The organism is Lentilactobacillus otakiensis DSM 19908 = JCM 15040, from assembly GCF_001434145.1.
Classification (GTDB): Bacteria; Bacillota; Bacilli; order Lactobacillales; family Lactobacillaceae; genus Lentilactobacillus; species Lentilactobacillus otakiensis.
Genome location: NZ_AZED01000020.1, coordinates 59,216 through 116,154 on the forward strand (window position 1 = coordinate 59,216; position 56,939 = coordinate 116,154).

The following is a 56,939-nucleotide window of genomic DNA, read 5'->3' on the forward strand; positions in this document are numbered from 1 at the left end:
TTCACGTGCTGATCGTAAGGCTCGCTCAAGAGAACCCATCACCGCCAAATTAGTAGCTTCTTTCTTAGAAATGGATGGTGTTGACCGAGTGGTTGCGCTCGATCTTCATGCTGACCAGATTCAAGGCTTCTTCAACATTCCTGTTGACCATTTGAAAGCCGACACATTGTTGGCCCACTACTTTGTTCAAACTTATAAGAGTTCTGATGTGGTGGTGGTTTCACCTGATCACACTGGTGTTTCCCGCGCAAGAAAGTTTGCTGAATTGCTGAGTGCACCAATTGCGATTATTGATAACCGTTCACCGGAAGACGCGACTACGGTTCCAGAATCAGTTATTGGGAATGTGAAGGGCAAGCGGGCAATTATCGTGGATGATATGATCGATACTGCCTTCAAATTAACGATTGCTGCTGAAACCTTGAAAAAGGCTGGGGCAACCGATGTTTTTGCCATTGCAACCCACGCTGTGTTCTCAGGGGATGCGCAACAGCGACTCCAGAATTCACCAATTAAAAAAGTCATTGTGACAGATTCAATCAGCATTTCCAAGGCTGACCAATTTGAAAAATTGGAAGTTGTTTCCGTTGGTAAATTATTTGGTGAAGCAATTTCCTTGATCCATAATCACCAATCGGTTGGTAAACTGTTTGGTAGATAAAATATTTTACGAGGTGGTTTAATTTATGTATAAGGCAAATGACGATCGTTATGAAAACGCAGTGGTACGCAGAGCTGGAAATTCCGGGCTCCAATTACCGGCACTATCATTCGGATTGTGGCATAGTTTTGGCGATGATGCCAACTATGGCGACAGTGAAAAAGTCATTTTGAAGGCCTTTGACTTAGGAATATTCAGTTTCGATAATGCCTATAACTATGGTCCAAGCGCCGGTGCTGCAGAGCGGATGTTCGGTGAAGTATACCGCGCCAATCTGAAGCCATATCGGGACGAATTAGTCATTACCACCAAGGCTGGCTTCAATATGTGGCCAGGACCTTATGGAAACTTTTCATCTAAGAAGACTTTAGTTAATGCGTTGGACGGCAGCTTGAAGCGCATGGGATTGGACTATGTCGATATTTATTACAGTCACCGATTTGATCCCAACACCAGCTTGGAAGAAACTGCGGAAGCTTTGGATGAAATCGTTCGTTCCGGAAAAGCTTTGTACATCGGGATTTCCAATTACAATTCAGCTCAGACGGCTGAAATCATTAAGTACTTCAAAGAATTCCACACGCCATTTGTCGTTAATCAGGCATCTTATAATATGCTGAATCGTGGCATTGAAAAAGATGGTTTGTTGGATACATTGAGTAAAAATAATAAAGCATTGGTTGCTTACGGACCACTTGCAGAAGGCTTGTTAACCGACAAATATCTTAATGGCATGGATGACGATGTGAAGATTCACTGGAGCAATGAATTCGTTATCAAGCATGGTAAAGACGAATTGGTTAAGAAACTCAATGAGTTAAACGACATCGCCAAGAACCGGAATCAAAATCTGGCTCAAATGTCATTGGCTTGGTTATTACATGATAAGACCGTTGCCAGTGTTGTAACTGGTGCTTCTAAGATTAATCATTTGGAAGATAATCTCAAAGCGCTTAAAAACCTTGATTTCACCTCTGATGAATTAGCTCAGATTGATAAAATAGTGAAAGAATAATTAGCAACAGTTAATAACTTGTATAGAATTAGCATTAAATTGGGATTAAACCGGTTTAATGCTTTTTGTTTGGTATAATCTAGTCAAAGACATCTGTCCGTGAATGGAGAATAACTATGACAAAGAAAGTGACAATTACAGATTTAGCAGCCCGGGCCAAGGTTTCAGTGACAACAGTTTCACAGATCTTGAATGGCAAGGCTGCCCGATTTAGCAGCAAAACTGTTGAAAAAGTGAAGCAATTACAAAAGGAAATGGGCTACGTCCCTGATTTCAACGCCCAAAGTTTGATTCGGAAAAGTGGCAGGACGATTGGGGTATTGGTTCCAAATCTCAACAACCCATTTTTCAGCCGCTTTTTACGCGGGATTGAGGATGAAGCCATTAAGCAGGATTATGTACCGCTTATTTTCGGCTCTAACAACAGTCAAGAGCAGGAGACTCACTATCTCTTTGAATCAGTCAGACGGGCCGCAGACGGCATGATAATCGCTTCAGCGGTGTCTGATATTAATTACATTGATAATATTTTAAACCAGAACGGCATTCCGTACATTTTGATTGACCAGGCGCCGGTGGTTAAGGGCGACCGGGTTGATGCAAATAACGAAAAGGGTGGGGCGCTTTTAGCGGACTATTTGATCAAAAACGGCCATACCAACGTCACAGTGGTCTGCGCCACTAAACCAACTCTGAACTTGCAGGAACGACTCCAGGGATTCGTGGAAACTTACAAGAAGAACGGGACGCCGATTCCTGATGCCAACATCATTACAACCGATATGACCAAAAAGGGTGGCTACGACGCAACAGCGGCTGCACTGGCAACCAAGCCCAACGCCATTTTTGCGATTAATGATGAAGTGGCTATCGGGTTGTATCGCGGTCTTGAAGAAGCCGGCTTGAAGATTCCAGAAGATATTTCCATTGTTGGCTACGATGATATTGACTTGGGCGAATATATTTATCCAAAATTGACCACCGTTCATCAGCCTGCATTTGAGATGGGCACCAAGGCGGCTCAAATGATTATTAACCGGATTGAAGACCAGAATGAACCCATTCAACAAGTATCGCTGCCCGTTTCTTTGGTGGAACGAGATAGCGTCCGCGCGATCGACTAAATTGTGATCCTTGTTAAATCCAGGAGAATTTGATAGAATTTAGTTAAAGGTTTTAACACACTATACTAAGGGATTTAGAGGGGCTTATTATGACAAACAAAGTTGTTGTTCTTGGTAGCTTAAATGTTGATACAACTCTCCACATTGACCAGATGCCAAAGCCTGGTGAAACAATCAGCGCAAAAAGCAAGACCAATTCAGCCGGTGGGAAGGGTGCTAATCAGGCAGTTGCAGCGGCACGTTCGGGCGCCGATACCAGCTTTATCGGTCGAGTTGGCGAGGATAGTAACGGTCAATTCATGATTGACGCTTTGAAGCATGACGGCATCAATACCGACCACGTTGATATTGATAAGGTGAACGGAACCGGATCAGCTGTCATTTTGCTGGATAATCAGGGACAGAACAGCATTATGGTGTATGGTGGCGCAAATCAAGCCATGAAACCGGAAATGATTGTGGACAGCGAGTCCTTGATCGACAATGCAGATATTTTAATTTCTGAGTTTGAAACACCACAAGATGTGACATATGAGGCCTTTAAGTTAGCCAAGGAACACGGTGTCACAACTATTCTAAATCCTGCGCCCGCATCAAAAATTCTTGATGGTCTGTTGGATGTGACTGATCTGATCGTCCCCAATGAAACCGAAAGTGCTACTTTAACTGGAATTGAAGCTGTGGACACTGATTCGATGGATCAGAATGCTGCCAAGTTTGCAGAAATGGGGATCGATAACCTGATCATCACTGTTGGCGACCGTGGTGCATACTACCATACGCCAAGTGGCAGTGGTTTCGTGCCGGCATTTAAAGTTAAAGCCAAAGACACGACCGCAGCCGGTGATACCTTTATTGGCGCTTTCAGTTCACAAGTTAAGAAAGACTTGTCCAACGTTGAAGAAGCACTGGTATATGCTCAAAAGGCGTCATCCATCACTGTTCGACGTTTAGGGGCATTGCCATCAATTCCAACCGCTGAAGAAATTGCGGCAGAATACAAATAATAGTTAGCCAAATGATAAAGTCATTATTTTCTGAAAACTCTTTTCGGTAAGGTGTTGCTTTCTGGAAATTTATCTGGTAGTATATCCAGACGTTAGCAGGAAATGTTAAAAAATAGATAACATTCCTGCGTCAGGAAAAGCGTCGTTGATTTAAAAATTTAAATTTCACCTTCAAAGGAGTTTATAGCTATGAGCAATAAGTTAGAAATTCTAAGAGAATACCAGAAGGCATCCTCGAAGCTTAATCAATTGAAATCTGAAGAAGCAGACAAGATCAAGTCTACCTCAGTGAATACGAGTTCGACAGAAGTAATTAGACCACAGTTTGGAAACGAAATGACACATTTAAATGAAGAATGCATGCAGTTGAATATGATTCTAGAAGCAATGGATGCTTCCGAGGATTAGCGATTGCATTAAAGCGGGACGTTTATGACAGTGCCGCTTTTTGTTTTGGCCGGGCTAATCCTTAGTGTCCACATAAAGAAAGAACGCGGGTTACGATTTTCACTTATCGTTGCCTACGTTCTTTCTTTATGTTCAATTTTCTAAATGCAGGCAGTGGTGAACTATCTGAATTCACCGGTAACTGTTTCGTTATTTGATACATGATGCACTACATTCAGTTTCTCTTCGGTATGCCTAGGCCTTTGAGGACGGCTCCGACGCAACTGATGCTAACTTCTAAGGGGGGCTTTGACTCAACCCAAAAGCTTGGTTAAGTCAAAGCCCCCTTAGAAACCGCATCACCCGTTGCTCGTCGCCCACTCTAGAAGTTATCCGACAACAGAGCCACCGAGACGGCAATTTTAATTTGATTCCTACCCTGAAGCTTTGACAGCCAGCTTTCTGGGAACGTCACCGGTGCGAAGAGCAGGGATGCCAACATTGATGTGATCGATCCGATGGTGTCCGCATCACTGCCAAGGTTGACTGCCTTTGACACGGCAACGTTATACTGTTCGGAATTCATTAAGCACCAGAAAACCGCATTTAAGGTTGCGATGACATCACTGGAAGGCCTTAATTTTGTGCTGGATTGTCTTAGGAAGTGAGCCTCCTCTAATTGCTCGAAAAACGGCACCTGAGCCGCATATTCATCTTGCGAGCGGTAATAGTCCAGCGCTTCTTTAACAGCCCTTAGCATGGCGTATTTGTTGGGATTTTGAATTAGGCGAATAATGACATTTGTTAAAATGCCAGAACCGATGAAAGTTTTGGGAGTTCGGTTGGTGGTTGCTGTATAATCATGGATCAATTTGACGGTCGCTTCATTAAAAACATAGTGCTGATTTTTCGTCAAAAGGTAAAATGCCAATGGCATCAGCCGTTTGAGGGCAGTATTGTTATTATCTGAATCCATCGTCCCACCACACAATTTCGGTTCAATACCGCTGTCGAAACGTTGAAGTGCGGCTTTGGTGGTTTCATCGATATCGTATGAATAGTTGAAGGGTGTATAGTCCCCAAAGTGGTACCACTGTGAATAGCGGGTCATCAAATCATGCAGATTATAGCCAAAAGTTAAGCTGACTAAAGAAGCAATTGACAAGGAGGTGTCATCAGACCACGTTCCTGCTGGGACTTCCTGCGTCTGATGACCAACCATTTCGTGAACTGGTTCATCAAAGGGGTTACTTCGGGTATCGTGTTGGATTGGGAACCCAAGCGCGTCACCTAATGCAACTGCGGTTAATGATTGAAATAGAAGGTAGCTGGTTGAATACATTGAATTACCTCGTCGTTAGTTAGTCAGGATGAAAAATTTTAGCGGATCCAAAATGGATATTTAACGGTTTCTAGTTTCAGATTATACGTTTCCTGGTTGAGCTCCTCGCCGTCAATTTGAGCTAATCGATTACCATTTGTTTTTATAAACAGTTGTTTTTCATGATAATGATGAATAAATTTAAGTCGTAAGTGCCTCTTTAAAAATATCATAGATATAAATAAAATCAATTGCCAAACACTCGGTTTCTCGACAATGACCAAGTCAAGATGATCGTCTAACACTGATGCGGTGGGCACAATGTTGATGCCACCGCCGAAATAAGGAATATCAGTTGTTGTTAATAGAAATGTGCGATTAAATGTCGCTTTAGGCATGCTTCCAGGTAAAATTTCTGCGTGGAAGCCTTTGAAATTGATAATGACGTTTAATATAGACGCCATATATGAAAATTTACCGAAGAACGCATTGGTTTTTAATGATGAATGATTGGCCAAATGCACCACTGTGGCATCAAAACCGATTCCAAAGTTGTTGGTGAAGAAACCGTCTGTGTGGTGATCAAGATCAACGTAATGGCCCACATTAATCGTGGTTGGAGTCGTACAATTTAAAATATCGGTCAAAGCTTTTTCCCAGTGTAGCGGGGTTTTGATGCCACGGGCAAAATCGTTGCCTGAACCAACTGGCAGAAATGCAATTGGTACTTGATAGTTATTAGGATGGGTTTCGTAATAGCGTTCACAGCCCAATAACGTTTCATGAAGGGTCCCATCGCCGCCGGCAGCAATGATGACTGCATCCTTTTGGCCGGAAGCATCAACTTTTCCAAGGATTTGCTTGGCTAATTCCACAGCGTGGTTTGGATATTCGGTGTACAACGCTTTGTAGGAAATGCTTGAAGTGGCCAGTTGTTTCTGAATATCCGGCCAAGCCCTTCTAGCATTGTCACCACCAGCATACAAATTTATGATTATGAAATATTTCATCTGCGAGGATGCCCCCAACTTAATATGGTTTTATGTAAAAAAACTTGAGAATCGAATATAAAATCTATCCGGTTCTCAAGTTTTCTGATTAGTAACGTTTAATTCTATTGTTGTTTACCATTCATAATGAGCATTGGTAAAATCATTGGATGCCTTTCAGTCTTGTCGTAAAGGAATTCCTGAAGGTCATCAATAACTGCGTTTCTAATAGAAGACTCAGTTGCTTTCTTAGCACGCATTGACTTTCGAATCGTCTTAAATACTCGGCGACGACCCTCATCCAGGAGCTCACCAGATTCGCGCATGTAGACAAAGCCACGCGAGAGAATGTCTGGGCCAGATTGAATTTCCTGGTTATCCAGGTTGATCGTGGCAACAACCACAACGATTCCTTCTTCAGAAAGAAGTTGACGGTCACGTAACACGACATTTCCAACATCACCAATTCCGCTGCCATCAATGTAAACATCTCCTGCAGTGAAATGGCCGGCCATTCGAGCGCTATCTTTTGAAAGGGCGAGGACATCACCATTTTGCATGATAAAGCTGTGATCCATTGGCACGCCACATTGTTCAGCAAGTTCAGTATGAATTTTCAGCATTCTGTACTCACCATGAATTGGCATGAAGAATTTGGGCTTCATCAAGCGCAACATCAGTTTTTGTTCTTCCTGGCCACCATGACCGGAAGTATGAATGTTGTTAACGCGGCCATGAATGACATTGGCGCCGGCTTCTTCAAGCTTATTGATGACGCTGTTAACACTGGTTGTGTTACCTGGAATTGGGTTACTTGAAAAGATAACCGTATCACCGGGTTGAATTGAAATCTGACGGTGGGTACCGTTGGCAATCCGTGAAAGGGCGGCCATTGGTTCACCTTGTGATCCAGTACATAAGATCAATGTCTTATTGGCTGGTAATGACTGCAGTTCGTGAGCATCAACAAACGCATCATCAGGGATATCAAGATAGCCCAATTCACGTCCATTGACAATCGCTGCATCCATACTACGGCCGAAGACGGCGATCTTACGCCCATGAGCCATTGCGTTGTCACAGGCAGTTTTAATTCGAGAAATATTCGAAGCAAATGTCGCAAAAATAATTCGTTCCTTAATATTATCGAAGATATGGGCAATCGAAGTGCCAACCCATTTTTCAGAGTGAGTCCAGATTGGCTTTTCAGCATTCGTACTATCAGACATCAAACAAAGGACGCCTTCAGCACCTAATCTGGCCATTTCCTGAAGATCAGGCGGCTGGTTGGTAACTGGTGTGAGGTCGAATTTATAATCACCAGTTTCCACGATGACGCCGACCGGAGTGTGAACAGCAATTCCGACGGTATCAGGGATCGAGTGGGTGGTTCTGAAAAATGAAACCTTCATCTTTCGGAACTTCAGAACAGACTTGTCGCTAATTTCGTGTAACTCAACGGAATTGAGCAAACCGTGTTCTTCCAATTTATTTTTAATTAGCGCCATCGCAAGTGGTCCGGCATAGATAGGGACGTTTAAAACCTTCATCAAATATGGCACACCACCAATATGATCTTCATGACCATGGGTGATAACCAAAGCTTTGATCTTATCCTTATTTTCAACCAGATACTGATAGTCTGGGATAACATAATCGACACCTAACAGGTCATCTTCAGGAAACTTAATTCCTGCATCAATTAGAATGATTTCATCCTGGAATTGAATGCCATAAGTGTTTTTACCGATTTCTCCCAAACCACCAACGCCATAGATAGCTGCTTCGTTATTCTTGACGTTTAGTTTTTTCATTTATTATTAAACTCCGTTACTTTGTAATCAGGATTACTTTGCTCATACTCCAAGTGTTTGCCTTGGAGGGGCTCGATGAATTCGATATCATAGTCGGTATTGTCTTCAACAAGTGCGTGAGCTTCAACTTCTGTGTCGGCCTCAACATAGAGTGAATGAGTCGTTTCCCGGCGAGGACTTTCCTTCTTGCTGGGTTGATATAAAACCTTCCAAATCATAAAAAAACTCCTTTAAAATTATACAATTTTTTGCAGAAACTCGAGGTTTCCTTACGGACAAGTGGTTGTGAAAACACAACTAATAACGATATTCTACCATAATCTAAAAAATAAGTATATAAACATGAAAGTAATCTGCAAACGGTGATACATGGTAAAATTGAACCAACGAAAAGAAATGGGGCTCAGTTATGAACATCGATTTGATCATTCAAATAATCATCGGATTGGTGGCGGCGTTTGCCGTTTACAATTTGATTCATTATATATTTGTAACGAGACCGGGACGAAAACGGTTGGCACTGGCGCAACGAATTGCCAACGAGGCAGTTAAATCTTCTATTAATAAGTTAGTCGAGCAAAAATCACTCTCACCATTTGATGAAAGTGACTTTAAGTCTGAAGATATTGCCGAAGTGTGGGGTAGAGGTGTGATGGCGTTTGAATATCATCTGCCGGTTACGAAAATTAACAATTCAATTCTTGAATTCAGACAAGCACTGTCAAATACGCTTGAGCAATACGGCGACAACCACCATATGCACGCCCACACTGAACAGGCTGATCGACCAGCTTTTATGGTGACCGATGTTTGGCAGCTGGATGATCGGGTGCATTTTGATGTCGCTTATCTGATCAATACAACGACGATTGAGTATGTGGATGATTTGAAACGGCTGCATTGATAATTGCGACGCACTAATGGGTGTGTCGTTTTTTGTATATTTTTGCCAGCTTTCTTCGCATATCAGCAATTGCCCTGAAGTTATGATCAATTGGGGGCACATACAGGTTTTCGACCCCGGCAATCTTGGCAATGATAGTTTCCCCATCTTTTTCATTACCAAAATATAAGTTCCAAATTGCAACAATGAGCTGTTGTTCAAATCTGCCATTCCATGTCAGCAGAAATTTATCGATATTGGTTGCTTTATTGACAAGCTGCTTAACTGAACCATACTGCTCAGTGTTTAATTCAGTCTGGATAAGGGTCAAATACATCCCCATCAATTCATCGCTGACATGAAAAGGATCCCCAGTCGCGGTTAAATATTTTTGGCAATTGTTTTCAAATCTTTGCACGATTGTTGGAATCAGGTGTTCGCGATGACTGTTAACGGCTATTGGTAATAATAGATTGGCATTGCGGATTTCTTGCAGGGTCCATGTCTTTGAATTAAAAAGTTCTTTCCAAAAGCTTTCCATCGCTGGCGTGATTGAGAATGTTTTTGATTGATATGTTTCAACCAACACTTGGCCGATACCTGCGATTGATTTTAAGCTGAAATTGCGACTATCCTTATTGTCATTAATAATTTTACCCATCTCTTGAAGGTTGTGGACAGCGTAGGCGTCTTGCAACTGTTGCTGTAATTCTTGTTCGGAAGACCTGTGATAATCATTTTGAATGAAACGAAATTCTTCAACGGAAATTAAAAGATTGTCTAGAATCTGAAAGAGTTTTGTCGCACTAATATCGTTCTCACCACTTTCAAATCGGTGGGCAAATGACCGTGACATCACGCCGGAATAGACCTCATTTTGAGTGAACCCTTTAATTTGGCGAATCATTTTCACTGTTTGACCAATACTTTTCATCGTTACCTCCTATGTGGCATATATGCAACACATTGTACATCTGTTCCTTAATTTTTGGTAGTAATCTTCAGTTAATCAAAAATTAAGAGGGTGCTGCTATGAAAATTAGTGATCATGAATCGAATATGCAGATAATAAAGGATGTTTCCAGCAATTTTACCAGTACTTTTTGTGGTGACATGTTCTCATTTGCTTTGGGGCTCATGTTATTACATGCAACCGGAATGTCGATCAGCTTCGGACTGTCAATGATCATCATGCCAATTGTGACACTCGTTGGTTTGGTCCCAATTGGAAATCTAGTGGATACATACAAACACAAACAGATCTTGATGATTAGCTTGGCCATTAGGATTATTGCCCTTTTCATCTATGCAGTTACGATTGAAAGATTTGTGGGGACCGGAAAGCTAATCCCAACGGTTATATTTTTGATCATCAACTATGCTTCTGTTAATGTGTCGAACTCAGGTTATATGGCGTCTGTTCATGAATTGGTGAACACAGGTCATATTCAAAAGCTCAACTCATTAAGTCAATCAGCCGCATCATTTGCTTCCACCTTTTCGCCCATTGTTGCAGCAGCCTTGTACGTGTTGGTGGGGTTTGAATGGTTTGTTATCTTCCAATTATTCGCCCATGTCATTGCATTATTGATATTGTCTACAATGCATTTTCATTATTCAAAAAGTATTCAACCAGAATCAACAATTATCAAGGAATCACAGTTTGGTAAGTTCAAGGTTGGCATTAATTATTTGATGTCACACCATTTTTTGAGATATTTAATCAGTGTTGCATTATTTTTAAATTTCATTTTTGCGGTCACAAACGTTGGCCTGCCATTCATTGTGGTGCAGCATTTACACTTGGGAAACGTGACCCTTGGCCTATTAAATTCTGCAGATGCACTGGGAATGCTCATTGGAAATTTGATTATTAGTGTGTCACCAGAACTTAGAAGGCTGGCGCGTATCCTTGCAGTTACCATGGTTACGATGGCGATAGGAATTTCCGGGGTTGGATTCTTGTTGTTGGTTAACCCCAGCAAACTACTGGTTCAGTCTGCAGGGTCTTTGATGTTGTTTGCCGTGGGCTTGTCGCTGGCATTTATGAATACGCCGTTTGGAATTTACATGCAAAAAACTGTCCCAGCGGAGATCATGGGCAGGGTGTCATCAACCGAGATGTCCCTTAATATGATGTCAATTCCTCTTGGCACAGTTTTCTATTCGTTTATTTTTCAGCGATTTCCAAATGGCATGGTCTTCGTCTTGTCAGGTGTGGTGATGGTTAGCTTTACACTTTTGACGATGCCAAAATTTATTCATATGCAGATGCCAGATCAAGACGGGGTTGTAGAAGAGAGCCGGCAATAAATAAGTGTGGATTCTGAGTCTTTCCATTAATTCATTTATAAGTAAAACGGTTTGTTACAAAATAAATGAAAAAATGTTCTATAACTTACAAAAAGTTCATTCATCGATTGTTCACAATGTATTACAGAAGAAGCTTGCCCGGAGGCAAGCTTCTTTTTTTACGATTTGGAGTGGGGGGATGTGTTCTGTTGGTTGGATGATTTTTGGAAGTTGGAGTGCGTATTGCTATTCCATAGTGGAAACGTGCTCTGACAGCCCATCCCCGGTATATAAGCAGCAATAGCGCATCAATGAACAAGAACCGTTCATCAATGCCCTATTGCTGCTTATATACCGGGGATAAACGGGCTTTGTCGCACTCTAGTACACAAACACCTCATCATCCGTCTTTGCGAATGGATTATCCTTATTAATATGATCATAGAACAGGGTGCCGTGGAGATGGTCGATTTCATGCTGGCAGACAATTGCCGGGTAATTTTTCAATCGGACTTTGTGTTCTTTGCCATCGACATCTTGGTACTTCAACGTAATTCTGGCGGCTCGAGGGACATAGCCAGGAATGTCTTTATCAACTGACAGGCAGCCTTCGCCCTCAGTCAAAGCGCCACGTTGAACTGAATTTGACACAATCACCGGATTAATAATGACATCTTTGAAAACCGGCTTATCTTTTTCATCTTCATCTTCGCTGGGAACTAACACGGATGCCATCATCTCAGAGACACCAACTTGTGGAGCTGCCAGACCAACACCAGCCCGGAGTCCCAACTTTTCACATTGCTCTGGATCCTGGCTGACTTCAAGATATTCCATGAGGTCGTGGGCCAACTGCTTATCTTCTTTACTCAATGGAAATTTGACTTTTTGAGCTTGTTTGCGGAGAACCGGATCTCCATCTCGTACAATATCTTTCATTAAAAACACGCTAAAGACCTCCGAAAATATTTTAATCATTGAATTAATAACTTCTATTCTAACTTAATTTTAAGAAAAAAACTATATTCACAAAGTTGATGTTTTTTCACAAACTATACTCCCGCAAGCGGTTTCAACCCAATTTTTGTCAAGCAAAAAGATTATTAGAAAAAGTTGGTTTCACGGCAATGAAAGGGCTTGCAAACAGTCGTGAAAAATGCTAAATTTAACTTGTGGTTTAGAAGTGATCAGTTTGTACATCACAAGTCTAGCTTTATAGGAAAGGAAAGTGTTATCTATGGCAGCAAAGAGTAAGCATGTTGTTGATTTTGCCAAGATCAAATCAACGATGAGCGATCCATATAAGAAACCAGTTCAAGTTATTGATGAAACCGGGAAAATAGTTAATCAAGAATTATTTGACCAATTCAGCGATGATGAACTAGTTACGCTGATGGAAAAGATGGTTTGGGAACGTGCATTGCATGAACAAACAATGAACTTTTCACGTCAGGGTCGTTTAGGTTTCTATGCTCCTACTTACGGTGAGGAAGCCTCAGAAATGGGGATTGCTCACGCAATGAAGAAACAAGATTACCTCTTCCCAGCATATCGTGATTTGCCACAATTAATCCAACACGGCGCAACCGTTAAAGAGGGTTACTTATGGTCAAAAGGTCACTACCAAGCTTATGACTATGTACGACGCGGTGTACGTGCATTTATCCCACAAATTATTATCGGTGCTCAGTATGTACAATCAGCTGGTGCTGCATTAGGAATCAAGAAGAATGGTGAGAAGGATACCATTGCTTATACATTTACTGGTGATGGTGGTACTTCACAGGGTGACTTCTATGAAGGTATCAACTTTGCAAGTTCATTCCAAGCACCAGAAGTATTCTTCGTTCAAAACAACGGCTGGGCAATTTCAGTTCCACGGAAGACTCAAACCGCTGCTGAAACGCTTGCACAAAAGGGTGTTGCTTCAGGTGTTCCTGGCGTCCAAGTTGATGGTATGGATATCCTTGCAACATACTTGGTTGCAAAAGAAGCTCGTGACTTCGCAGTTGCCGGCAATGGCCCTGTCTTAGTTGAAACCTTGACTTATCGTTTCGGTGCCCACAGTTCTGCCGGTGATGATCCTAGTCGTTACCGTACTAAGGAACAAGAAAAACCATGGTTCGACCGAGACCCACTTATTCGTTTGAGAAAAGTTTTGACCGACAAGAAACTTTGGGATCAAGACAAAGAAGACAAATTAGTTGCGCAATACAAAGATGAATTCAAGGAAGCAATGAAGGATGCCGAAGCTGCTCCTAAGCAAAAGGTTAGTGACTTCTTGAAGAACACATTTGAAGTTCCAACCCCAGATGTAGCAGCCGACATTAAGAAATACGAAGCAAAGGAGTCGAAGTAATCATGGCTAAAATGACATATATTAAAGCAATTACCAACGGACTTGACCAAGTATTACAAGACGATCCGAAGACTCTGATTTTTGGTGAAGATGTTGGTAAAAACGGTGGTGTGTTCCGTACGACTGAAGGGCTTCAAGATAAGTATGGTGAAGACCGAGTATTTGATACCCCACTTGCTGAATCAGGAATTTTAGGAATGTCAATCGGACTTGCATTAACCGGCTGGCGTCCAATCCCAGAAATTCAATTTATGGGATTCACAATGGAAGCTGTTGATTCTGTTGGCGGTCAAATGTCACGTAACCGGTTCCGTTTCTCAGGCGACGTCACAATGCCTATCACAATCAGAACCCCATTCGGTGGTGGTACCCATACTGCCGAACTTCACGGTGACTCACTTGAAAACTTGTTCATTGGGATCCCAGGATTACGTGTTGTAACACCTGCAAATCCTTATGATGCTAAAGGAATGGTAATCTCAGCCGTTGAAAATAACGACCCAGTATTATTCATGGAAAACCTGAAACTCTATCGTTCAATGAAGGATGAAGTTCCAGATGGCCATTACACTGTTCCCCTAGACAAGGCAAATGTTGTTCGTGAAGGATCTGACATTACCGTTGTTGCTTACAGTGCCGAAGTTAACGAAGCACTCAAAGTGGCAGATAAATTAGAAAAAGAGAACATCTCAGTTGAAGTTATTGACTTACGTTCATTATCACCAATTGACGATGAAACAATCTTTGCTTCAATCGACAAGACTCACAAAGTAGTTATCGCTCAAGAAGCACAAAAGATGGCTGGTGCCGGAGCAAAAGTTGCTTCAGACATCGCTGAAAACGACATTATGTCATTGGATGCACCAATTGGCCGTGTTTCTGCTCCTGACAGTATCTTCCCATTTGCTATGGCTGAAAATGATTGGCTTCCAAATGCTGATGATATCGAAGCTAAAGTACGAGAAATTTTGAACTACTAAAATTCTAATTTGTTACAGAAAGGAAGTTAGATCCCATGGCTTATAAGTTTAAACTACCAGAGATGGGAGAAGGAATTACTGAAGGTGAAATTGCTACCTGGGATGTAAAGGTTGGCGATACCGTCAAGGAAGACGATCCGTTAGTTGAAATTCAAAACGATAAGTCTGTCCAAGAAATGCCATCTCCAGTTGCCGGAACCATTAAGAGTATTGAAAAGCAGGAAGGAGAAACTGCTGAAAAGGGCGACGTTTTAGTTGTCATTGATGATGGATCTCCTGACGAACCTGATGATGCCGCTCCTGCAGCTGCACCAGCTAAGGAAGAAGCTGCTCCTGCACCTGCCGCTGAAGCCGCACCTGCTCCAGCTGCCGCACCAGCACCTGCCGCTGCTCCAGCCGCAGTTACTGCTGCACCAGCTGCTTCAAATCCAAACGCAATTGTAAAAGCGATGCCATCTGTCCGTCAATATGCACGTGACAAAGGTGTTGATATCACTGCTGTTCCTGCTACAGGAAATCATGGTCAGATTACCAAGGCTGACATTGACAACTTCAATCCAGCTGCTGCTCCAGCCGCACCTGCTGCTGCACCCGCAACTGCTCCTGCTGGCGAAGCAAAGGCCGCTGCCGGACAAGCCGTTGCACCTTGGAAATCAGACCAACCTGATCTTGAAACTCGTGAACCAATGTCACCAATGCGTAAGATCATTGCTAAAGCAATGCGTACGTCTAAAGACATTGCGCCTCACGTAACTTCATTTGATGATGTTGAAGTTAGTGCATTAATGGCTAACCGTAAGAAATACAAGCAAGCAGCTGCTGACCAAGATATTCATTTGACATTCTTACCTTACATTGTGAAGGCATTGGTTGCCGTTATGAAGAAATATCCTGAGTTCAACGCTTCAATCGATGACACCACCCAAGAAATTGTTTACAAACACTACTTCAATGTTGGTATCGCTACGAACACTGATCATGGCCTGTACGTACCAAACATTAAGAATGCTGATTCCAAGGGTATGTTTGAAATTGCTAAAGAAATTACCGACAACACTCAAGCTGCTTATGACAACAAGCTTGGCCCAGATACAATGAAGGGTGGTTCAATTACCATCAGTAACGTTGGATCAATTGGTGGTGGCTGGTTCACGCCAGTTATCAACCAACCTGAAGTTGCTATCTTAGGTGTTGGTAAGATTGCCAAGGAACCATATGTTGATCCAGAAGACGGCGAAATCAAAGTTGGCAATATGCTGAAACTTTCATTGAGCTACGATCACAGATTAATTGATGGTGCCCTTGCACAAAATGCTTTGAATTACATGAATCAATTGCTTCATGATCCAGCAATGCTGTTGATGGAAGGATGATCGAATAATGGCTGATGTTGAAAAGAAAGAAACAGTAATTATCGGAGCTGGCCCTGGTGGCTACGTTGCCGCAATCCGTGCATCCGAATTAGGACAAAAAGTAACACTGATTGAAAAATCAGATACACTTGGCGGTGTTTGTTTAAACGTTGGTTGTGTTCCTTCCAAAGCTTTGATCGCTGCTGGGCATCGTCTTCAAGAAGCTAACGATGCTTCGACTTATGGAATTACAACTCAACCAGCTACAATCGATTTTGCTAAAACGCAAGACTGGAAGCAAAAGAAGGTTGTTGACCGAATGACCAGTGGTGTTAAGATGCTGCTGAACAAACACAAGGTTGAAATTATTCATGGAGAAGCTGTTCTGGACAGTGATACTCAATTACGAGTAATGCCTACCGGACCGCAACAATTCATGAGTGCTGATACTGGAACGACCATTCAGTTTGACAACTTAATCATTGCCAGTGGTTCACATCCAATTGAAATTCCTGGATTCAAGTTTGATGGCCGAGTTGTTGACTCAACCGGTGGCTTGAACCTTCCAGAAATTCCAAAAGAATTCGTGGTTATCGGTGGAGGATACGTTGGAACCGAATTAGCTGGCGCATATGCCAACTTAGGTGCTCACGTAACCATTATCGAAGGCTTGGATTCAATCTTGAATGGATTCACTAAAGACATGGTTTCATTAGTTGTCAAGAACTTGAAGAAGAAGGGCGTTGATATTCATACCAGTGCCAAAGCAATTTCTTCAAGTCAGGATGACAACAGCGTTTCCGTGACGTACGAAGAAGATGGCAAACAAACAACCATCAAAGCTGACTACTGCATGGTAACTGTTGGTCGTCGTCCAAACACTGATGATCTTGGCTTGGAATACACCAAGGTTAAAGTTGACGATCATGGCATCGTGCAAACTGATATCCAAGGCAGAACTGATTCAGAACATATCTTCGCAATTGGGGATATTGCTTCAGGTCCTGCATTGGCTCATAAAGCATTCTTCCAAGGCAAGGTTGCTGCTGGCGCTATTTCCGGCAAGAACACTGCTAATGACTATGTTGGCGTTCCTGCGGTCTGCTTCTCAGATCCAGAAATCGCCGTTGTTGGTATGACTCAAGCACAAGCTAAAGATAAGGACATTGAAGTCTCAACTTCGAAGTTCCCATTTGCAGGTAATGCTCGTGCCGTATCACTTGACGAAGCTGACGGATTCGTTCGTTTGATCTTTACTAAAGATGATAAGACGATCGTCGGTGGTGAAATCGTTGGACCTGGTGCAAGTGATTTAGTTGCTGAATTAAGTTTGGCAGTTAATAGTCACATGAATGTTGAGGACATTGCCCTTACCATTCATCCACATCCAACCCTGAGCGAACCAGTTCAAGAAGCTGCAGATGTAGGTTTAGGATTCCCAACGCATATTTAAAGTGTGCGACGAGACCCGTTTAGGGCCTGGAGTACAAGGAAGAGTCGACAATGATGAACGTTTCTTGTTCATCGTTGCCGGCTTTTTCTTGTACAGTAGGGCCCTGGGTCGTCGGAGCATAGCTCAAATGGAAGTGTGCGACAAAGCCCGGGTTGACCCCGGAGTGTAATGCAAGAAAGTCGATGATGAACTTGTTCACCGTTGGCTTTTTTGTTTTACATGGCAGGGGTCAGGGCAGACATGCTAACAACATGAATTCTATGTAGTGTTTTTAACTTGATAGATCAAAAATAATTGCTGTCTCCAGTCCCTTGTTTGCATACTGTTATAAACAACGATCAAACTAATAACTGAAAAACTCCAACAACTTCGGCCTTTTCTGTTTCACAAAGTCGTCATGTATCATATAATAAAGTCAACGTAGTACTGATAGGAGTGAATGCAATGGCTGATGGGTATGAATACCCTTTGATTGACGGTTTGGGCGTTGATGAAATTATTGATGTCGTGAATTTTTTCCAGACAATTGAACAAGCGTATGAGCAATCTGCAGGTGTCAAACGAGCCGACTTTATCGATGCTTATCGAAAATTTCAACAGGTTGTGCCTGCCAAAATGGAGCAAAAACAGCTTGAAAGGGAATTTGAACACCGCTCGGGATATGATTCCTATCAAGTCATTAAGCTTTCTAAGGATGCACAGGCGGGAAATTTAAGCGTACACGAGGCATAGAATGGAAATTAACGAACTCAAAGAAATAGACAAAACAGTTAAAGGTTGGCTGCATGAATCGCGGGACAATGTTTTAAGAAAAATTGATACCAGGTTAAAAGTTGATACTAAAACCAGTCGACGCGACTTGGTTACTAATATTGACAAGCAAAACGAGAAGTTTTTGGTTGGCAAGATTCGTGAATTTGATCCGGATGCCAAAATTCTTGGCGAAGAGGGATTTGGCGATCAGGTGCATTCAACCGATGGCCGGATCTGGATTATCGATCCGATTGACGGCACCATGAATTTTGTTAAGCAGCGAAATCATTTTGCCATTATGATTGCCCTATATGAGGACGGCAAGGGTGTCCTTGGCTATGTCATGGACGTCATTGGCAAGCATTTGCTTTCTGGTGGCCCGGACTTAGGAGTGTTTGATAACGGGCATCCATTACCACCTGTTAAAGATACGTCTCTTAGAGAGGGACTCATTGGTCTTAGCGGACCGATGGTATTGCATAATGATTATAATATGGTAGACATTGCCCAACAGTCATTGGGAATGCGCATTTACGGCAGTGCTGGGATTGATATTATTTCTGTTCTCCGCGGTGAATTAGTTGGTTATATATCTTATCTGAAGCCTTGGGACTTTGGTGCTGGCAGAATTTTGTGTGAAACTGCCGGACTTAAGATGACAACTATTGACGGACGGCGGCTTGATGTGTTATCATCAACACCAGTATTGTTAGCAACACGAAATGCACATCAAGACATTCTTACAATCGTAAGTAAATGATCGGACTGTGACAGTTGTCACAGTTTTTTTATGCGAATAATTGTGAAATAGTATGATGTACAACATTCGGTTTGATTTAAATGAAGGGAAGCAAACGACTTGGATACTAAATTAAAAACACGCGACGACATTCGTAACATCGCCATTATTGCCCATGTTGACCACGGTAAGACGACTTTGGTTAACGAAATGTTAAAGCAGTCAGATACGCTTGATCAGCACGTACAAATTGAGGATCGAGCACTTGACTCGAACGCCATTGAACGTGAACGTGGAATTACCATTCTTTCAAAGAACACTGCCGTTCGATATGGCGACAAACAAATTAACATCTTGGATACCCCAGGACATGCGGACTTCGGTGGTGAAGTTGAGCGGATCATGCGAATGGTTGATGGCTGTTTACTTGTCGTTGATGCTTTCGAAGGTACGATGCCTCAGACTCGGTTCGTTTTGAAGAAAGCTCTTGAACAACACTTAACCCCAATCGTTGTGATTAACAAGGTTGACCGTGAAGGTGCTCGTCCAAAAGAAGTTGTGGACGAAGTTCTTGACTTATTCATCGAACTTGGTGCTGATGAAGAGCAACTTGATTTCCCTGTTGTTTATGCATCAGCTATGAACGGAACTTCAAGTTATGATCCTGATATTAGTAAGCAGGAACATACTATGAAGCCAATCTTTGACACCATTGTTAAAGACATTCCAGCTCCAATCGATAACTCTGACGAACCTCTTCAATTCCAAGTTGCAATGCTTGATTATAATGACTTCGTTGGTCGTATCGGAATTGGCCGGATCTTCCGTGGAACAATCAAAGTTGGTGACAGTGTTACTGTTATGAAGCTTGATGGTTCAAAACAGAATTTCCGTGTTACTAAATTAATGGGATTCTTCGGTTTGAAGAAAGAAGACATCGAGTCAGCCAAGGCGGGTGATTTGATCGCTGTTTCAGGAATGGAAGATATCAACGTCGGTGAAACTGTTGTTGACCCTAAGGATCCAGAACCACTTCCAATCCTTAGAATTGACGCACCAACTCTGCAAATGACCTTTGGTACCAACACTTCACCATTTGCTGGTCAAGACGGTAAGTTTGTAACTGCCCGTCAATTAGGTGATCGTTTGAAGCGTGAACTTCATACCGATGTTTCATTGCGTGTTGAAGACACCGACCAACCAGGTGCTTGGGTTGTTTCAGGCCGTGGTGAATTGCATTTGTCAATCTTGGTTGAAAACCTTCGTCGTGAAGGCTTTGAACTTCAAGCATCACGTCCAGAAGTTATCTATCGAGAAATCGATGGTACAATGTGCGAACCATTTGAATCCGTTCAAATCGATACTCCTGATGAGTATACTGGTTCAATCATCGATACGCTTTCACAACGTAAGGGTACAATGCAGAACATGGAAACAACTGATAATGGCCAAACTCGTTTGACATTCTTGGCACCATCACGTGGTTTGATTGGTTATTCAACTGAATTCCTTTCATTAACTCGTGGTTATGGTATCTTGAACCATACTTTCGAGAAGTACATGCCAGTTATCAAGGGCTGGAACCCTGGTCGTACTAAGGGTACCCTTGTTTCAATGAACGCCGGCAAAGCAACTACCTACGCAATGATGGGTATTGAAAGCCGTGGTACATTATTAATCGATCCAGGTACAGAAGTGTACGAAGGGATGATTGTTGGTGAAAATAACCGTGAGAACGATATCACAGTTAACATCACTAAAGGTAAGAACTTGACCAACGTCCGTGCTGCTGGTTCTGATGATATGGCCCGCATTAAGACACCTACTCATCTTTCACTTGAAGAATCACTTGAATTCTTGAATGAAGATGAATTGTGTGAAGTAACGCCTAACTTCATTCGTTTGAGAAAGAAGATTCTTAACTCAAACACTCGTGAAAAAGAAGCTAAGAAGAAGCGTCATAACTAAAATTAATTTTAAATATAAAGCCACAACCAGTCCGCCTTGGATTGATTGTGGCTTTTTGTGTTGGGTGAAAATAATCAATTCGTAAAACTTGTTAAATTCCACTAAACCTGTTAAGTAATCAGCAAATTCGAATTTTTAATTATGATATAATGTAGTTCGATGTACCTACATATAATTTGAAAAGTGGAGTTGGACCAATGGGGAAAGCACGTTTAAAAAATCTCGATTATGTAATATTTATTCCATATATTATCATGTCGATTATTGGGGTTGTGATGGTGTATTCTGCCAGCGCAAATATTGCGTTACAAAATGGTGGAAGCCCACTAAGCTATCTGATTAAGCAATTAATTTTTGTGATTATCAGTATTGTGATTGTGGCCGTGATGACGGCAATGAACATCAAATATTTACGCAAACCGGGATTCCTAAAATTCCTGCTCTACGCGTTTATCCTGGTGTTAATTGGCCTGTTAGTGGTCGGCAAAACTATCAATGGTGCCGCCGGCTGGATTCATCTTGGCCCAGTTAATATTCAACCTGCTGAATTCGTGAAGTTCTTCTTGATCATTTGGCTGGCAGATGTAATTGATAAGAGCCAACCCGAAATCACCCTGTCGTTTCGGAGTTGGTGGGATCAGATGAAATGGCCGTTATTCTTTACGGCAGTTTTAATTGCTTTGATTCTCAAGCAACCTGATTCCGGTGGTGCTGCCATTAATTTGGCAATTGCTTTTATCTTGTTTAATTGCAGTGGCTTTTCTTGGAAACGGGCACTGGGCGTGATCTATGGCTGTGTTGTGGCAGCATTTTTGGCGTTTGAATTCATTTTGGTGCCAATGGCAAAATCAGATTCATTTTCCAATTCATACCAGTTACAACGAATTGTGGCCTTCACCAATCCATTTGGTCATGCACAAGGGACCGGTCAACAGGTTGTTAATTCCTACTATGCCATTAGCAATGGTGGGTTGTTTGGGGTTGGTCTTGGTAACAGTGTTCAAAAGACCGGCTATTTACCGGAACCCAATACTGATTTCATTATGTCAATTTTGACAGAGGAACTGGGTGCCATCGCAGCATTCCTGGTATTGGCGCTGTTGGCAGTTATCATTTTACGAACTGTTCAAATCGGCGTCCGTAGCAATAATACCTATCAAAGTTTAGTCTGTTACGGTGTGGCAACATACATGAGCATTCAGACCTTCTTTAACATGGGTGGTGTACTGGGTGTCCTGCCAATTACTGGTGTGACATTTCCATTCATCAGTTATGGCGGATCAAGTATTCTGACCTTGTCCTTCTGTTTGGGGCTAGTGTTAAATATCAGTAGTCGCCAGCGAATGCAACGCCGGGCGCTAAAGGTCGCTAGAAAATAATATTTAAGGAGATGTCATCATGACATTAGATATTCAACCCACAACGGGCTTAATTGTTTATCTGCATTCAATTCGTCATTCCAGAAATCTGAAGTCATATGGGCGGCTCTATTACGTTTCTAAGCGCATGCGCTATGGCCTGATTTATGTGAATAAAGACGATGAAGAAGAAATCACTAAGAAATTATCTTCTCAGAATTATGTCAAACAAGTGGTTCCGTCACACTTGAATGAATTATTCCAAGAAGTGGAAGGCAAAACTGAATTGGATGACGACGATTCAATTGACGATGATTATTAAAGTTGAGGTAAACCATGAGAATTGTATCAGGTAAATATGGTGGGATTCGTTTAAACCCAGTCAAAAGTGATAAAACTCGGCCGACCACGGATAAAGTTAAAGAATCTTTGTTTAGCATGACCGGCCCATATTATCAGGGCGGGAGATTTCTGGATTTGTTTGCTGGGTCCGGAGCCGTTGGTATTGAGGCAGTTTCAAGAGGTATGGATCATGCTGTACTGGTGGACCGGCAATACCAAGCGATTAAGGCCATCAAGGAAAATATTGCCAAAATTCATGCTGAAGAACAATTTGAAGTCATCAAAGGTAACGCTGAGATGGTTTTAAAGCAACTTGCCGGTAATGGTGTTAAGTTTGACATGGTATTTCTGGACCCACCATACAAACTGCAGAAAATAGTGGCAACATTAGCCAACTTGAAGAATTTGGAGCTATTGAATGATGGCGCGGTGGTGATTTGTGAAACTGATAATCACACCGAATTACCGACGGATCTGGACGGTTTTCATTCGACCAGGCAAAAAAATTACGGACTGACCAATTTAACAATTTATGATTATCAAATGGGGAATGAACAATGACAAAAGCTTTATATGCGGGTAGTTTTGACCCGATCACCTTTGGGCACATTGATGTGATCGAACGTGCCAGCCGAATTTTTGACAAGGTATACGTTGCAATCAGTATTAATACGCATAAACATGCATTGTTTAGTGACGATGAGCGATCTGAGTTTGCTCGGGAAGCACTTAGTCAATTAAAAAATGTTGAAGTGGTGGTCTCAGAAGAGCTCACCGTTGAACTGGCACACAGTTTAGGTGCTTCTGTGTTGGTACGTGGCGTCCGTGGTGGGAGTGATTTGGATTCTGAAATGTCGATCGCTGGCCTCAATGAAAAGCTGGCTGCGGACATTCAAACGATTTTTATTCCAACAGCTGCAAACTATCGCGATCTGTCCTCCAGCATGATTAAAGAAATCGCCAAATTTCATGGCGATGTTTCCAAATTTGTCCCGGCACCGGTTGCAGGAGCCTTAACCGAAAAGTATCAACAATAAAATAGTATAAGAGAGTGGTGAGCTGATGAAGAAATGGTTTAAAAAATATTTAATTTGGTTTGCCATTTTACTTTTTGTGGCCATCGGTTTTTTGTGGCCGCTGCCAAATTACATCGAAGGACCCGGTGATGCGGCTAATTTGAGTAAAATTGTCAATATTAAAGGCCACCCGGACAAGCACAAGGGCCAATTCATGTTGATGTCGGTCAGCATTTCTCAGGCCCGGCCATTTACGTACCTTTATGCTAAGTTGAGTCCGTATTACTCAATTGAACCTGAAGAAGACGTCACCGGCGGACAGGACATGAAAGAATACAGCAAGGTCCAGCAGATCTACATGGATGGATCAATTAATAGTGCTATTTATACTGCCTATCACCAAGCTCACAAGGCAGTTAAGATCAAATATCGTGGGATTTATGTCATGAGTTTGATGAAGCACTCTAATTTTAAAAACAAGCTTAAAGTTGGTGACGTTGTGGTTGCCTTGGATGGGCGTCATTTTAAGAGCTCACTTGGGTTTATCAAATACGTCAAGCAGCAAAAATACGGCCAAAAGCTCACCGTCACATATAAGCGCAACGGTAAGTTGCATCAGGCAACCGCACCGCTTGGGATGATCGCTAAGAATCGGGCTGGGATCGGGATTACATTAACTGATGACGTTCAAGTTAAACCGCAGATTCCGATCAAAGTACATCCGGGACAAGTGGGTGGACCATCTGGTGGATTGATGTTTTCACTACAGATCTATAGCCAGTTAACGAACAAGAATCTCCGTCACGGACAAAAAGTTGCCGGTACGGGCACAGTTGATGGTTTAGGTAACGTCGGCGAAATTGGTGGTATCGACAAAAAAGTGATCACTGCCAAAAAGCATGGTGCCAAGATTTTCCTGGCCCCATATGTTAAGCCAACTAAAACCATTTTGAAATATGAAGAAAATCATCAGACTAATTATCAAATGGCCAAAGCCACAGCGAAGAAGTATGCACCGTCGATGAAGGTTATTCCTGTCAAGACGTTTGCCCAGGCAGTTTCGGTGTTAGAGAAAACGAAATAATCAGATTTTGAAAAAGGATTAGATAATCTAATCCTTTTTTTCGTATATACATGTTAGAAGGGAGGTACAGCATGGATAGGATACGTGAGTTTATTGATGAATATCTATATCAAATATTAATTGGTTTAGTTGCGATTATTGTGATTTTTATGTTCGTGATTGGTGGCATGCTGGTTGGCAAGGGTGACGACGTTTCGTCAGCTGATGATCAAGTTGCGATTGAAAATTCCAGCAGCCAATCTGAAGCAGCTTCAGTTTCTCAGTCCGCCTCATCCGAACAACCGAAACAGGTTGCTGCCGGTTCAAATCAGCAGATGTATGTCGATGTGAAAGGGGCAGTCAAGAATCCTGGTGTGTATCAGGTCAGTGCCAATATGCGAGTTGTTGATGCAATTGATTTGGCAGGTGGTTATAATCGTTCCGCGGACAAAAAGAAAATCAATTTGGCTCAAAAATTGACAGATCAACAGGTAATTTATGTACCCATTCGAGGTGAGAAAGGGACACCGGTTACCTCAACCGTCGCTGCGAGCCCAACACCTGCGGAAACCACACCAGATGCTTCGGCAGATAGTGCTGCACCGGCAGCTGATGGGGCAACCGGCACCCCGCAACAGATTAATTTAAATACGGCTGATAAGACGAAGCTCCAAGAGTTGACTGGGATCGGTGATAAAAAAGCTGATCAAATCATCGCTTACCGTCAGGCCCACGGCCAATTTAAAAATATTGAAGAGCTCAAAGATGTCCCCGGATTTGGGGATAAAACATTTGCCAACCTGAAATCTTCAATTTGTGTATAGCCCAAATGGTGAATTTGAGATATGATTTACACCAGAGAAGGTGGAATTCAAATGGATAAGCGAATTAAGTGGGACCAATATTTTATGATGCAGGCTGTTTTATTGGCTTCAAGGAGCACGTGTGAACGATTATCCGTTGGCGCGGTAATTGTGAGAGATAAGCGGATCATCGCTGGTGGCTATAACGGATCAGTAGCTGGAGACGACCACTGTATTGATGTTGGCTGTTATTTGGAAGACGGGCATTGCGTCAGAACCATTCACGCAGAGATGAACGCCATTCTTCAGTGTGCCAAATTTGGCGAAAGTACTGACAATGCCGAAATTTATGTGACCGATTTTCCATGTCTTCAGTGCACCAAAATGCTGCTGCAAGCCGGAATTACCAAGATTAACTATTTGCGAAACTACCATAATAATGATTACGCACAAAAATTGATTAGTTTGAAAAATATTGAATTGAACAAAATTAAATTGACTCAAGCCGATATGGATAGAGTGCCATTCGGATCCTATTTATCTGACTAGTTATTAATAAAAATTGGCTGATTTTTCCTGCAAGCGCCATGCTTTTAATGAGCATGATCATTTACGGAAATGCTTGGATTGGTGTCTGCCTGATGGGGTTACTGGTTCTACGAATTTTCTTCTTACGGGATTCTCAAGCCCTGATAGGTTCGATTATGGCGGTGTTGATGTTTGCTTGCGGCTGTTGGCTCACTCATCAGTGTATGACGCCTTTAACGGGCCAAAAAACGTATGAAGTCAAAATCTACCCAGATGTCGCTAAAGTGAACGGGGCTAGTTTGAGCTTCATTGCTCATCCTGAAGGCGTGAAGCAGAAGATGGTGTTCTACGCCAGGCTGAGGGATAAGGGCCAGCAGCGACAGGTAGTCGACGGTGATCAGCCCATCAGGGTTAAAGTTACCGGGAAATTCTCGGATTTTCTGCCAGCAACTAACATCAATCAATTTGACATGGAAAAATATTATCATCATCAGAAAATCCAAAATTGTTTCGTAGCAGAAAGCTTGAGCTTCATCGGCGTTCCAAATAGGTTCTCAATGATTGATCGAATTCATATGCTTCGTTCGAAGTTCAACCAATACTGTGGTCACTTGCCCAAAACGTTGAGTTTATACGCGACTGGACTGATTAGTGGTTATCGGCCGAATAATTTTTTTGATGAGATGACTGGCGTGAAGAAGCTTGGGCTCCTTCATATATTCAGTATTTCGGGGATGCACGTCGCCTATTTTCTATCAATTGTTGACCAATTGATGGTGTGGATGGGGTTGTCAAAACTTAAGAAGGCAGTGATTTCGATTGTCTTTTTGGGTGGCTACTTTATCTTTTCTGGTGGTTCCCCTGGGTTGTTAAGAGCGGTGATCATGGCAATCATCGGCATTATCAACCGTTTATTCAAACTCGGCTTTTCCCAGCTCGACGTTTGGAGCGGATCGTTGATAATCAACTTGCTCATTTTACCTGAAGCGATGTTTTTAATGGGGGTTCAGTTGAGCTATGGGCTGTCTTTGGGACTCATTGCCTCAGAAAAGTTATCCTATTTCAAGCAGACCATTTTGTTAAACTTACTCACAGTCCCAATTTTGTTATTTCACATTTATGAATGGCACTTTTTAAGCGTGGCGGTTAATCTCATTGTATTGCCGTTTTTTGGCAAGGTGATTTTTCCGGCTGTGATTATCGGTGTTATTTGTGGGTTGTTGGCCATGGGGCTGACGATTCCTATTGATGCATTTTTACAGGTGTTCAACGATGGTTTAAATGCAATCAGCAAATTGCCTGGGATGATCGTTTTTGGTAAGCCAACGCTGCTGGTAGTTATCATCATGCTGATATTGACCATTCTTTTGACACTGGTCGATAAACGATCTGTGAAAGGAATTGTTATCTTACTATCAACTGTCTATCTGGCAACGTTTGCTTGGATTCACTTCCCGTTGCACGGTGAAGTCACAATGTTTGATATTGGGCAGGGTGACAGCTTTTTGATTCGAGAACCCTTTAATCGGACAGTTACGATGATTGATACCGGTGGCAAAGTTCAATTCAACAGCGAGCCTTGGCAAAAAGGAACTCAGGATTACCAGGCTAAACGCTTATCGATCAATTATTTAAAGAGTATTGGAATTTCAAAAATCGACAATATGTGTGTCAGTCACCAAGATGCTGACCACTGTGGTGATTTGCCGGCATTTATTGAGGAAATGAAGATCGATAGGATTATTATTCCGCTGGGGATGGACAAGAATCCTGGTTTTATGGAAAGAATTTCAGGTCGCAGTCACAATACGAAGTTGTTGTGCGTGAACGATGAGATGCGGGTGGCTAATTTGCCCGCCCAAATTTATCATCCATATTTGGCAGGCAAGGGTGAAAATCACGATTCAATGGTGTTAGGTGCCAATAAAGGCGGTTTAAGTTGGTTGTTTACCGGTGATTTGGACCGTCCAGGGGAACTGGATACAATTGCCAGACACCCGGGCTTGTCCGCTGATGTATTAAAGGTTGGCCATCACGGCAGTAAAACCTCATCAGATCCCCAGTTTGTTTCGGCGGTGAAGCCAAAAATTGCGTTGATTTCTGCTGGCCGAAATAATCGTTATGGTCATCCAAACGATGAAACACTGGTGACGTTGAAGCAACACAATGTCAAGATTTTTAATACCCAAAAACACGGTATGGTAAGATATATTTATCGCAACAATACGGGACATTTTGAAACGGCTTTAGACGGTCATGAAGGGAACGTATGATGAATTATTCTCAGTTAATGCAACAGTTGAATAAAGGTACAACTAACCCAGTCTATCTAATTCTGGGCGACCAAGAATATCTTTCTCAACAAATTAAAGATGCTTTTGTCCAAATCATTCCTGATAGTGAACGCTCAATGAATATCGGCAACTATGATATGGAGGACACAACCATTTCTGCGGCAGTTGAAGATGCCATTTCGGTGCCGTTTTTTGGGGAACGCCGACTGGTAATGGTTAACCGACCGTACTTTCTGACAGGGATGCGAACGAAATCCAAGGTTGAACAAAATATTGATGATTTCTTGGAGTACTTGAAACATCCAGAAGAATCGACGATCATGGTGATTTTTGCGCCATATGATAAATTGGATTCACGCAAAAAAGTTACTAAGGCGTTAAAAAAAGTTGCCACAACCATTGAAATTGGCAAACTGCGCGAAAATGAAATTAAAAAGCTGGTCACTGACAAAATTAACTCGGCTGGTTTTCAAATCAATCCGGATGCTTTGGATCGGATGGTCGAATTGACTGGTGGTAAGCTCACGTCCATGATGAGTGACCTCCCAAAGCTGCTTTTGTACAACAATGATACTAAAGTGATTGATCTTGAATCAGTCAACGGACTGGTTAGTCGTTCAATGGAACAAAATGTATTTGATTTGGTGAACAGTGTCCTGCAAAAGAATCCCAAACAATCGATGGATATTTATCATCAGTTAATTTTGGAAAATGATGAGCCAATTCGGATTAATGCCGTCTTGATTCAGCAATTCCGGTTGCTGTTGCAGGTGATGATTCTGCAAAAACATGGTTATTCCCAAGGGAATTTGGCATCAACTCTCAAAGTTCATCCATACCGAGTGAAGTTGGCAATGCAGACTGTTAGAAAATTTAGCTATGGCCAATTGAGGGATGCTTACATCGGTTTGGTGGATACCGAACGTCAAATGAAATCGACGCGACGGCCGCCAGAATTACTATTCGAGTTATTTGTATTGAAATTTATGAAAAGTGTTGGATAAACGAAAAACAGGAGCAAAGACTGCCATGCCGCAGACTTGCTCCTGTTTTTGAGTACAAAAAAAGTTGTTAGACTAACTAACAACTAGGAAAGAAACTATTTAGCTAATTTTGAAGTTAAACGTGACTTGTCACGAGCAGCTTTGTTAGCTTTAATTAAGCCCTTTGATTTTGCGCGATCAATTGCGCTGATTGCGTTAATGTATAAATCTTTTGCGTCGTCAGAACCGGCAACTTGTGCCTTCTGGAACTTCTTAACTGCGGTACGGTATGCACTCAATTGAGCAGCATTACGACGTTGTGCTTTTTCATTAGTTTTAACACGTTCGATAGCAGATTTGATAATTGGCATTTGACTCACCTCCGAGTATTTTTCTAAGTAAAAATTATTAAATTTCAACAAGCATCATTATACAAAAACCAGCGGACGATTGCAACCCAAACCACTAATGAATATCAGCAATAGGCTTGTATTTATTACGAAAAACCGTTATACTATTTTTTGTGTGTTGTACAAGACCTTCGACTTAGTTTGTCGGGTACCACTTCCGCATACTCAGTTGTTGGCGTCAAAAAAATAAAAAGGTGGTTATATATCATGGCAATTACACAAACTAAGAAAAACGAAATTATCAACAAATTTGCTCGTCACGAAGGCGATACCGGTTCAGCAGAGGTTCAAATCGCTGTTTTGACCGCAGATATCAACGAACTTAACGAACATATGCGTACTCATCGTAAAGATTACCATTCACAACGTGGACTTATGAAGAAGATTGGTCATCGTCGTAACTTGTTGGCATACTTACGTGACAACGACGTTACTCGTTACCGTCAATTGATCAAAGACCTTGGTCTTCGTCGTTAATATTAACATTTTGAGAACGGATTGGATCCGTTCTTTTTTTATACATATATTTAAGAAAGCACAATCTTTTTTGAAAAATTCGGTTTCAACAAAAAATATGTTAAACTAAAAGAAGCTGAAAACGAACGTAAAAAAGAACAAATTAATTTTTGAGGTGAATCATGAAAAACGAAATAAAAGTAATGGCGATTGGTGGCGCCCGCGAGAATGGCAAGAACATGTACGCGGTCGATATTAATGGCGGTATTTATATTTTAGACTGCGGCCTAAAATATCCTGAAAATGAATTATTAGGAATCGATGTTGTTATTCCCGACTTTAGCTGGCTTGAAGAAAACAAGGATCGAATTGTGGGTGTCTTCTTAACCCACGGACATGCAGATTCAATCGGGGCAATCTCATACTTTCTAAGTAAGTTTGACGTTCCGGTCTTTGGTTCTGAGATGACAATTGAACTTGCCAAGATCAATGTGTCCGATTCTCAGGAAATCAAGAGCTTTGATGATTTTCACGTTGTCAGTGATCGAAGCGAAATTGACTTTGACGATATTAAGGTCACTTTCTTCAAGACGACCCATTCAATCCCTGGTTCTTTGGGAATTGCGCTGCACACATCTGATGGAATTATCGTCTACACCGGCGATTTCAAATTTGACCAAACCGCAGCACCAATTTATCAAACTAACTATTCAGCGTTAACTCAACTTGGTGATGAGGGCGTTTTGGCGTTACTTGATGATTCAAGCAATGCTGAGAATCCCAAGCCCAGTGCATCTGAGAAAAAGATTGCTGAATATATCGATGATACATTTAACTATCAAAACAGCCGAATTATTGTTGCCGGTGTTGCCTCCAACATTTTAAGAATGCAACAGGTCTTCAACGCCGCCGCAAAGACTGGCCGGAGAGTCTATTTGACGGGTCATGATTTGGAACGAATTGTGAAAACTGCCATGGGTTTGAACACCCTCAAGCTGCCTGAAGATAATCTCTTAATTGATTCGTTGGATGAATTGAAAAAGATGGCACCAGACAAGGTCGTGATCATTCAGACCGGTAAAATGGGCGAGCCTATCAAAGCAATCCAACGTATGGCCAATAAAGAGCAGAGTGACATTAACATTGAACCCGGCGATTTGGTATTCATCACGACGACACCATCTACTGCTATGGAAACGACGGTCGCAAAGACTCGTGATATGGTTTACCGTGCGGATGGCGAAGTTAAGATGATTTCTGATGAGATGAATTCGTCCGGAGATGCCAGTCAGTCAGATTTGCAGCTGTTAATGAATTTGTTGCATCCCAAGTACGTGATTCCGGTTCAAGGCGAATATCGGTTGTTGGAAGCCAATGCCCAACTAGCTAAAGAGATTGGTTATACTGATGATCAAATTGTGATTCCTGCCAAAGGGGATGTCATTTCGATTTCAAAGGATGATATTCATTTGGGCAAGGGCGTCGATCTCGCTGACACCATGATTGATGGTATCGGGATTGGTGATATCGGAAATATCGTTCTTCGTGATCGGAAAGTCTTATCTGAAGACGGAATTTTTGTTGCAGTTGTCACGATTGACCGTAAGAAGAAACGGATTGTTTCCAGTCCCAAGCTGACTTCAAGAGGATTTGTTTACGTTAAAGCAAACAAAGATTTAATGAAAGATGCCGCGGGAATCATTGAAAAGACGGTTACCAATAACCTTGAACACAAAGAGTTTGATTGGAGCAACCTCAAGCAGGATGTTCGAGAAGACCTGAGTGATTATCTTTACAAACAAACTAAGCGACGCCCAGTGATTCTGCCAGTTATAATGGAAGTTAATCAACACCACAAGCGTTCAAAGAAAAAGCAAAAAGCAACTGAAAAAAATTAGCTCACAAGACGGGTAATTCATTGATTTGAATTGCTCGTTTTCTGTAACTTGATTGTTGAGGAGGAAAGCATGGCTGAGATGACAAAAAATGATCGGGTCATTTTATTGAGTGCCAAAGAGGACTTTCAGGATGGGCGATATAACCAGGTGATCAATAAAACAGAGCATTTACTGGAAAAATATCCGCAATCTTTGGAACTTAACGATTTATATGCGATTGCACTGTATGCTTTAAAAAGATATCCTGAGGCCTTTAAAATTGTCGAGGAATTTGCCGATGAATTAATGGCTCAACCTAAGTATCAAGAACACTTACTGAAAATTTTTTTGTCGAATCATTTGTTCATGTTGGCAAGAGAAGTGCTGGCACAGGCATCTGAGAGGGCTGCTGTGAGGTGGCAAGGACAAATTAACCAAGCAGAAGACGCATTTCGCGCCACCGGTCCGGCAGACTTGGCAGCACAAACTCGCAAGTTTGCCTATCTGGGAGCATTGCCAGTCGAACAGCAGGTCCACGAAGTCAAATCTGCACTTAAGTTGCCACTAAGAGAATATGTTTCGGCTGCGAAAACAATTTTGAGCGATGCATTTGGATGGCAGGTTTCAAAAACGCAAGTATTATTACAACTGATGAAAGTCCAGGTTTCTGAAAACGTCGATTTCGTATGGCTTGATGGACAAACTCATACCATAAGCACGGACGAATTAAAACCATTGGAGGAATCAGTCACTTTTGTTGATGTGCTGCAGAAAGTTGAACAAAAATTTGCTGCTGATGATCCAATTAAGCTGGAATTGCTTGAAAAGGAACTATTCACACAAAGTAATTATATTTACCCATATTTTGATAGGGTGATTACCAATCCGAGCTTTTGGGCAACCGCAATTATCGCCCAATCCTTTGGTGAACCGGTATCCGCAAAGGGCCCTGAGGAGAAGCAGATGTTATCGTGGATTGACCAAATTCATAACCAAGAGATTAAAATTGGTCTCATATAACTAAATTATTTTCGGAAAATGGAGGGAATCTGTTTACAAACAATTCTAGTATCGATATAATACTTAAGGATTCTTCGAAAATTGACTACTTTGTCTTTTCCAGAAGATGTAGTATAATAACACTTAGAAATGCATTGATGCGAATTGATGTAATTCTTGAAAACAACAGGAGGTTTCATTAATGGCAAAAGAACATTATGAAAGAACAAAACCCCATGTAAATATTGGTACTATTGGCCATATTGATCATGGGAAAACTACTTTGACTGCTGCTATCACTAAAGTATTGGCTTCAAAGGGTCTCGCTAAGGCTGAAGACTATGCTGATATCGATGCAGCTCCAGAGGAACGTGAACGTGGTATAACTATCAACACTGCTCACGTGGAATACGAAACTGAAAAGCGTCACTATGCCCATATCGATGCCCCAGGACATGCTGATTACATTAAAAACATGATCACTGGTGCCGCTCAAATGGATGGTGCTATTTTGGTTGTTGCCGCAACTGATGGCCCAATGCCACAAACTCGTGAACATATCTTACTTGCTCATCAAGTTGGTGTTGATTACATCGTTGTATTCTTAAACAAGACTGATTTAGTTGATGATGACGAATTAGTTGACTTGGTTGAGATGGAAGTTCGTGAATTACTTTCTGAATACGATTATCCTGGTGATGATATTCCTGTTCTCCGTGGTTCAGCTCTTAAAGCACTTGAGGGCGACAAGGAACAAGAACAAGTTATCCTTGACTTAATGGATGTTGTTGATGAATACATTCCAACTCCAGAACGTGACGACAGCAAACCATTCTTGATGCCAGTTGAAGATGTCTTCACTATCACTGGTCGTGGTACTGTTGCATCTGGCCGTATCGATCGTGGTACTGTTAAAGTCGGTGACGAAGTTGAAATCGTTGGTTTGAGTGATCAACCATTGAAGTCAACTGTTACTGGTTTGGAAATGTTCCGTAAGACATTGGATCAAGGTCAAGCCGGAGATAACGTTGGTGTTCTTCTTCGTGGTATCGACCGTGACCAAGTTGTCCGTGGACAAGTTCTTGCTGCTCCTGGTTCAATCCAGACCCACAAGAAGTTCGAAGGTCAAGTTTATATCTTGACTAAAGAAGAAGGTGGCCGTCATACGCCATTCTTCTCAAACTACCGTCCACAATTCTACTTCCATACTACCGATGTTACCGGTGTTATCGAATTGGAAAAGGGCGTAGAAATGGTTATGCCTGGTGATAACGTTACATTCCAAGTTGAATTAACTAAGCCAGTTGCCATTGAAAAAGGTACTAAGTTCACCATCCGTGAAGGTGGCCATACTGTTGGTGCCGGTGTTGTTAGTGACGTTAATGACTAGTTTCATTCGTTAAGAACACACTAAAGCTGTGAGGATACTTCCTCACAGCTTTTTTTATGATTTGATAAATTTGAAATTAATTTTACATTTTATGATTAATACGTTAAAATAACAATGTTATGCAATTATGAAATTGTAAAAAATTCTTTTGGTCTCGGAGGAAAAACGATGTCTGCAAAATGGGAAAAGAAAGGTACCAATGATGGCGAATTAACATTCGAAATCGGTACAGATTCAATTAAATCAGGTTTAGATCGCGCATTTAAAAAGAACAAGAACAGTATTCGTGTGCCTGGATTCCGTAAAGGAAAGGTTCCACGTCAGATTTTTACTAAGATGTATGGTGAGGAAGCATTGTATGAAGATGCCCTCAACATTCTGTTACCTGACGAATACCAAAAAGCTGTTGAAGATACTAAGATTGAGCCAGTTGACCAACCTAAAATCAACGTTGAGTCAATGGAAAAAGGCAAGCCTTGGGTTATCAAAGCTAACGTTACCGTTAAGCCAGAAGTTAAGCTTGGCGACTACAAGGGCTTAAGTGTTCCTAAGCAAAACACCCGCGTTTATCAAAAAGACGTTGATGCTGAACTTGAAAAGAAACGTGAAAGCCAAGCTGAATTGGTTCTCAAAGAAGGCAAAGCTGCTGAAAAGGGCGATACTGTTGTTATCGACTTTAAAGGAACTGTTGACGGTAAGCCATTTGATGGTGGTAGTGCCGAAAACCATTCACTCGAATTGGGCTCAAACTCATTCATTCCAGGCTTTGAAGATCAATTAATTGGTCATAAAGCTGGCGATGAAGTTGAAGTTAAGGTTACATTCCCTAAAGATTATCAAGCTAAAGATTTAGCTAATAAGGATGCAATCTTCAAGACTAAGATTCATGAAGTTAAGACAAAGGAATTACCTAAGTTAGATGATGACTTTGCCAAGGATGTTGACGAAGATGTTGACAGCCTTGATGAATTGAAGGAAAAGATCAAAGAAGATCTCAAGAATCAAAAGAAGAGTGAAGCTCGTGACGCAATCGAAGATGCTGCAATCAGTGAAGCTACCGACAACGCCGAAGTTAAAGACATTCCTCAACCAATGATTGACGAAGATATTCAACGTCAAATGGATCAATATCTTGCAGGTATGCAACAACAAGGTATCAACCAAGATATGTACTTCCAGTTGACTGGTACTAAACCAGAAGACCTTAAGAAGCAATTTGCTGACGGCGCTGAGAAACGGGTTAAGACTAACTTAGTTCTTGAAGCAATCGTTGCCGCTGAAAAGATCGAACCATCAGAAGACGATGTTAAGGCAGAAGTTAAGAACCTTGCCAAACAATATGGTATGAAGGAAGACGCTGTTCGCAGTGCCTTGACTGACGACATGTTGAAACATGATATCGCAATCAAACAAGCAATTGATATGATTGTTGATTCTTCAAAGCAAGACGCTAAAGCCAAATCAACTGAAAAAGATTCAAAAGAAACCAGTTCAGAAAAATAGTTTTCTGCTCAATTAAAAGACCCGTTATTTTGACGGGTCTTTTTTTAAGGACAATGCCTATTAATTGCAATTTGCATATGATATGTTAAAGTTACTCTTAGTTGATTATTACTAATTGTATTTAAAGTCCATCCTGGATGGAGGAGTGAATAATTTGTTTGAAGATAATGAATCAAGCGGGCCTATTACTTGCTCGTTTTGTGGAAAAACACAGGACCAAGTGAAGAAAATTGTTGCTGGACCTGGCGTTTATATTTGTAATGAATGTATTGACTTATGTAAAGAAATCATTGACGAAGAATTGGCACCAGAAAAATCATCAGAAGATTTACTGAAGGTTTTGACTCCTGCTCAAATTCTGGATAAATTAAATGAATTTGTCATTGGTCAGGAAAATGCCAAGCGGACGCTTTCCGTTGCCGTTTATAACCATTACAAGCGGGTTAATGAAATGATCAGTGAACCTGATGACGATTTGGAACTTCAAAAGAGTAATATCTGTATTATCGGACCTACTGGTTCGGGTAAAACTTATCTTGCTCAGACATTGGCCAAAATCTTGAACGTCCCATTTGCAATTGCTGATGCGACGACTTTGACTGAAGCCGGTTATGTCGGTGAAGATGTTGAAAATATTCTGCTGAAGCTGCTGCAAAATGCCGATTATGACGTTGAGCGTGCTGAACACGGAATTATTTACATTGATGAAATTGATAAGATCGCCAAGAAATCAGAAAATGTCTCGATTACCCGTGATGTTTCTGGTGAAGGGGTTCAGCAAGCCTTACTGAAGATTCTTGAAGGTACCATTGCCAACGTTCCACCTCAGGGTGGTCGTAAGCATCCCCAACAAGAATTTATTCAAATTGATACGACTAACATCTTGTTCATCGTTGGTGGTGCATTTGACGGTATTGAAGGCATTGTTAAGAGTCGTCTTGGCGACAAGACGATTGGTTTTGGAACCAACTCTGATGAAGCTGCCGATGTTGACGCCAAGAACATCATGCAGTCAGTTATTCCAGAAGACCTACTGAAGTTTGGCTTAATTCCAGAATTCATCGGTCGTCTGCCAATTCTGACCGCACTCGATAAGCTTGATGAGCAAGATTTGGTTCGTATCTTAACTGAACCGAAGAATGCTTTGGTCAAGCAGTACCAGAAGTTAATTGAGCTTGACGGTGCTGAGTTGGAGTTTGCACCTGGCGCCCTTGAAAAGATGGCACAATTGGCAATTGCTCGTGATACCGGTGCTCGTGGACTCCGTTCAATTATTGAAGGGGTTATGCGTGATATCATGTTTGATCTTCCAAGTCGAAATGACGTTTCAAAAGTGATCATTACGCCTGAGACAGTTACCGATCATAAAGAACCAGAACTAATCTTAAAACAAGCATCGTAATTCTCAGAAATCTGATGTAAACTTTAGATAGTTTACCATCAGATTTCTTTTTTATTCATAAATTTTGTACATCGAAGGAGTGGTTTCATGGAGGTTCACAACGTCGACCTTACAATTAGTGCTGTCGCAGAAAAACAATACCCAAACACGCAATTTCCAGAAATAGCGTTGGTTGGTCGGTCAAATGTTGGAAAATCTTCGTTGACCAACGTGTTAATTAATCGTAACAAATTTGCCCGGACATCCAGTCAACCTGGAAAAACCCAGACATTAAATTTCTACAATATTGAAGACAAGCTTTATTTTGTCGATGTTCCCGGATATGGTTACGCCAAAGCATCCAAAGCCAGCCGCGAAAAATGGGGTCGGATGATCGAAACTTATTTGACCAAGCGGGAACAGCTCAAGGGTGTCATTACCTTGGTTGATGGTCGCCATGCGCCAACTGATGACGATATCTCAATGCATACCTGGTTGAAATATTACAATATTCCAATTTTAATCGTTGCCACTAAGATGGACAAAATCTCTGGTGGTAAATGGAATAAACAGGAATCGTTGATTCGAAAGACGTTACAGTTGGATGCCGATGAACCCCTGGTTATGTTTTCCGCTTTGACTAAAACGGGTAAAAATGAAATTTGGCGTTGGATTGAGGGGAGAATGAAACGATGAATTTTGATGAATACCAAAAAGCTGCCAATCGAACATTAATGGGTAACGAACAGGTTCTTACTAATTGTGCCTTGGGTCTTACCGGTGAATCGGGCGAACTTGCTGATTTGATTCGTAAATATACATTTCAAAGCGAGAATCTTGACCACGATCAATTAGTTCAGGAAATGGGCGATGTTCTCTGGTATCTTTCCCAGATCTCGGAATGGGCGGACATCCCATTTGATGAAGTCGCTACTGATAACATTAAACGGCTTGAAAAACGCTATCCAGAGCAACATGGTGGTGTCAATCAAGTTAATATTTAAGGATGACCAATGAGCAGCCAGATTTTGATGATGGCTGCTTTTTTCATACATATTTTGACAAAATCAGCTCATAACTGCATATTCGACATAATATTTTCACGAATAATGAATAAAACATAAAAACAGTTGCAATAAATGAATATTGGTGTTAATCTCAATACATTGAATTTTTCAGAAGATAAGAGGGAATATATATGTCAGAAAATAATAAAGTAATTTTAGCGTATTCCGGTGGTCTTGATACTTCAGTTGCCATTGCCTGGTTGAACGACAAGGGTTATGACGTTGTTGCCTGCTGTATTAATGTTGGTGAAGGAAAAGATCTTGATTTCATTAAGCAAAAGGCACTCAACGTTGGCGCTGTTAAAGCATATGTCATTGATGCACTTGATGAATTTGCCGACAACTATGCTGCCGTGGCTTTGAAGGCCAATGCAATGTATGAAGGCTCATACCCATTGATCTCAGCTCTGTCACGTCCCTTGATTTCCAAGACTTTAGTCCAAATTGCCCATCAAGAGCATGCGGGTGCCGTTGCCCACGGTTGTACCGGTAAAGGAAATGATCAAGTTCGTTTTGAAGTTGCCATCCATGGTCTTGATCCTCAACTCGAAGTTTTAAGCCCAGTTCGTGACTGGCACTGGTCCCGTGAACAAGAAATCGAATATGCGAAGGATCACAATATTCCAATTCCAATTGACTTGGACTCTCCATACTCAATTGACGCTAACATTTGGGGCCGTGCCAACGAAGCAGGAATCCTGGAAGATCCTTGGCAGAGTGCACCGGAAGATGCTTTTGCAATCACTAACCCAATTGAAAACACACCTGATACCCCAACTGAAGTTGAAATTACTTTTGAAAAGGGAATTCCAACTGAATTGAACGGTAAAAAAATGAAGTTTTCTGATATTATTCAGGAATTAAATGAAACCGCCGGTGAAAATGGTGTCGGTCGTATCGACCATATTGAAAACCGTTTGGTTGGTATCAAATCTCGTGAAGTATATGAAGCACCTGCCGCAACTGTTTTGCTGAAAGCCCACAAAGAGCTTGAAGATTTGACCTTTGAACGTGACTTGGCTCACTTTAAGCCAACCGTTGAAAAACAATTGAGTGAGTTGGTTTATAATGCACTCTGGTTCTCACCATTAATGGACGCAATTCAGGCGTTCATCGACAAATCACAAGAAGTCGTCAATGGTGTTATTAAGTTGCAATTATTCAAAGGCAACGTCATGGTCCTTGGACGTAAATCAGATTCTTCACTTTACGACAAAGACTTGGCAACTTATACTTCATCTGATTCCTTTGATCAAGAAGCAGCTAAAGGGTTCATCAAACTTTGGGGCTTACCAACTCAGGTTTACCAACAAGTTGCCCTCAAGAATAAGAACTCACAATTTGTTAAAGCTGTCACTAAATCTCAATTAAAGGATAAAGTAACGGTTCATGAACAACATTCTGCACATACGGGAGCTAAGAAATAAATGAGTACTAAGAAACTATGGGGTGGTCGGTTTCAGGAACAAGCAGCTGAATGGGTGGACCAGTTTGGGGCTTCGATTTCATTTGACCAGTTAATGGCCGATGAGGATATCGAGGGCTCACTTGCCCATGTTAAGATGTTGGGACATACCAAAATTTTGCCGATGGCGGATGTCGATCAGATTGTTGCCGGTTTAAATGGTTTGCGTGATGATCTGCATGCTGGTAAGTTGCATTTTACCGTTGAAAACGAAGATATTCATATGAATATTGAAGCTTTGTTGACCGATCGAATTGGACCGGTTGCCGGGAAATTGCACACGGCACGTTCTCGGAATGATCAGGTGGCCACAGACTTTCATTTGTACTTGAAGAATCGACTGCCACAAGTCATTGATGAAATCACCACTTTGCAAAAAACGCTGGTAGCCATGGCTGAAAAGAACATTGAAACAATCATGCCGGGCTACACCCATTTGCAGCATGCGCAACCGATTTCCTATGGGCATTATCTGATGGCGTACTATCAGATGCTCAAGCGTGATAAGGAACGGTTCGAATTCAATATGAAGCATACTGATATTCTGCCATTGGGTGCGGCTGCACTGGCTGGAACAACTTTCCCGATTGACCGTGAATATACAGCGAAGGAATTGGGATTTGGCCAAGTTTATCCAAACTCACTGGATGCCGTTTCCGATCGGGACTTCGCCTTGGAATTTTTGAGCAATAGTTCAATCTTGATGATGCACCTTTCCCGTTTCTGTGAAGAAATCAGTATGTGGGTCAGCCACGAGTTCAAATATCTTGAATTGAGTGACGCATACACAACTGGTAGTTCAATCATGCCGCAGAAGAAGAATCCGGACATGGCTGAATTGATCCGTGGTAAATCCGGTCGAGTATACGGCCACCTAATCGGCTTGCTTTCAACGATGAAATCTCTGCCATTGGCGTATAATAAGGATCTTCAAGAGGATAAAGAGGGTACATTTGACACCGTCAAAACCTTGTTACCATCTTTGAAGGTGTTTAATGGGATGTTAAAGACTGCCAAGCCGAATGTTGAGCGAATGAAGCAGGCGACTGAAAATGATTTTTCAAATGCCACAGAATTAGCTGATTATTTGGCAACCAAGGGCATTCCATTCCGTGAAGCTCATGGTATCGTCGGTAAATTGGTCTTAAAGGGCATAGAAACCCACCAGAACCTCCAAGACATGTCTTTAGAGGAACTACAGGCAGCTTCGCCTAAAATTGAAGAGGACGTCTATCACGACCTTAAATCAGAGGTTGCAGTTGAACGTCGTCATTCTTTAGGTGGAACTGGCTTCGATCAAGTCCGGCTGCAGATTAAGAATGCTAAGCAGGAACTTGGCGAGTAGTTGGTTCACTTAACTTTGATATATGTATTTTCTGATAATTTAAAACGAGGTCTTGCCGTTTGGCAGGACCTCGTTTTTTGGTTGGTGGTTGTTTGAATGTTATTTAGTGGAAACGTGTTTCGACGGCCGGCTGAAAGCCTGCCTAGCCTACTTGGCGACGACCCAGCGCCCTACTGCATAAGCAAGAAAGTCCACTAATGAACACAAGCCGTTCATCATTGGACTTTCTTGCTTATGCTCCGGGCCCTAACCGGGTCTCGTCACACTCTAAACGTGTTCCGACGGGCCTGGCCCCTACTGTGTAAGCTAAAGGGCTCAACGATGAACAAAAATCGTTCACCATTGAACCCTTTAGCTTACACTCCGGGGACACCCAGCCCTTGTCACACTCTGACTAGAACCATCTCTTCTTCTTTTCCGGTTTCTCTTCATTCTTGCGTTTTTTATCTTTATCTTTTTTATCGTGTTTTAAAAACTTGTCACGTTTTTTATCTTCCGGATCCATTTCGGCGAACTTGCCGAAGATGGCGTCCATGTCGTTTTGGCGATTGACCTTTAATGCCATTGAGATTCATCTCCTTACCCTTTTACGAGATAACTATATCAAATATTGCCCGGAAAGTCACACTTATTGGTTAGAAGCTAAATTTTGATGTATATTTGCATGAATACTGTATAATATTAGCTTATTTGATATTTTTATTGCATAAATTATATTTTTGGTGTAGTGTATTGGTTATTATAATTTTGGAAGAGGGAAAGTCATGAAGAAGAATTTAAAAGCAATTATTCAAATCATTATTATGACCGTTGCCATGTTTGCTTTAACAGCAGTCTCCGCCACCCACGTTTCTGCGGCGGACACTTCACTACAGCGGGTTAAGCAACGGGGTGAACTGATTATGGTTACCAGTCCCGACTATCCGCCATACGAATTCCAAGTGAATAAAAATGGCAAAGATCATATTGTCGGAATGGATATTGACGTTGCCAAGAAGGTTGCCAAAGATCTCCACGTTAAATTGGTGATTAAGAGTATGAATTTCGATTCATTACTCGTTGCGATTCAAACTGGTAAAGCCGACATGGCGATTGGCGGGATTAACCCAACCGCAGCTCGTCGACAAAGTGTTGATTTTTCAAAGATTTATTATACTGGTGGTCAAAGCTTCTTGATTAACTCCAGCGATGTTAATAAATATAAAAGCGCAAAAAATCTGAAAGGCGCCAAAATTGGTGCACAAACCGGTACCTTGCAGTATGGGTTGGCCAAGAAGAAAATTCCTGATGCCACTGTGAAAGGAATGGACAAATCCACCGATCTGGTGCTTGCATTGAAGACTCATAAGATTGATGCACTCGGGATTGAAAAGCCAAGTGCGGAAGCTTATGTAAAAAACGATCCAAGCTTAAAGATGATTTCATCAGGATATAGCCTGAACAAAAACGAGACCGGTGCCGCCATTGCCTTCAAGAAGGGCTCAAATAGTCTGGTCAATGCCGTTAATAAGTCAATTGACCAAATTCAAAAGAAAAACTTGACTGACCAGTATTTGGCGAGCGCCGGTAAGTACATGAAGGTTAATACCGTCAATACGTCGATGTTCCATTATTGGAAGTACTTTGCCAAAGGTGTTGAATACACGATCTTGATTTCGATTGTTTCAACATTCTTTGGAGTTCTAATTGGTGTCATCTTGGCATTGATGCGTTTCTCCAAGCAAAAATGGCTCAGAGGTTTGGCAATCAGTTATACCGAATTTATTCGAGGAACACCATTGATGGTTCAAGTACTATTTGTTTACTTTGGGATTGGCGTGGTCGTTAACATTCCAGCGTTGATTTCAGGGATGATTGCCGTGTCGCTGAATAGTGGTGCTTATGTTGCCGAAATTATTCGTGGTGGGATTAATTCCGTTGCGAAAGGGCAAACTGAAGCAGCTGCCAGTCTGGGCTTGTCAAAAGGTGACTTGATGCGGTTTGTTATTTTACCGCAAGCATTCAAGAACATCTGGCCAGCTTTGGGTAATGAATTTATTTCTTTGATTAAGGAAAGTTCAATTGTCTCAATCATCGGAGTCACCGACTTGATTTACCAGTTGAACATCGTCCGTGCAGATACCTACCGTGGAGTCATGCCGATTTTCGTTGCCATGCTGTTGTACTTTATCATGACCTTTGCATTGACCAGGGTCTTGAATCACTTTGAAGGGAAGATGAAACATGCAGGATAAAAAAGTTCTTGAAGTGAATCATTTAAGTAAAAAATTTGGAAACAATGAAATCCTCAAAGATATTAACGGTACCGTCAAATCCGGAGAAGTGATTTGTGTAATTGGCCCATCCGGAGCTGGGAAAAGTACTTTCTTGCGCTGTTTGAACTTGCTTGAAAAGCCAACTTCCGGCGAAGTCAAATTTGACGGCACAGATCTGACACACGTTGATGAAAAACAATTAATCAATTTGCGTGAACGAATGGGAATGGTTTTTCAAAGTTTCAACCTTTTTCCAAATATGACTGTGATTGACAACCTTAAGTTGGCTCCAATCCGAGTGAAGCACATGAAAGACGACGAAGCTCAAAAGGTTGCCATGCATCTGTTGGACCGGGTGGGATTGGCAGAAAAGGCAAATGCATATCCCAGCAGCCTATCCGGTGGTCAACAGCAACGGGTGGCCATTGCCAGAGCGTTGGCGATGAATCCGGAAGTGATGTTATTCGATGAGCCAACCAGTGCGCTGGATCCTGAAATGGTTGGTGAAGTTCTGGAAGTTATGAACGAACTGGCCAAAGAGGGAATGACCATGGTGGTCGTTACTCACGAAATGGGCTTTGCCAAGGAAGTCGCTGATGAGGTCTGGTTCATGGCCGATGGCTATATTTTGGAACGAAACAAACCAGTAGAGTTATTTGATCATCCACAAAACGAACGGGCAAAAGATTTTATTGGTAAGATTATTCAAAACGTGTAATTGTTTGATGAAATCTGCCTGGCATCTGGCAGCAAACTAAATCTCTTAATGAAGAACGTTCTTGTTCTTCGTTAAGGGATTTTGTCGTATATGGTGTACGTTACTAAACCGCTATAAGCAAAGCAACATCAGCTGATTTCCAGGAAATTTTTCCTGTCTGACCTCCAGGACGCTTCAGTTGAACCAAACATATATTCGATGTATACTTTTAAGATGAATATCGCGAAAGGAGTGAGTTTTTTGGCGAGTGAATACATCGAACATAAGTTGGCCTTATTACCGGATATGCCTGGTTGTTACCTGATGAAGGACATCAACGGCAAGATTATTTATGTTGGTAAAGCCAAGAACTTAAAGAACCGAGTTCGTTCTTACTTCAAAAGTAGTCATGAAGGCAAAACGGCTCGGTTGGTCTCCGAAATTGCTGATTTTGAATACATTGTTGTTTCCAGTGATAAGGAATCGTTTTTACTTGAAATCACATTAATTCAAAAGCATCGACCATATTTCAATATCAAATTAAAACAGGGAAACGGTGGCTATCCGTACATTAAGATTACCAATGAACGGGATCCCCAAATTAAAATCGTCAATACGTTACTTAAAGATGGCGGTTTTTATTTTGGTCCTTATCCAAATGTCTATGCTGCCGAAGAGACCGTCAACTTCTTGCAAAAGGTTTATCCTTTAAGACGTTGCAACGGCTTTCAAAACCGACCGTGTTTGTACTATCATATGGGCCAATGTTTGGGTGCCTGCTTTAAAGTGGTCCCAGAGGAAACCTATGCCAAGCAAATTAAGCGGATTAAATCATTTCTGAATGGGAATGTTTCCCACGCAAAGCAAATGCTGACAAGTAGGATGGAGAAGGCCGCATCCAAGATGGAATATGAGCGGGCCGCAGAAATTCGTGACTTAATTAAGTACATCGAAATTACGGTTGAAAAGCAAAAGATTATTTCAAACGACAACACCCCACGGGATATTTTTAACTATTATATGGATAAGGGTTGGCTGTCAATTCAGGTCTTCTTCATTCGACAATCTCGATTGATGAAACGTGAAAAACGTCTTTTTCCAATTATCGATGATCCAGAAGAGGAAATGGTCAGTTTTATTTCCCAATTTTATAAACAGAAAAACCAAATCCTACCAAAAGAAATATTAGTGCCAAACACATTGCCAACCGATGTGATTAGTCACGTCGTTGAGGATGTCCCCGTTAGAACGCCACAGAGAGGCCAGAAACGCGATTTGCTGGAGATGGCGGGTAAGAACGCCCAAATGGTCTTGGAGGAGAAATTCCGCCTGTTAGAGCTTGATGAGAGCAAGACAACTGGGGCTATGAAAGAACTAACCGATGCCATGGGAATTGCACCAGGTCACAAAATTGAGGCTTTCGACCACTCTCACATTCAAGGAGCCGATCTAGTTTCTGCGATGGTCGTATTTGTTGATGGTCAACCCAACAAAAATTTATATCGAAAATATAAATTACGAACAGTCGATCATGCTGATGAAGCAGCCAGCACCAAGGAAGTGATTCGCCGACGGTACACCCGTTTACTCAAGGAACACGCTGAAATGCCTGACCTCATCTTGATGGATGGTGGTGTCATTCAGATGAATGCCGTTAAGGATGTTTTGGTCAATGAACTTGGACTCAATATTCCGGTTGGTGGAATGGTTAAGAACACGCATCACCAAACTGCCGATCTGTTATTTGGCGATAATGATACGCCGCTTCAACTGGATCCAAAGAGTCAGGGGTTTTACTTATTGCAGCGAATTCAAGATGAAGTCCATCGATTTGCGATTACCTATCATCATAAAGTTCATACCAAGAATTCATTGAGTTCAAGATTGGATTCTATTTCTGGGGTAGGACCGAAGACGAGAAATAAATTACTTCGCAAGTTTGGGTCATTGAAGAAAATTTCGAATGCACCAATTGAGGATCTTCGCAAACTGGGAATTTCGGAAACTGTAGCGCAAACCATTAAGTTCTCGTTAAGCAAGATTGACGAAGAGCGAAAAGTTACCAACTATCAAGATAAGAAACTGACTCATTAAATGGTTAATTATTGTTTTCATTTTCAAGATTATTTTGACCTGGTGTGCGAAACTCGGTATACTGCTAGAGTATTAAACACGTAACTAACGACTGAGGATTAATTAGAATTAATTAAAATGGTGATAAGATGTTTGTTGATCAAGTAAAAATTAATGTAAAAGCCGGAAACGGCGGAAACGGAATGGTTGCATTCCGACGTGAAAAGTATGTCCCAAATGGTGGACCGGCCGGTGGTGATGGTGGCCGTGGCGGAAACGTCATTTTTAAGGTCGACTCAGGGATGAACACACTGATGGACTTTCGATATCATCGAAAATTCAAAGCCAAGAACGGTGGTAATGGTGCCAACAAATCAATGACTGGCCGTAGTGCTGAGGACTTGGTGATTCCCGTTCCAGAAGGGACAACAGTTACGAACACTGACACTGGCGAAATTGTTGGTGACTTGGTCAAGCCTGACCAAGAGTTGGTCGTTGCCAAAGCTGGTCGTGGGGGCCGTGGTAATATTCACTTTGCCAGCCCCACTAATCCTGCTCCTGAGATTGCTGAAAATGGCGAGCCTGGACAGGAAATTTCACTTAGTCTTGAATTAAAGGTATTGGCTGACGTTGGATTGGTTGGATTTCCTTCAGCGGGAAAGTCGACTTTGTTGTCCGTCATCACCAGTGCCAAGCCTAAAATTGCCGGGTATCATTTCACAACTTTGGTGCCTAATTTGGGCATGGTTCGGTTGGATGACGGCCGAGATTTTGCGGTCGCTGATTTACCCGGATTAGTTGAGGGGGCTTCAAATGGCGTTGGACTGGGATTCCAGTTTCTTCGCCATGTTGAGAGAACTCGTGTGATTCTTCATTTGGTGGATATGTCCGGTCTTGAAGGACGTAATCCATTTGAGGATTATTTGGCAATCAACAAAGAGTTAAAACAATACGATGAGCGGATTTTGAAACGACCACAGATCGTTGTGGCGACTAAGATGGACTTACCCGATTCAGAAGATAATCTGCAGGAATTCAGAAGTCAATTGGACGAACATGTAGCTGCTGGTGAGCATAAGCCAGAAATCTTCCCAATCTCTTCAGTTACCCATACAGGTTTAACAGAACTAATTCGAAAAACCGCGGACTTGCTTGATACAACTAAGCTTTCTGATATGGAAAAACCGGAGGATAATTCTACCAAGGAATATGAATACAAGCCTGCAGAGTCAAGCGACTTCCATATTGAATACGATAAAGAATATGAATCATGGGTCATTTCCGGTGAGAAGATTGAAAAATTGTTTAAGATGACTGATACGGAACATGATCAGAGCATGCTAAGATTTGCACGACAAATGCATGGAATGGGAATTGACGACGCTTTACGCAAAGCGGGCGCCAAAGATGGGGATACCGTTACGATCCTGGACTTCTCATTCACATACGTTGAATAGTTTTATTGGGGATTCACAAATTCATATAGGGCAGGGAATATTTCAATGCAACAGGTTCAAACAAAAAAACAAGGCAAACGACTCAAGCATAGTCGTTATATATCCGGTTTTGATGGTATAAGAGCACTGGCTGTGGTTGGTGTGATCATTTACCATTTGCTGCCGTACAAATTGCAAGGTGGGTACTTGGGTGTGCCAACCTTCTTTGTGGTATCTGGGTATTTAATTACCGATCTTTTGTTACAAGAGTGGGAGCAAAATGGCAGAATTGATTTTTGGGGATTTTATGCTCGAAGAATAAAAAGGCTTTACCCCGCGCTTGTATTTATGCTGGTGGGAACCGGCACATACATAACATTGTTTCAACGTTCGCTGTTAACAAATTTAAGATCGATTATTAGCACAAATTTATTGTACGTATACAACTGGTGGGAAGTTGGGCATGGACAAAGCTACTTTGACCGATTTAATGGTGAATCACCATTTACCCACCTATGGTCATTATCAATTGAAGGTCAGTATTATCTGATTTGGCCTCTGATTTTGACTGCAATGGTTTTAATTATTCGTAAACGACGAACAATTGCCAATATCTTACTTGTCTTAGCAATTGGTTCGGGTGTTTTAATGGGACTTTTATACACTGGTCCTGATACCTTAAACCGGGTTTATTATGGTACGGACACCCGGATGTTTTCAATTGTCTTTGGTGCACTACTTGCTGTTATCTGGCCTTCTACCCATCTTAAGAAAAATGTTACCAGTCGATCAAGATGGACTCTGAATATTATTGGGTTGGCCTCGATTGCGGTTATTGCTTATCTGTATTTCCAGCTCTCTGGCCAGAACACCTTCACATATCGTGGCGGGATGTTTATCATGGCGATTGCCTCAACAACATTGATTGCGGCCTGTGCACACCCTGGCGCTGACGTGAACCGGTGGCTTACCAACCCGGTATTTAGATGGATGGGTACGCGGAGTTACGGAATCTATCTATATCAATTCCCGGTCATGATCTTTTACGAAATGAAAGTGCAAGACATCGCGGCACATCCATTAATGAACGCCTCTATTGAAATTGCGCTTATTATGGTCATCAGTGAATTGTCATACCGCTATATTGAAGCGCCATTACGACATTACAAGTACTCAAACCTTGGTCGATCAATATACGAATTTGTTCAGCCAAACTCTGAATACGGCTGGAAACGCCTATGGTTGATCCCAGCTGTTTTGCTGATTGGAATTTCCGTTTATGGGAGTGCCATTTCACCGACTAAGGACGCCAAAAACGTTTTACAGGAAAATATTTCCAAAAATGAAAAAACAGCCAATGCCAATAACAAGGCTGCCTTGGCAAAACAAAAGAAGGCTTCCAAACTGACTGCCAATCAGAAGCGGATGCAGAAGCTTCTTAAGAAGAAATTGACGGTTAAGCAATACAAGGTTGCTAAGCATTATGGATTGAGCAAGCGTCAGTACTTAACTGTTTACCAGCAACCGTTAACTGCAATTGGAGATTCGATTTTGGCTGATAACAGTCGGGATCTTCAGAATGTCTTTCAAAATGCCTATGTTTCTGCTGCTGTCGGCAGGCAAATTTGGCAGGCAGGACAAGTCTTGACACAAATGAAGAAGAAAAATGATTTGGCCCCTAACATCTTGATTAACTTGGGAACCAATTCGCCGATGACTTCTGCTCAGATTAACTCTGTCATTAAGTCAATTGGACCAAAGCACCAAATCTTCTGGGTGACAACGCATGTACCAACACGGAACTGGGAAACAGAAGTTAACCGTACAATCCGTGCGGCTGCCAAACACCATAAGAATGTGCACATTATCGACTGGCACGGTTACAGTTTGAATCGCCGTGATTGGTTCTGGAATGATAACGTCCATCCAAATCCAAAAGGGAATATCTATTACACCCATTTGATTGCAACATCGATTAGCGATTATTACAGCAAAAAATAAAAAGTTTGGAATCACTTAATGAATCAGGATTAAGTGATTTCAAACTTTTTTAATTGGATTATTTAAGATTTAAGTTCAATGTGGAACCAGGGGCATTGGCAACCTGTTTTTGGCTCGTTGTGTAAACTGGACCAAATTTAATTGCGAGTTTTGTTGCAGGCTTTGTCGCATAATCATGTAGATAACCTGTCATAGCAAAGCTCACTGCCCGATTAGCACCAACCTTGTTGCCCGCGGATGAATCGGTTAGTTGATTGGCAGTCGTTAATGTCTGCCCCTGATTTGTTTTGACGTAGTCGACGCCATTTAAGGCAATTGTGAAGTGATGCCGATTGGTAATGGTGTAATTGAGGACAAACGTGTAATAGGTGTCCGGAATATGTTGAAGATTAAGAACTTGTTCAGCTGCCTCCTTAGCTTGAGGCGTTTTGGCCGTGTTCTTGATCACTCGGACTTGATTAACTTTGTAGGTCAATTTGCCAACTTCAATGTTTGTTGGTTGAGTCGTCACATCAGCCAGCTGTTGTCGAGTGCCAAATCGGTCAAAAGTAAATTGATGTTTTTTACTCAGATCACCGTTTTTAACATAATGTGTATTATTCTGAACCGACTTTGGTACTTTATATTGATAGTCACTCCAAGATTTTGAAGAATTTGAACTGCTGGACGAACTTGACGGATCGTTCGACATATTGGCACTGAGTGACTTTTTCTCATTTGATTGATTATTCTCATTACTACCACATCCCGCCAAGCCAACAGCGAGAATCATCGTTAAGATAATTAAATATCCTTTTGTTTTCATATTTTTATCCCCTAGTAAAATACGATTGATTTATTAACAATTCTAAACCCGAAAACCAATTGGTGGTCCTTTAACGTTCTTAAATCGGTCTTGAGGGGGAGTTGTTTAGTTCTCGTCATGAATTGATCTAAGGTTATTGTAGCAAATCCACCATGAGATGGCGTTGTTTTGCCCAACAATAAGGAATTTTTATCAATTAACAATTGATTGATTGGGAGGAAATGTTTTCCTTCCGAAATTAAAATTGTCAGCTTGGGGTTCAACGTGCTGCTGGCGCGATAAAACTCATCCAAATTCATGGCGCTCACTTCCTTCTCATGAATATTTTAACTGAATTATGATACAATTGAAAAGTGATTTTGAGAAGGTGGGGGATCTCCACTTCTCTGACTCGATTTTAAAAATAAGGAAACGATAAATAATGCAAATTGAATTTTTAGGCACTGGAGCAGGATCTCCAGGCAAATTTCGTAACGTTTCGAGTTTGGCGCTACGTTTACTTGATGAGATAAATTCTGTGTGGTTGTTCGATGTTGGTGAAGGGACTCAGCATCAGATCCTTCGGTCAACCATTCGTCCACGAAAAATCGAAAAGATCTTTATTAGTCATTTACATGGTGACCATATTTTTGGCTTGCCAGGGCTGTTAAGCAGTCGGTCATTTCAAGGTGGCAATACACCATTAGACATTTATGGACCAAAGGGGATTAAAGAATACGTGAGTGTCAGTTTGAAGATTTCTGAGAGCCGACTTTCATATAAGATTAACTATCATGAACTACCAAAAGATACGGATGGTAAAATCTTCGAAGGCAAAAAATTTACCGTTTATGCGGCGCCACTGGATCACCGAATTACCAGTTTTGGCTATCGGGTCGTCGAACATGATCATCCGGGGGAGCTGATGGTTGATAAATTGACCGAGTTACATATTCCTTCCGGTCCAGTGTATGGGAAATTAAAAATGGGACAGACCGTCACACTGGCAGATGGTCGAGTAATTGACGGCAAGCAGATGATTGGCCATGCCCAACCAGGCCGAATCGTGACGATTATTGGGGATACCCGCAAGACTGATAATGCAGTTAAATTAGCTCAACAGGCAGATGCCCTGGTTCATGAGAGTACCTTTGGCAAAGGCGAAAACAAGCTTGCCAAGAATTATTATCATTCAACCAATATGCAAGCAGCTCAAATTGCCAAGCAGGCAGGAGTCAAGATGCTTTTACTCAATCATATTTCAGCTCGATATACCGGCAAAATGGCCCACGAGCTGGAAAAGCAAGCCCAAACTATTTTCCCCAATACGAAAGTTGTTAAGGACTTTGATGTAGTTGAGATACCATTCGAGAAGAATTAATTATTCCTGGGGGGGATTGTTTTGAAAAAGCAAATTAGCACGATTGTTAGTATTGTTTTGATTATCATCATCGCAATTTTTGCATTGATGAACTTTGAATCGGTTGAAGTTAATTTTGGCTTTGCTTCATTTCAGGTGCCATTGGTTCTATTGATCTTGATTTGCTTGTTGATTGGTGCTCTCATCATTTTTTTGTTTTCATCAACACAAAATGTCAAGAAGAACCGCCAGTACAAGCAACTGGAATCTGATAGCCAACAAAAGCAAGACGAACTCAATCAGCAAATCAGCAAGTTGAATGACAATCTGAAAGCAGTTGAAACCAGATTGAAAAATTCTTCAGGTAAACAAGAACTCGGCAGTCGTGATCAACAAATCAGTGATTTGGAAGACGAAATTGCGAAACTGACCGATAAATTATCGTCACAAAAGTAAGGTAGAGTGTTTGAATGATCAATTCCAAGTTTAAGTGGCAGCTTGATCAGCCAACCGATCCACAAGCAGCTGACAAGCTCGCCAAGGATGCAAATATTGACCCGTTTATTGCCAAAATGTTGGCTCAACGGGGCGTTACAACCCCTGAAGCTGCAGAAGAATTTATGAATCCTTCTGTTAGCGCTTTTCATGACCCATTTTTGATGCACGATATGCAGAAGGGGATTGACAGGATCCAAAAAGCGGTTGAAAACGGTGAACATATAACTGTTTATGGTGATTATGATGCTGATGGAATCACAAGTACAACGATTATGTATGAAACGCTCAGTGATTTAGGAGCCGATGTTGATTATTATATTCCAAACCGATTTTCTGAAGGCTATGGGCCAAATGTCCAAGCGTTTGAAAATATTATCAAAAAAGGCACAACTTTGATCGTTACTGTTGATAATGGGGTTGCTGGTAACGATGCAATTGATGCGGCCAACCAACTGCACTGTGATGTGGTGGTTACCGATCACCATTCATTGCCTGAAAAGCTCCCCGATGCATATGCTATCATTCATCCGCGAGTTAAAAATGAAAACGGGGATGGTTATCCATTTGGCGACCTTTGTGGCGCTGGGGTGGCGTTTAAAATTGCCCAGGCACTGATGGATGAGGTCCCGTCTGATTTACTTGATATTGCCTCAATTGGAACAGTTGCCGATATTGTATCGTTAAGAGATGAAAATCGGGCAATTGTAAAGTTTGGTGTTCAAGCGATTCAAAATAGTCAGCGTCCAGGGTTGCTCGCCCTGATTAAAGAGGCGGGAATTGACTTGAGTAAGTTTAGCGAAGATGATATCGGGTTTGGCATTGCGCCTCGCCTGAATTCGCTTGGTCGAATCAAGGACGCGACTGTCGGCGTTGAGCTTCTATCCACATTTGATGAAGACCGAGCCTCTGAATTGGCCAAATTTGCCAACTCGCAAAATGATCTACGGAAGTCGCTGGTCGATCAATTTTTCACCGACGCAGTTCAATCAGTTGAGGATGGCGGAGACCTACATGGCCGTCGCACCCTCGTTGTTGTTGGCAATAATTGGCACCAAGGTGTGCTGGGAATTGTTGCCAGTCGGCTAGTGGATAAGTATCAGAGGCCGACAATTGTCATGACTGCCGCTGATGATAGTGATGAGGTCAAGGGCTCTGGGCGCAGTGTCGATCAATTTGACTTATTCAAAGCAATCGATCCGATCCGTGATCAAACGGTTGGTTTCGGTGGGCACCATTCTGCAGTGGGATTGACAATTAAAAAAGACAAAGTCCCCGTGCTGAAGGATCAGCTGGAAAAAGCTGCCGCAGATCAGCACTTGGACTTGTCAGTTAAACCCAAATTAGCTATTTCTGCCGTGCTGCCAATTTCAAAAGTCACACCGGATTTGTGTGACAAAATCAAAGCCTTGGCACCATTTGGTCAAGATAATCCCAAACCCATTTTTAAAATGCAATTTGATTCACTCGCAAATGTGAAAACAATGGGTAAGACGAATGATCATTTGAAATTTTCGCTGGTCCAGGGCAATAATCAGTTGACCGCCATTGCGTTTGGTAAAGGAAGTGTCGCCCCAGAGCTCCAAAATGGGCAGACAACGCTTGAGGTTGCTGGTGAAATTGGTGAAAATACTTGGAATAACCGGACGACTTTACAATTGATGATTGATGACTTGAAGCAGACTTTACCACCAGTTGTTGATCAACGGACCCGTGAGCTGCATCAACAGATGTTTGCCCAGTCGGGCGTCTATGTATTCTTCCATGAAAAGATTTTGAAACAGTTACAACGATACGTGGGCGATCAATCCCAGGCAGTGATGTATAACCAAGTACAAAAAGATTTCACGGATGGTCATCGATTATATATCGTTGACTGTCCGGATGTTGTCGATGATCTGGTAACGCTTCTGGCGAATATCCGGCCACAAACCACCGTTCTTTATTTGTACAAAAAGCAACTTATCTCGAAAATAGGGATGCCAGATCGGAATTCTTATGCTAAACTATTTAGGTTCATTAAAGAACACTCAAACATAAATATTGCTACGCAGTTAAAACAAATTTCAGAGCACTTACACATTTCCGCACGGACGATTATCTTTATGGTTCAGGTTTTTCTTGAATTAGACTTCATTACCATCAAAGACAGGATGATTAATTTGAATCCTGATTATGCCGACCGTGACCTGAAAACAGCACCGAGCTATCACCTGAGAATCGAACAGCTGGCTGCTGAAAAGAAATTGTTGGTTTCAAATACTCATGAATTAGTCAGCTTCGTCAAGGACTGTTTGGGCGTTTGATGAAAGGGAGAAAGAATATGCCAATCGATTTTTCAAAATATATTGCATCATATCCGGACTTTCCGGAACCCGGAATCCTCTTTAGAGATATTTCACCATTACTTGAAAATGGTGAGGTCTATCGTGCCGCAACCGATAAGATTGTGGATTTTGCCAGAGAACGTAATGTCCAAATGATTGTCGGGCCGGAAGCTCGTGGATTCATTGTCGGCTGTCCCGTTGCTTATAAGCTTGGGGTTGGCTTTTCACCTGCTCGTAAGAAGAACAAGCTGCCTGGTGAAACAATTGAGGAGAGCTATGGCTTGGAATACGGTAAATCTTCGTTATACCTCCGTACCAATGCAGTTAAGCCAGGGCAAAGAGTCTTAGTGACCGATGATCTTTTGGCCACTGGAGGGACGATTGATGCCACTATTCGTTTGGTCGAGCGGCTCGGCGGAATCGTTGTTGGAACGGCATTCTTAATCGAATTATCTGATCTTAAGGGTCATGACAAAGTTAAAGATTATGACTTCTTTACATTATTAAAATATTAAAGTAAAAGTTCGTTATCGCTGGTTTCCAGGATAACGAACTTTTTTTGTGGTTGATTGGAGAATAAAAAAGCACTTCAACGATTTAGATCGCCGAAGTGCTTACTGTCATATAAGGTGAGTACAGGATTTGAACCTGCGCGCCGGTATTAGCCGGTTCGCCGGATTTCGAGTCCGGTGCATTACCACTCTGCCAACTCACCACAACAGATTTAATTATATCAATTGTTATTATGAAAGTAAATTACTGTCTACTTTGAAGATGCAAATTTTGTTTTAACATAACCAATGACGGCAGGGATGAGTGAAATTCCAACGATCCCGATAATGACCATCGAAAAGTTCTCTTTGACGATTGGAATGTTGCCAAAGTAGTATCCAGCACCGCAACAGATTGCGACCCATGAGATACAAGCTATCAAGTTATATTTGATGAATCGCTTGTATGGAAAATCACTGGTAGCAGCCACAAATGGGATCAGTGTTCGGATAATTGGAATAAACCGTCCAAAGAAGATTGCCATTGCGCCATATTTGTCAAAGAATTCTCGGGCTTTTGCCAGATCTTTTTCCTTAATGAATTTTCCTAAAATATGATGGCGTGGAATGATTTCACCGAACTTATTTCCAAAGAAGAAGTTCAGTGAATCTCCACCGATGGATGCCACTAGAAAGATGGCGATAAATAAAACGATGTTTAATCCATAACTCACGTTGGCTGATAGCGCAGCTGCTGCGAATAGTAGTGAGTCACCAGGTAGAAAAGGGAAAATGACTGCTCCCGTTTCAATAAAGATAACTGCAAACAAGATTAAGTATGTCGAGTCGCCAAATGTATTTACAATATTTATTAAATGATCGTCAATGTGGAGTATAAAATCGATGAGCGTGCTCAAATAATCATTCCTTTCCAAAATTTATAATTGATTTTACCAAATTGTGACAGGGGATAGGCACTTATTAGCTGGCCTTTAACAAAAAATAAGTTTTGTTGTCTAATTTAGTTATCCACGATACAATTATTGTCAGATTGTGGATAGGATGATTATTATGAAATTTAAAGTAGGCATGAAGGTTGAAGGAACTGTCACTGGAATTCAACCATACGGAGTCTTTGTTGATATCGGAGATCATATGCAGGGTCTCATTCATATTTCTGAGTGTCAAACTGGATTTGTCGATGATATTTACAAACTTTTTAGTATTGGTCAGGATGTTTCGGCTCTTATCATTGATATTGATGAGTATTCCGGCAAGATTAGTCTTTCGACCCGCACAAATGAGGTCCATATGGGCGTTATTAAACATCCCAAAGGCTTTCGCCCCAAGCAAATTCATTATTGGACCAATTATCGATTGAACATTGGATTTAGATCTTTAGCCAAAGCTAGAAGCCCATGGATGAGAGATGCGCAGCGTTTTTTTGAGTAATTTACAGAAAGTCCTTGACCTGGCTATCACAAATTGGTAGAATATTTTTCGTTGTCAATTATTCATTTTGTTCGTTATGTGATGTTCACTTTTCAAAAATGAGTAAAAAAACCACTTGATTTCAAATCGAATACCTGATAATATTAAATAGTTGTCAAAAGCGATAAACAAGCGCTTACGACAACTCAGTA

The 56,939-nt window shown here is 41.6% G+C and carries 53 protein-coding genes, 1 tRNA gene and 1 pseudogene (1 of these 55 cut by a window edge); 43 read left to right on the forward strand and 12 right to left on the reverse strand.

What is annotated here, in order from left to right:
* The 5 genes from FD05_RS11130 to FD05_RS11150 all read left to right on the forward strand — a co-directional run.
* Positions 1-661 carry the 3' portion of a ribose-phosphate diphosphokinase gene (locus FD05_RS11130; protein WP_020281879.1) on the forward strand. It extends 299 nt beyond the left edge of the window, so only the last 661 of its 960 coding nucleotides appear in the window; the start codon falls outside the window, past its left edge; the stop codon is at positions 659-661.
* Between the two features lie 25 nt (positions 662-686).
* Positions 687-1,676 (forward strand): aldo/keto reductase, encoded by a 990-nt coding sequence (locus FD05_RS11135; RefSeq protein ID WP_020281880.1) that lies wholly within the window; start codon positions 687-689, stop codon positions 1,674-1,676.
* A gap of 116 nt (positions 1,677-1,792) precedes the next feature.
* The gene (gene rbsR, locus FD05_RS11140) at positions 1,793-2,800 is read left to right on the forward strand and encodes a ribose utilization transcriptional repressor RbsR (RefSeq protein WP_020281881.1); all 1,008 of its coding nucleotides are present in this window, start codon (positions 1,793-1,795) and stop codon (positions 2,798-2,800) included.
* A gap of 89 nt (positions 2,801-2,889) precedes the next feature.
* Positions 2,890-3,807: a ribokinase gene (gene rbsK / locus FD05_RS11145; protein ID WP_020281882.1), complete on the forward strand. Its 918-nt coding sequence runs from the start codon at positions 2,890-2,892 to the stop codon at positions 3,805-3,807.
* 189 nt (positions 3,808-3,996) lie between these two features.
* Positions 3,997-4,215 (forward strand): hypothetical protein, encoded by a 219-nt coding sequence (locus FD05_RS11150; protein ID WP_020281883.1) that lies wholly within the window; start codon positions 3,997-3,999, stop codon positions 4,213-4,215.
* Between the two features lie 361 nt (positions 4,216-4,576).
* Here FD05_RS11150 and FD05_RS11155 read toward each other — a convergent pair whose 3' ends face one another.
* The 5 genes and pseudogenes from FD05_RS11155 to FD05_RS11170 form a co-directional block, all read right to left on the reverse strand.
* Positions 4,577-5,536: an ADP-ribosylglycohydrolase family protein gene (locus tag FD05_RS11155; RefSeq protein WP_020281884.1), complete on the reverse strand. Its 960-nt coding sequence runs from the start codon at positions 5,534-5,536 to the stop codon at positions 4,577-4,579.
* A 38-nt stretch (positions 5,537-5,574) separates the two neighbouring features.
* A complete protein-coding gene (locus FD05_RS11955; protein ID WP_394804984.1) occupies positions 5,575-6,120 on the reverse strand; it encodes a diacylglycerol/lipid kinase family protein in 546 nt (181 codons plus the stop codon).
* A gap of 33 nt (positions 6,121-6,153) precedes the next feature.
* A pseudogene (locus tag FD05_RS11960) lies at positions 6,154-6,525 on the reverse strand (diacylglycerol/lipid kinase family protein); the annotation flags it as partial.
* 104 nt (positions 6,526-6,629) lie between these two features.
* Positions 6,630-8,318, reverse strand: a complete 1,689-nt coding sequence (rnjA, locus tag FD05_RS11165; RefSeq protein WP_020281886.1) for a ribonuclease J1 — start codon at positions 8,316-8,318, stop codon at positions 6,630-6,632.
* Positions 8,315-8,536, reverse strand: coding sequence for a DNA-directed RNA polymerase subunit epsilon (locus tag FD05_RS11170; RefSeq protein ID WP_020281887.1), 222 nt, complete (start codon positions 8,534-8,536; stop codon positions 8,315-8,317). The genes rnjA and FD05_RS11170 overlap by 4 nt, the downstream gene beginning before the upstream one ends.
* 191 nt (positions 8,537-8,727) lie before the next feature.
* Here FD05_RS11170 and FD05_RS11175 point away from each other — a divergent pair, with 191 nt between their 5' ends.
* Positions 8,728-9,222 (forward strand): hypothetical protein, encoded by a 495-nt coding sequence (locus FD05_RS11175; RefSeq protein WP_020281888.1) that lies wholly within the window; start codon positions 8,728-8,730, stop codon positions 9,220-9,222.
* A 13-nt stretch (positions 9,223-9,235) separates the two neighbouring features.
* On the opposite strand, the gene FD05_RS11180 is transcribed toward FD05_RS11175, so the two are convergent.
* Entirely contained in the window at positions 9,236-10,135 is a 900-nt protein-coding gene (locus FD05_RS11180) for a helix-turn-helix domain-containing protein (RefSeq protein ID WP_020281889.1), read from the reverse strand.
* Positions 10,136-10,233: 98 nt separating this feature from the next.
* Here FD05_RS11180 and FD05_RS11185 point away from each other — a divergent pair, with 98 nt between their 5' ends.
* Positions 10,234-11,514, forward strand: coding sequence for an MFS transporter (locus tag FD05_RS11185; protein WP_020281890.1), 1,281 nt, complete (start codon positions 10,234-10,236; stop codon positions 11,512-11,514).
* A 360-nt stretch (positions 11,515-11,874) separates the two neighbouring features.
* On the opposite strand, the gene def is transcribed toward FD05_RS11185, so the two are convergent.
* Complete coding sequence (gene def / locus FD05_RS11190; protein WP_039933264.1) at positions 11,875-12,441, reverse strand: peptide deformylase; 567 nt, start codon at positions 12,439-12,441, stop codon at positions 11,875-11,877.
* A 289-nt stretch (positions 12,442-12,730) separates the two neighbouring features.
* Between def and pdhA the strand changes: the two genes are divergently transcribed.
* The 16 genes from pdhA (at position 12,731) to holA (ending at position 29,505) form a co-directional block, all read left to right on the forward strand.
* Entirely contained in the window at positions 12,731-13,852 is a 1,122-nt protein-coding gene (pdhA, locus tag FD05_RS11195; protein ID WP_020281892.1) for a pyruvate dehydrogenase (acetyl-transferring) E1 component subunit alpha, read from the forward strand.
* A gap of 2 nt (positions 13,853-13,854) precedes the next feature.
* Complete coding sequence (locus tag FD05_RS11200) at positions 13,855-14,832, forward strand: alpha-ketoacid dehydrogenase subunit beta (protein WP_013727558.1); 978 nt, start codon at positions 13,855-13,857, stop codon at positions 14,830-14,832.
* A 35-nt stretch (positions 14,833-14,867) separates the two neighbouring features.
* Complete coding sequence (locus tag FD05_RS11205) at positions 14,868-16,205, forward strand: 2-oxo acid dehydrogenase subunit E2 (protein WP_020281893.1); 1,338 nt, start codon at positions 14,868-14,870, stop codon at positions 16,203-16,205.
* 7 nt (positions 16,206-16,212) lie between these two features.
* Positions 16,213-17,637 (forward strand): dihydrolipoyl dehydrogenase, encoded by a 1,425-nt coding sequence (gene lpdA, locus FD05_RS11210; RefSeq protein WP_020281894.1) that lies wholly within the window; start codon positions 16,213-16,215, stop codon positions 17,635-17,637.
* A gap of 444 nt (positions 17,638-18,081) precedes the next feature.
* The gene (locus tag FD05_RS11215) at positions 18,082-18,369 is read left to right on the forward strand and encodes a UPF0223 family protein (protein WP_020281895.1); all 288 of its coding nucleotides are present in this window, start codon (positions 18,082-18,084) and stop codon (positions 18,367-18,369) included.
* 1 nt (position 18,370) lies between these two features.
* Positions 18,371-19,150 (forward strand): inositol monophosphatase family protein, encoded by a 780-nt coding sequence (locus FD05_RS11220; RefSeq protein ID WP_020281896.1) that lies wholly within the window; start codon positions 18,371-18,373, stop codon positions 19,148-19,150.
* A 99-nt stretch (positions 19,151-19,249) separates the two neighbouring features.
* On the forward strand, positions 19,250-21,097 hold the full coding sequence (gene typA / locus FD05_RS11225; protein WP_020281897.1) for a translational GTPase TypA: 1,848 nt from the start codon (positions 19,250-19,252) through the stop codon (positions 21,095-21,097).
* A gap of 197 nt (positions 21,098-21,294) precedes the next feature.
* Positions 21,295-22,476, forward strand: coding sequence for an FtsW/RodA/SpoVE family cell cycle protein (locus tag FD05_RS11230; protein ID WP_039933266.1), 1,182 nt, complete (start codon positions 21,295-21,297; stop codon positions 22,474-22,476).
* Between the two features lie 19 nt (positions 22,477-22,495).
* Positions 22,496-22,777: a YlbG family protein gene (locus FD05_RS11235; protein ID WP_020281899.1), complete on the forward strand. Its 282-nt coding sequence runs from the start codon at positions 22,496-22,498 to the stop codon at positions 22,775-22,777.
* 14 nt (positions 22,778-22,791) lie between these two features.
* Positions 22,792-23,358, forward strand: a complete 567-nt coding sequence (gene rsmD / locus FD05_RS11240) for a 16S rRNA (guanine(966)-N(2))-methyltransferase RsmD (RefSeq protein WP_020281900.1) — start codon at positions 22,792-22,794, stop codon at positions 23,356-23,358.
* A complete protein-coding gene (gene coaD / locus FD05_RS11245) occupies positions 23,355-23,834 on the forward strand; it encodes a pantetheine-phosphate adenylyltransferase (protein ID WP_020281901.1) in 480 nt (159 codons plus the stop codon). Before rsmD ends, coaD begins: the two co-directional genes overlap by 4 nt.
* A gap of 25 nt (positions 23,835-23,859) precedes the next feature.
* Positions 23,860-24,897 carry a SepM family pheromone-processing serine protease gene (locus tag FD05_RS11250; protein WP_020281902.1) on the forward strand — a complete coding sequence of 346 codons (1,038 nt, stop codon included), beginning with the start codon at positions 23,860-23,862 and terminating at the stop codon, positions 24,895-24,897.
* A gap of 71 nt (positions 24,898-24,968) precedes the next feature.
* Positions 24,969-25,700 (forward strand): ComEA family DNA-binding protein, encoded by a 732-nt coding sequence (locus FD05_RS11255; RefSeq protein ID WP_020281903.1) that lies wholly within the window; start codon positions 24,969-24,971, stop codon positions 25,698-25,700.
* A gap of 51 nt (positions 25,701-25,751) precedes the next feature.
* Positions 25,752-26,228, forward strand: coding sequence for a ComE operon protein 2 (locus FD05_RS11260; RefSeq protein WP_039933268.1), 477 nt, complete (start codon positions 25,752-25,754; stop codon positions 26,226-26,228).
* A 47-nt stretch (positions 26,229-26,275) separates the two neighbouring features.
* Positions 26,276-28,480, forward strand: coding sequence for a DNA internalization-related competence protein ComEC/Rec2 (locus tag FD05_RS11265; protein WP_235714316.1), 2,205 nt, complete (start codon positions 26,276-26,278; stop codon positions 28,478-28,480).
* Positions 28,480-29,505 (forward strand): DNA polymerase III subunit delta, encoded by a 1,026-nt coding sequence (gene holA, locus FD05_RS11270; protein ID WP_039933289.1) that lies wholly within the window; start codon positions 28,480-28,482, stop codon positions 29,503-29,505. The genes FD05_RS11265 and holA overlap by 1 nt, the downstream gene beginning before the upstream one ends.
* A gap of 95 nt (positions 29,506-29,600) precedes the next feature.
* Here the strand turns inward: holA and rpsT are convergent, their stop codons facing one another.
* Positions 29,601-29,855 (reverse strand): 30S ribosomal protein S20, encoded by a 255-nt coding sequence (gene rpsT / locus FD05_RS11275; protein ID WP_020281907.1) that lies wholly within the window; start codon positions 29,853-29,855, stop codon positions 29,601-29,603.
* A 246-nt stretch (positions 29,856-30,101) separates the two neighbouring features.
* On the opposite strand from rpsT, the gene rpsO reads away from it, so the two are divergent.
* The 10 genes from rpsO (at position 30,102) to argH (ending at position 41,377) form a co-directional block, all read left to right on the forward strand.
* Complete coding sequence (gene rpsO / locus FD05_RS11280; protein WP_020281908.1) at positions 30,102-30,371, forward strand: 30S ribosomal protein S15; 270 nt, start codon at positions 30,102-30,104, stop codon at positions 30,369-30,371.
* 161 nt (positions 30,372-30,532) lie between these two features.
* On the forward strand, positions 30,533-32,248 hold the full coding sequence (locus FD05_RS11285; protein ID WP_020281909.1) for a ribonuclease J: 1,716 nt from the start codon (positions 30,533-30,535) through the stop codon (positions 32,246-32,248).
* A gap of 69 nt (positions 32,249-32,317) precedes the next feature.
* The gene (locus FD05_RS11290) at positions 32,318-33,247 is read left to right on the forward strand and encodes a tetratricopeptide repeat protein (protein ID WP_020281910.1); all 930 of its coding nucleotides are present in this window, start codon (positions 32,318-32,320) and stop codon (positions 33,245-33,247) included.
* Between the two features lie 181 nt (positions 33,248-33,428).
* Entirely contained in the window at positions 33,429-34,616 is a 1,188-nt protein-coding gene (tuf, locus tag FD05_RS11295; protein WP_020281911.1) for an elongation factor Tu, read from the forward strand.
* Between the two features lie 168 nt (positions 34,617-34,784).
* On the forward strand, positions 34,785-36,119 hold the full coding sequence (tig, locus tag FD05_RS11300) for a trigger factor (protein WP_020281912.1): 1,335 nt from the start codon (positions 34,785-34,787) through the stop codon (positions 36,117-36,119).
* Between the two features lie 154 nt (positions 36,120-36,273).
* Entirely contained in the window at positions 36,274-37,521 is a 1,248-nt protein-coding gene (gene clpX, locus FD05_RS11305) for an ATP-dependent Clp protease ATP-binding subunit ClpX (protein WP_191980531.1), read from the forward strand.
* An 87-nt stretch (positions 37,522-37,608) separates the two neighbouring features.
* Entirely contained in the window at positions 37,609-38,196 is a 588-nt protein-coding gene (yihA, locus tag FD05_RS11310; protein ID WP_020281914.1) for a ribosome biogenesis GTP-binding protein YihA/YsxC, read from the forward strand.
* Positions 38,193-38,504 (forward strand): nucleoside triphosphate pyrophosphohydrolase family protein, encoded by a 312-nt coding sequence (locus tag FD05_RS11315; RefSeq protein WP_020281915.1) that lies wholly within the window; start codon positions 38,193-38,195, stop codon positions 38,502-38,504. The genes yihA and FD05_RS11315 overlap by 4 nt, the downstream gene beginning before the upstream one ends.
* 194 nt (positions 38,505-38,698) lie before the next feature.
* Entirely contained in the window at positions 38,699-39,994 is a 1,296-nt protein-coding gene (locus FD05_RS11320) for an argininosuccinate synthase (RefSeq protein ID WP_020281916.1), read from the forward strand.
* On the forward strand, positions 39,995-41,377 hold the full coding sequence (gene argH, locus FD05_RS11325) for an argininosuccinate lyase (protein ID WP_020281917.1): 1,383 nt from the start codon (positions 39,995-39,997) through the stop codon (positions 41,375-41,377).
* A gap of 394 nt (positions 41,378-41,771) precedes the next feature.
* On the opposite strand, the gene FD05_RS11790 is transcribed toward argH, so the two are convergent.
* The gene (locus tag FD05_RS11790; RefSeq protein WP_020281918.1) at positions 41,772-41,942 is read right to left on the reverse strand and encodes an SPJ_0845 family protein; all 171 of its coding nucleotides are present in this window, start codon (positions 41,940-41,942) and stop codon (positions 41,772-41,774) included.
* Positions 41,943-42,141: 199 nt separating this feature from the next.
* Between FD05_RS11790 and FD05_RS11330 the strand changes: the two genes are divergently transcribed.
* The 5 genes from FD05_RS11330 to FD05_RS11350 all read left to right on the forward strand — a co-directional run bounded on the left by FD05_RS11330 (position 42,142) and on the right by FD05_RS11350 (position 49,839).
* Positions 42,142-43,611, forward strand: a complete 1,470-nt coding sequence (locus FD05_RS11330; protein ID WP_020281919.1) for an ABC transporter substrate-binding protein/permease — start codon at positions 42,142-42,144, stop codon at positions 43,609-43,611.
* Complete coding sequence (locus tag FD05_RS11335) at positions 43,601-44,350, forward strand: amino acid ABC transporter ATP-binding protein (RefSeq protein ID WP_020281920.1); 750 nt, start codon at positions 43,601-43,603, stop codon at positions 44,348-44,350. Before FD05_RS11330 ends, FD05_RS11335 begins: the two co-directional genes overlap by 11 nt.
* 240 nt (positions 44,351-44,590) lie before the next feature.
* Positions 44,591-46,423, forward strand: coding sequence for an excinuclease ABC subunit UvrC (uvrC, locus tag FD05_RS11340; protein WP_020281921.1), 1,833 nt, complete (start codon positions 44,591-44,593; stop codon positions 46,421-46,423).
* Positions 46,424-46,551: 128 nt separating this feature from the next.
* Positions 46,552-47,859, forward strand: coding sequence for a GTPase ObgE (gene obgE, locus FD05_RS11345; RefSeq protein ID WP_020281922.1), 1,308 nt, complete (start codon positions 46,552-46,554; stop codon positions 47,857-47,859).
* Between the two features lie 45 nt (positions 47,860-47,904).
* Positions 47,905-49,839 (forward strand): acyltransferase family protein, encoded by a 1,935-nt coding sequence (locus FD05_RS11350; protein ID WP_020281923.1) that lies wholly within the window; start codon positions 47,905-47,907, stop codon positions 49,837-49,839.
* Between the two features lie 58 nt (positions 49,840-49,897).
* On the opposite strand, the gene FD05_RS11355 is transcribed toward FD05_RS11350, so the two are convergent.
* Complete coding sequence (locus FD05_RS11355) at positions 49,898-50,644, reverse strand: hypothetical protein (protein ID WP_020281924.1); 747 nt, start codon at positions 50,642-50,644, stop codon at positions 49,898-49,900.
* Positions 50,645-51,065: 421 nt separating this feature from the next.
* On the opposite strand from FD05_RS11355, the gene rnz reads away from it, so the two are divergent.
* The 4 genes from rnz to FD05_RS11380 are packed head-to-tail and all read left to right on the forward strand — an operon-like array spanning position 51,066 to position 55,320.
* Positions 51,066-52,004: a ribonuclease Z gene (rnz, locus tag FD05_RS11365; RefSeq protein WP_167320804.1), complete on the forward strand. Its 939-nt coding sequence runs from the start codon at positions 51,066-51,068 to the stop codon at positions 52,002-52,004.
* Positions 52,005-52,025: 21 nt separating this feature from the next.
* Complete coding sequence (locus tag FD05_RS11370) at positions 52,026-52,439, forward strand: lipopolysaccharide assembly protein LapA domain-containing protein (RefSeq protein ID WP_020281927.1); 414 nt, start codon at positions 52,026-52,028, stop codon at positions 52,437-52,439.
* A gap of 14 nt (positions 52,440-52,453) precedes the next feature.
* Positions 52,454-54,784, forward strand: a complete 2,331-nt coding sequence (gene recJ / locus FD05_RS11375) for a single-stranded-DNA-specific exonuclease RecJ (protein WP_020281928.1) — start codon at positions 52,454-52,456, stop codon at positions 54,782-54,784.
* A gap of 17 nt (positions 54,785-54,801) precedes the next feature.
* Positions 54,802-55,320, forward strand: a complete 519-nt coding sequence (locus FD05_RS11380) for an adenine phosphoribosyltransferase (protein WP_020281929.1) — start codon at positions 54,802-54,804, stop codon at positions 55,318-55,320.
* Between the two features lie 112 nt (positions 55,321-55,432).
* Here FD05_RS11380 and FD05_RS11385 read toward each other — a convergent pair.
* Together FD05_RS11385 and FD05_RS11390 are read right to left on the reverse strand one after the other, a co-directional pair.
* Positions 55,433-55,520: transfer RNA gene (locus FD05_RS11385), tRNA-Ser, on the reverse strand.
* 48 nt (positions 55,521-55,568) lie between these two features.
* Positions 55,569-56,213, reverse strand: coding sequence for a VTT domain-containing protein (locus tag FD05_RS11390; protein ID WP_039933280.1), 645 nt, complete (start codon positions 56,211-56,213; stop codon positions 55,569-55,571).
* A 154-nt stretch (positions 56,214-56,367) separates the two neighbouring features.
* On the opposite strand from FD05_RS11390, the gene FD05_RS11395 reads away from it, so the two are divergent.
* Positions 56,368-56,748: a CvfD/Ygs/GSP13 family RNA-binding post-transcriptional regulator gene (locus FD05_RS11395; protein WP_020281931.1), complete on the forward strand. Its 381-nt coding sequence runs from the start codon at positions 56,368-56,370 to the stop codon at positions 56,746-56,748.
* The last annotated feature ends 191 nt before the right edge of the window (positions 56,749-56,939 follow it).

Coding starts and splice junctions, on each gene's coding strand:
- FD05_RS11335 (WP_020281920.1), top strand. CDS start 43,601: ATGCAGGATAAAAAAGTTCTTGAAGTGAATCATTTAAGTAAAAAATTT.
- holA (WP_039933289.1), top strand. CDS start 28,480: ATGAATTATTCTCAGTTAATGCAACAGTTGAATAAAGGTACAACTAAC.
- FD05_RS11330 (WP_020281919.1), top strand. CDS start 42,142: ATGAAGAAGAATTTAAAAGCAATTATTCAAATCATTATTATGACCGTT.
- rpsT (WP_020281907.1), bottom strand. CDS start 29,855: ATGCCAATTATCAAATCTGCTATCGAACGTGTTAAAACTAATGAAAAA.
- rbsR (WP_020281881.1), top strand. CDS start 1,793: ATGACAAAGAAAGTGACAATTACAGATTTAGCAGCCCGGGCCAAGGTT.
- obgE (WP_020281922.1), top strand. CDS start 46,552: ATGTTTGTTGATCAAGTAAAAATTAATGTAAAAGCCGGAAACGGCGGA.
- rbsK (WP_020281882.1), top strand. CDS start 2,890: ATGACAAACAAAGTTGTTGTTCTTGGTAGCTTAAATGTTGATACAACT.
- rpsO (WP_020281908.1), top strand. CDS start 30,102: ATGGCAATTACACAAACTAAGAAAAACGAAATTATCAACAAATTTGCT.
- FD05_RS11250 (WP_020281902.1), top strand. CDS start 23,860: ATGAAGAAATGGTTTAAAAAATATTTAATTTGGTTTGCCATTTTACTT.
- rnz (WP_167320804.1), top strand. CDS start 51,066: ATGCAAATTGAATTTTTAGGCACTGGAGCAGGATCTCCAGGCAAATTT.
- argH (WP_020281917.1), top strand. CDS start 39,995: ATGAGTACTAAGAAACTATGGGGTGGTCGGTTTCAGGAACAAGCAGCT.
- tig (WP_020281912.1), top strand. CDS start 34,785: ATGTCTGCAAAATGGGAAAAGAAAGGTACCAATGATGGCGAATTAACA.
- FD05_RS11395 (WP_020281931.1), top strand. CDS start 56,368: ATGAAATTTAAAGTAGGCATGAAGGTTGAAGGAACTGTCACTGGAATT.
- FD05_RS11255 (WP_020281903.1), top strand. CDS start 24,969: ATGGATAGGATACGTGAGTTTATTGATGAATATCTATATCAAATATTA.
- FD05_RS11790 (WP_020281918.1), bottom strand. CDS start 41,942: ATGGCATTAAAGGTCAATCGCCAAAACGACATGGACGCCATCTTCGGC.
- FD05_RS11355 (WP_020281924.1), bottom strand. CDS start 50,644: ATGAAAACAAAAGGATATTTAATTATCTTAACGATGATTCTCGCTGTT.
- coaD (WP_020281901.1), top strand. CDS start 23,355: ATGACAAAAGCTTTATATGCGGGTAGTTTTGACCCGATCACCTTTGGG.
- lpdA (WP_020281894.1), top strand. CDS start 16,213: ATGGCTGATGTTGAAAAGAAAGAAACAGTAATTATCGGAGCTGGCCCT.
- FD05_RS11200 (WP_013727558.1), top strand. CDS start 13,855: ATGGCTAAAATGACATATATTAAAGCAATTACCAACGGACTTGACCAA.
- FD05_RS11220 (WP_020281896.1), top strand. CDS start 18,371: ATGGAAATTAACGAACTCAAAGAAATAGACAAAACAGTTAAAGGTTGG.
- FD05_RS11380 (WP_020281929.1), top strand. CDS start 54,802: ATGCCAATCGATTTTTCAAAATATATTGCATCATATCCGGACTTTCCG.
- FD05_RS11320 (WP_020281916.1), top strand. CDS start 38,699: ATGTCAGAAAATAATAAAGTAATTTTAGCGTATTCCGGTGGTCTTGAT.
- tuf (WP_020281911.1), top strand. CDS start 33,429: ATGGCAAAAGAACATTATGAAAGAACAAAACCCCATGTAAATATTGGT.
- FD05_RS11205 (WP_020281893.1), top strand. CDS start 14,868: ATGGCTTATAAGTTTAAACTACCAGAGATGGGAGAAGGAATTACTGAA.
- FD05_RS11230 (WP_039933266.1), top strand. CDS start 21,295: ATGGGGAAAGCACGTTTAAAAAATCTCGATTATGTAATATTTATTCCA.
- yihA (WP_020281914.1), top strand. CDS start 37,609: ATGGAGGTTCACAACGTCGACCTTACAATTAGTGCTGTCGCAGAAAAA.
- FD05_RS11170 (WP_020281887.1), bottom strand. CDS start 8,536: ATGATTTGGAAGGTTTTATATCAACCCAGCAAGAAGGAAAGTCCTCGC.
- rsmD (WP_020281900.1), top strand. CDS start 22,792: ATGAGAATTGTATCAGGTAAATATGGTGGGATTCGTTTAAACCCAGTC.
- FD05_RS11135 (WP_020281880.1), top strand. CDS start 687: ATGTATAAGGCAAATGACGATCGTTATGAAAACGCAGTGGTACGCAGA.
- FD05_RS11215 (WP_020281895.1), top strand. CDS start 18,082: ATGGCTGATGGGTATGAATACCCTTTGATTGACGGTTTGGGCGTTGAT.
- FD05_RS11350 (WP_020281923.1), top strand. CDS start 47,905: ATGCAACAGGTTCAAACAAAAAAACAAGGCAAACGACTCAAGCATAGT.
- FD05_RS11290 (WP_020281910.1), top strand. CDS start 32,318: ATGGCTGAGATGACAAAAAATGATCGGGTCATTTTATTGAGTGCCAAA.
- pdhA (WP_020281892.1), top strand. CDS start 12,731: ATGGCAGCAAAGAGTAAGCATGTTGTTGATTTTGCCAAGATCAAATCA.
- FD05_RS11285 (WP_020281909.1), top strand. CDS start 30,533: ATGAAAAACGAAATAAAAGTAATGGCGATTGGTGGCGCCCGCGAGAAT.
- FD05_RS11260 (WP_039933268.1), top strand. CDS start 25,752: ATGGATAAGCGAATTAAGTGGGACCAATATTTTATGATGCAGGCTGTT.
- FD05_RS11155 (WP_020281884.1), bottom strand. CDS start 5,536: ATGTATTCAACCAGCTACCTTCTATTTCAATCATTAACCGCAGTTGCA.
- recJ (WP_020281928.1), top strand. CDS start 52,454: ATGATCAATTCCAAGTTTAAGTGGCAGCTTGATCAGCCAACCGATCCA.
- FD05_RS11150 (WP_020281883.1), top strand. CDS start 3,997: ATGAGCAATAAGTTAGAAATTCTAAGAGAATACCAGAAGGCATCCTCG.
- FD05_RS11315 (WP_020281915.1), top strand. CDS start 38,193: ATGAATTTTGATGAATACCAAAAAGCTGCCAATCGAACATTAATGGGT.
- FD05_RS11235 (WP_020281899.1), top strand. CDS start 22,496: ATGACATTAGATATTCAACCCACAACGGGCTTAATTGTTTATCTGCAT.
- FD05_RS11265 (WP_235714316.1), top strand. CDS start 26,276: ATGAGCATGATCATTTACGGAAATGCTTGGATTGGTGTCTGCCTGATG.
- FD05_RS11185 (WP_020281890.1), top strand. CDS start 10,234: ATGAAAATTAGTGATCATGAATCGAATATGCAGATAATAAAGGATGTT.
- FD05_RS11180 (WP_020281889.1), bottom strand. CDS start 10,135: ATGAAAAGTATTGGTCAAACAGTGAAAATGATTCGCCAAATTAAAGGG.
- rnjA (WP_020281886.1), bottom strand. CDS start 8,318: ATGAAAAAACTAAACGTCAAGAATAACGAAGCAGCTATCTATGGCGTT.
- FD05_RS11175 (WP_020281888.1), top strand. CDS start 8,728: ATGAACATCGATTTGATCATTCAAATAATCATCGGATTGGTGGCGGCG.